53 protein-coding genes and 2 pseudogenes (2 of these 55 only partly in view) are annotated in these 57,671 nt (G+C 48.7%); 34 read left to right on the forward strand and 21 right to left on the reverse strand.

Annotated elements, in window-relative coordinates; genetic code table 11:
* The 4 genes in view from MUU46_RS04425 to MUU46_RS04440 are tightly spaced (at most 57 nt apart) and all read right to left on the reverse strand, a layout consistent with a single transcriptional unit that may run on beyond the window.
* Positions 1 to 392: the 5' portion of a DUF4339 domain-containing protein gene (locus MUU46_RS04425; protein ID WP_258964879.1), read on the reverse strand. 145 nt of this gene lie to the left of the window's left edge; only the first 392 of its 537 coding nucleotides appear in the window; it begins with the start codon at positions 390 to 392; its stop codon lies off the left edge, out of view.
* Positions 393 to 449: 57 nt separating this feature from the next.
* Positions 450 to 1,034 (reverse strand): DUF4234 domain-containing protein, encoded by a 585-nt coding sequence (locus MUU46_RS04430; protein WP_258964880.1) that lies wholly within the window; start codon positions 1,032 to 1,034, stop codon positions 450 to 452.
* A gap of 53 nt (positions 1,035 to 1,087) precedes the next feature.
* Positions 1,088 to 2,548: a hypothetical protein gene (locus MUU46_RS04435; protein WP_258964881.1), complete on the reverse strand. Its 1,461-nt coding sequence runs from the start codon at positions 2,546 to 2,548 to the stop codon at positions 1,088 to 1,090.
* A gap of 41 nt (positions 2,549 to 2,589) precedes the next feature.
* Positions 2,590 to 3,276, reverse strand: a complete 687-nt coding sequence (locus MUU46_RS04440; protein ID WP_258964882.1) for a helix-turn-helix transcriptional regulator — start codon at positions 3,274 to 3,276, stop codon at positions 2,590 to 2,592.
* Between the two features lie 665 nt (positions 3,277 to 3,941).
* On the opposite strand from MUU46_RS04440, the gene MUU46_RS04445 reads away from it, so the two are divergent.
* The 5 genes from MUU46_RS04445 to MUU46_RS04465 all read left to right on the forward strand — a co-directional run bounded on the left by MUU46_RS04445 (position 3,942) and on the right by MUU46_RS04465 (position 8,412).
* Positions 3,942 to 5,174, forward strand: coding sequence for a hypothetical protein (locus MUU46_RS04445; RefSeq protein WP_154158674.1), 1,233 nt, complete (start codon positions 3,942 to 3,944; stop codon positions 5,172 to 5,174).
* Positions 5,175 to 6,005: 831 nt separating this feature from the next.
* Positions 6,006 to 6,629, forward strand: coding sequence for an inovirus Gp2 family protein (locus MUU46_RS04450; RefSeq protein WP_258964883.1), 624 nt, complete (start codon positions 6,006 to 6,008; stop codon positions 6,627 to 6,629).
* 655 nt (positions 6,630 to 7,284) lie between these two features.
* A complete protein-coding gene (locus tag MUU46_RS04455) occupies positions 7,285 to 7,521 on the forward strand; it encodes a helix-turn-helix transcriptional regulator (RefSeq protein ID WP_258964884.1) in 237 nt (78 codons plus the stop codon).
* A 272-nt stretch (positions 7,522 to 7,793) separates the two neighbouring features.
* On the forward strand, positions 7,794 to 8,213 hold the full coding sequence (locus MUU46_RS04460) for a putative zinc ribbon protein (protein ID WP_258964885.1): 420 nt from the start codon (positions 7,794 to 7,796) through the stop codon (positions 8,211 to 8,213).
* Positions 8,179 to 8,412: a DUF7828 domain-containing protein gene (locus MUU46_RS04465; RefSeq protein ID WP_258964886.1), complete on the forward strand. Its 234-nt coding sequence runs from the start codon at positions 8,179 to 8,181 to the stop codon at positions 8,410 to 8,412. Before MUU46_RS04460 ends, MUU46_RS04465 begins: the two co-directional genes overlap by 35 nt.
* A 6-nt stretch (positions 8,413 to 8,418) precedes the next feature.
* Here the strand turns inward: MUU46_RS04465 and MUU46_RS04470 are convergent, their stop codons facing one another.
* On the reverse strand, positions 8,419 to 8,814 hold the full coding sequence (locus tag MUU46_RS04470; RefSeq protein WP_258964887.1) for a hypothetical protein: 396 nt from the start codon (positions 8,812 to 8,814) through the stop codon (positions 8,419 to 8,421).
* A gap of 225 nt (positions 8,815 to 9,039) precedes the next feature.
* On the opposite strand from MUU46_RS04470, the gene MUU46_RS04475 reads away from it, so the two are divergent.
* Positions 9,040 to 9,558: a hypothetical protein gene (locus MUU46_RS04475; protein ID WP_258964888.1), complete on the forward strand. Its 519-nt coding sequence runs from the start codon at positions 9,040 to 9,042 to the stop codon at positions 9,556 to 9,558.
* Positions 9,559 to 10,186: 628 nt separating this feature from the next.
* Here MUU46_RS04475 and pgaD read toward each other — a convergent pair.
* From pgaD to MUU46_RS04500, 5 genes are read right to left on the reverse strand one after another with little or no spacing between them, the layout of a single operon-like run.
* On the reverse strand, positions 10,187 to 10,615 hold the full coding sequence (gene pgaD, locus MUU46_RS04480; RefSeq protein ID WP_258964889.1) for a poly-beta-1,6-N-acetyl-D-glucosamine biosynthesis protein PgaD: 429 nt from the start codon (positions 10,613 to 10,615) through the stop codon (positions 10,187 to 10,189).
* Position 10,616: 1 nt separating this feature from the next.
* Positions 10,617 to 11,945 carry a poly-beta-1,6-N-acetyl-D-glucosamine synthase gene (gene pgaC, locus MUU46_RS04485; protein ID WP_258964890.1) on the reverse strand — a complete coding sequence of 443 codons (1,329 nt, stop codon included), beginning with the start codon at positions 11,943 to 11,945 and terminating at the stop codon, positions 10,617 to 10,619.
* Positions 11,942 to 13,957 carry a poly-beta-1,6-N-acetyl-D-glucosamine N-deacetylase PgaB gene (gene pgaB / locus MUU46_RS04490; RefSeq protein WP_258964891.1) on the reverse strand — a complete coding sequence of 672 codons (2,016 nt, stop codon included), beginning with the start codon at positions 13,955 to 13,957 and terminating at the stop codon, positions 11,942 to 11,944. The genes pgaC and pgaB overlap by 4 nt, the downstream gene beginning before the upstream one ends.
* Positions 13,957 to 16,416 carry a poly-beta-1,6 N-acetyl-D-glucosamine export porin PgaA gene (gene pgaA / locus MUU46_RS04495; RefSeq protein WP_258964892.1) on the reverse strand — a complete coding sequence of 820 codons (2,460 nt, stop codon included), beginning with the start codon at positions 16,414 to 16,416 and terminating at the stop codon, positions 13,957 to 13,959. The genes pgaB and pgaA overlap by 1 nt, the downstream gene beginning before the upstream one ends.
* A gap of 10 nt (positions 16,417 to 16,426) precedes the next feature.
* Entirely contained in the window at positions 16,427 to 16,927 is a 501-nt protein-coding gene (locus MUU46_RS04500; RefSeq protein WP_258964893.1) for a GGDEF domain-containing protein, read from the reverse strand.
* Between the two features lie 835 nt (positions 16,928 to 17,762).
* Between MUU46_RS04500 and MUU46_RS04505 the strand changes: the two genes are divergently transcribed.
* Positions 17,763 to 17,963, forward strand: a complete 201-nt coding sequence (locus MUU46_RS04505; RefSeq protein WP_258964894.1) for a hypothetical protein — start codon at positions 17,763 to 17,765, stop codon at positions 17,961 to 17,963.
* Positions 17,964 to 18,058: 95 nt separating this feature from the next.
* Here the strand turns inward: MUU46_RS04505 and MUU46_RS04510 are convergent, their stop codons facing one another.
* Complete coding sequence (locus tag MUU46_RS04510; RefSeq protein WP_258964895.1) at positions 18,059 to 18,841, reverse strand: helix-turn-helix domain-containing protein; 783 nt, start codon at positions 18,839 to 18,841, stop codon at positions 18,059 to 18,061.
* 355 nt (positions 18,842 to 19,196) lie between these two features.
* On the opposite strand from MUU46_RS04510, the gene MUU46_RS04515 reads away from it, so the two are divergent.
* Both MUU46_RS04515 and MUU46_RS04520 read left to right on the forward strand, forming a co-directional pair.
* The gene (locus MUU46_RS04515; protein ID WP_258964896.1) at positions 19,197 to 19,775 is read left to right on the forward strand and encodes an ATP-dependent Clp protease proteolytic subunit; all 579 of its coding nucleotides are present in this window, start codon (positions 19,197 to 19,199) and stop codon (positions 19,773 to 19,775) included.
* Positions 19,776 to 19,982: 207 nt separating this feature from the next.
* A complete protein-coding gene (locus MUU46_RS04520) occupies positions 19,983 to 20,573 on the forward strand; it encodes a LuxR C-terminal-related transcriptional regulator (RefSeq protein ID WP_258964897.1) in 591 nt (196 codons plus the stop codon).
* A gap of 69 nt (positions 20,574 to 20,642) precedes the next feature.
* On the opposite strand, the pseudogene MUU46_RS04525 reads toward MUU46_RS04520, so the two are convergent.
* From MUU46_RS04525 to MUU46_RS04540, 4 genes and pseudogenes are all read right to left on the reverse strand, one after another.
* Positions 20,643 to 20,939: pseudogene (locus MUU46_RS04525) on the reverse strand (IS3 family transposase); the annotation flags it as partial.
* Positions 20,940 to 20,955: 16 nt separating this feature from the next.
* Positions 20,956 to 21,169: pseudogene (locus MUU46_RS04530) on the reverse strand (IS110 family transposase); the annotation flags it as partial.
* A gap of 357 nt (positions 21,170 to 21,526) precedes the next feature.
* The gene (locus tag MUU46_RS04535) at positions 21,527 to 21,883 is read right to left on the reverse strand and encodes a hypothetical protein (protein ID WP_258964898.1); all 357 of its coding nucleotides are present in this window, start codon (positions 21,881 to 21,883) and stop codon (positions 21,527 to 21,529) included.
* Positions 21,884 to 22,420: 537 nt separating this feature from the next.
* The gene (locus MUU46_RS04540; protein WP_258964899.1) at positions 22,421 to 22,942 is read right to left on the reverse strand and encodes a hypothetical protein; all 522 of its coding nucleotides are present in this window, start codon (positions 22,940 to 22,942) and stop codon (positions 22,421 to 22,423) included.
* Between the two features lie 790 nt (positions 22,943 to 23,732).
* Here MUU46_RS04540 and MUU46_RS22960 point away from each other — a divergent pair.
* Positions 23,733 to 23,900, forward strand: coding sequence for a hypothetical protein (locus MUU46_RS22960; RefSeq protein ID WP_374684990.1), 168 nt, complete (start codon positions 23,733 to 23,735; stop codon positions 23,898 to 23,900).
* A gap of 226 nt (positions 23,901 to 24,126) precedes the next feature.
* Here the strand turns inward: MUU46_RS22960 and MUU46_RS04550 are convergent.
* The 3 genes from MUU46_RS04550 to MUU46_RS04560 form a co-directional block, all read right to left on the reverse strand.
* A protein-coding gene (locus MUU46_RS04550; protein ID WP_258964991.1) for an IS3 family transposase occupies positions 24,127 to 25,334 on the reverse strand; the annotation gives its coding sequence in 2 pieces (ribosomal slippage) (positions 24,127 to 25,013 and positions 25,013 to 25,334; 1,209 coding nt in all).
* Between the two features lie 75 nt (positions 25,335 to 25,409).
* On the reverse strand, positions 25,410 to 25,754 hold the full coding sequence (gene tnpB / locus MUU46_RS04555; RefSeq protein ID WP_258964992.1) for an IS66 family insertion sequence element accessory protein TnpB: 345 nt from the start codon (positions 25,752 to 25,754) through the stop codon (positions 25,410 to 25,412).
* Positions 25,751 to 26,179 (reverse strand): transposase, encoded by a 429-nt coding sequence (locus MUU46_RS04560; protein WP_309582935.1) that lies wholly within the window; start codon positions 26,177 to 26,179, stop codon positions 25,751 to 25,753. Before MUU46_RS04560 ends, tnpB begins: the two co-directional genes overlap by 4 nt.
* A gap of 103 nt (positions 26,180 to 26,282) precedes the next feature.
* On the opposite strand from MUU46_RS04560, the gene MUU46_RS04565 reads away from it, so the two are divergent.
* Complete coding sequence (locus tag MUU46_RS04565) at positions 26,283 to 28,718, forward strand: DUF3772 domain-containing protein (protein WP_258964900.1); 2,436 nt, start codon at positions 26,283 to 26,285, stop codon at positions 28,716 to 28,718.
* Between the two features lie 517 nt (positions 28,719 to 29,235).
* On the opposite strand, the gene MUU46_RS04570 is transcribed toward MUU46_RS04565, so the two are convergent.
* Together MUU46_RS04570 and MUU46_RS04575 are read right to left on the reverse strand one after the other, a co-directional pair.
* Positions 29,236 to 30,144, reverse strand: coding sequence for a tyrosine-type recombinase/integrase (locus tag MUU46_RS04570; RefSeq protein WP_258964993.1), 909 nt, complete (start codon positions 30,142 to 30,144; stop codon positions 29,236 to 29,238).
* Between the two features lie 196 nt (positions 30,145 to 30,340).
* Positions 30,341 to 30,979 carry a helix-turn-helix domain-containing protein gene (locus tag MUU46_RS04575; protein WP_258964901.1) on the reverse strand — a complete coding sequence of 213 codons (639 nt, stop codon included), beginning with the start codon at positions 30,977 to 30,979 and terminating at the stop codon, positions 30,341 to 30,343.
* A 480-nt stretch (positions 30,980 to 31,459) separates the two neighbouring features.
* Here MUU46_RS04575 and MUU46_RS04580 point away from each other — a divergent pair, with 480 nt between their 5' ends.
* From MUU46_RS04580 to MUU46_RS04615, 9 genes are all read left to right on the forward strand, one after another.
* Complete coding sequence (locus MUU46_RS04580) at positions 31,460 to 32,029, forward strand: fimbrial protein (protein ID WP_258964902.1); 570 nt, start codon at positions 31,460 to 31,462, stop codon at positions 32,027 to 32,029.
* A 42-nt stretch (positions 32,030 to 32,071) separates the two neighbouring features.
* On the forward strand, positions 32,072 to 32,800 hold the full coding sequence (locus MUU46_RS04585) for a fimbrial biogenesis chaperone (RefSeq protein WP_258964903.1): 729 nt from the start codon (positions 32,072 to 32,074) through the stop codon (positions 32,798 to 32,800).
* Between the two features lie 13 nt (positions 32,801 to 32,813).
* Positions 32,814 to 35,396, forward strand: coding sequence for a fimbria/pilus outer membrane usher protein (locus MUU46_RS04590; protein WP_258964904.1), 2,583 nt, complete (start codon positions 32,814 to 32,816; stop codon positions 35,394 to 35,396).
* A complete protein-coding gene (locus MUU46_RS04595; RefSeq protein WP_258964905.1) occupies positions 35,396 to 36,514 on the forward strand; it encodes a fimbrial protein in 1,119 nt (372 codons plus the stop codon). Before MUU46_RS04590 ends, MUU46_RS04595 begins: the two co-directional genes overlap by 1 nt.
* Positions 36,515 to 36,686: 172 nt before the next feature.
* Positions 36,687 to 36,887: a hypothetical protein gene (locus MUU46_RS04600; protein ID WP_258964906.1), complete on the forward strand. Its 201-nt coding sequence runs from the start codon at positions 36,687 to 36,689 to the stop codon at positions 36,885 to 36,887.
* 184 nt (positions 36,888 to 37,071) lie between these two features.
* The gene (locus tag MUU46_RS04605) at positions 37,072 to 37,611 is read left to right on the forward strand and encodes a LuxR C-terminal-related transcriptional regulator (RefSeq protein WP_258964907.1); all 540 of its coding nucleotides are present in this window, start codon (positions 37,072 to 37,074) and stop codon (positions 37,609 to 37,611) included.
* 12 nt (positions 37,612 to 37,623) lie between these two features.
* Positions 37,624 to 37,800, forward strand: a complete 177-nt coding sequence (locus tag MUU46_RS22965; protein ID WP_374684988.1) for a PerC family transcriptional regulator — start codon at positions 37,624 to 37,626, stop codon at positions 37,798 to 37,800.
* A 180-nt stretch (positions 37,801 to 37,980) separates the two neighbouring features.
* A complete protein-coding gene (locus MUU46_RS04610; RefSeq protein ID WP_258964908.1) occupies positions 37,981 to 38,697 on the forward strand; it encodes an EAL domain-containing protein in 717 nt (238 codons plus the stop codon).
* A gap of 58 nt (positions 38,698 to 38,755) precedes the next feature.
* Positions 38,756 to 39,067, forward strand: coding sequence for a hypothetical protein (locus MUU46_RS04615; protein WP_258964909.1), 312 nt, complete (start codon positions 38,756 to 38,758; stop codon positions 39,065 to 39,067).
* 463 nt (positions 39,068 to 39,530) lie between these two features.
* Here the strand turns inward: MUU46_RS04615 and MUU46_RS04620 are convergent, their stop codons facing one another.
* Complete coding sequence (locus MUU46_RS04620) at positions 39,531 to 39,788, reverse strand: DUF2913 family protein (protein ID WP_258964910.1); 258 nt, start codon at positions 39,786 to 39,788, stop codon at positions 39,531 to 39,533.
* 608 nt (positions 39,789 to 40,396) lie between these two features.
* On the opposite strand from MUU46_RS04620, the gene tssB reads away from it, so the two are divergent.
* The 14 genes from tssB to MUU46_RS04690 form a co-directional block, all read left to right on the forward strand.
* The gene (gene tssB / locus MUU46_RS04625; protein WP_258964911.1) at positions 40,397 to 40,894 is read left to right on the forward strand and encodes a type VI secretion system contractile sheath small subunit; all 498 of its coding nucleotides are present in this window, start codon (positions 40,397 to 40,399) and stop codon (positions 40,892 to 40,894) included.
* Between the two features lie 40 nt (positions 40,895 to 40,934).
* Positions 40,935 to 42,485, forward strand: a complete 1,551-nt coding sequence (gene tssC, locus MUU46_RS04630) for a type VI secretion system contractile sheath large subunit (protein WP_258964912.1) — start codon at positions 40,935 to 40,937, stop codon at positions 42,483 to 42,485.
* 17 nt (positions 42,486 to 42,502) lie between these two features.
* Positions 42,503 to 43,843, forward strand: a complete 1,341-nt coding sequence (gene tssK, locus MUU46_RS04635; protein ID WP_258964913.1) for a type VI secretion system baseplate subunit TssK — start codon at positions 42,503 to 42,505, stop codon at positions 43,841 to 43,843.
* A complete protein-coding gene (gene tssL / locus MUU46_RS04640) occupies positions 43,840 to 44,529 on the forward strand; it encodes a type VI secretion system protein TssL, short form (protein ID WP_258964914.1) in 690 nt (229 codons plus the stop codon). The genes tssK and tssL overlap by 4 nt, the downstream gene beginning before the upstream one ends.
* Positions 44,526 to 46,250 (forward strand): OmpA family protein, encoded by a 1,725-nt coding sequence (locus MUU46_RS04645; RefSeq protein WP_258964915.1) that lies wholly within the window; start codon positions 44,526 to 44,528, stop codon positions 46,248 to 46,250. Before tssL ends, MUU46_RS04645 begins: the two co-directional genes overlap by 4 nt.
* A gap of 3 nt (positions 46,251 to 46,253) precedes the next feature.
* Positions 46,254 to 46,745: a type VI secretion system effector Hcp gene (hcp, locus tag MUU46_RS04650; protein WP_258964916.1), complete on the forward strand. Its 492-nt coding sequence runs from the start codon at positions 46,254 to 46,256 to the stop codon at positions 46,743 to 46,745.
* Between the two features lie 181 nt (positions 46,746 to 46,926).
* A complete protein-coding gene (tssH, locus tag MUU46_RS04655) occupies positions 46,927 to 49,578 on the forward strand; it encodes a type VI secretion system ATPase TssH (RefSeq protein WP_258964917.1) in 2,652 nt (883 codons plus the stop codon).
* Positions 49,575 to 52,274, forward strand: coding sequence for a type VI secretion system Vgr family protein (locus MUU46_RS04660; RefSeq protein ID WP_258964918.1), 2,700 nt, complete (start codon positions 49,575 to 49,577; stop codon positions 52,272 to 52,274). The genes tssH and MUU46_RS04660 overlap by 4 nt, the downstream gene beginning before the upstream one ends.
* A 3-nt stretch (positions 52,275 to 52,277) precedes the next feature.
* Complete coding sequence (locus MUU46_RS04665; protein ID WP_258964919.1) at positions 52,278 to 52,694, forward strand: DUF4431 domain-containing protein; 417 nt, start codon at positions 52,278 to 52,280, stop codon at positions 52,692 to 52,694.
* An 18-nt stretch (positions 52,695 to 52,712) separates the two neighbouring features.
* Positions 52,713 to 54,554 (forward strand): TIGR02594 family protein, encoded by a 1,842-nt coding sequence (locus MUU46_RS04670; protein ID WP_258964920.1) that lies wholly within the window; start codon positions 52,713 to 52,715, stop codon positions 54,552 to 54,554.
* A 53-nt stretch (positions 54,555 to 54,607) separates the two neighbouring features.
* Positions 54,608 to 55,096 (forward strand): sugar ABC transporter permease, encoded by a 489-nt coding sequence (locus tag MUU46_RS04675; RefSeq protein WP_258964921.1) that lies wholly within the window; start codon positions 54,608 to 54,610, stop codon positions 55,094 to 55,096.
* Positions 55,097 to 55,147: 51 nt separating this feature from the next.
* Complete coding sequence (locus tag MUU46_RS04680; RefSeq protein WP_258964922.1) at positions 55,148 to 55,699, forward strand: M949_RS01915 family surface polysaccharide biosynthesis protein; 552 nt, start codon at positions 55,148 to 55,150, stop codon at positions 55,697 to 55,699.
* Between the two features lie 146 nt (positions 55,700 to 55,845).
* Positions 55,846 to 57,054 (forward strand): KPHS_23130 family T6SS system protein, encoded by a 1,209-nt coding sequence (locus tag MUU46_RS04685; RefSeq protein WP_258964923.1) that lies wholly within the window; start codon positions 55,846 to 55,848, stop codon positions 57,052 to 57,054.
* Positions 57,051 to 57,671: the 5' end (the start) of an ImcF-related family protein gene (locus MUU46_RS04690; RefSeq protein ID WP_258964924.1), read on the forward strand. The gene runs 2,847 nt beyond the window's last position; only the first 621 of its 3,468 coding nucleotides appear in the window; the start codon lies at positions 57,051 to 57,053; its stop codon lies off the right edge, out of view. Before MUU46_RS04685 ends, MUU46_RS04690 begins: the two co-directional genes overlap by 4 nt.

Here is a 57,671-nt window from a genome sequence, read left to right on the forward strand (position 1 = left end):
CTCAGACGGGCTTCATCCGCATATCCCAGTGCGATATTCAGTAGCACGGTGATATACCAGAATTCTCCGCTGCTCAGGGCGTCGAGCAGCTGGTCTTCATTCATCCCCACCAGTCCGGCAACGACACCTTCCAGGAAAAGACCAATCAGTGGGGCAAATGCCAGCACCCAGGCCAGCCCCTGAGGTATATGGCTTGCAGGTAAAAGCGGTGGCACACCACACTCAGCCAACATGCCCGACAGTGGCGTTGCAGATAACGGTTGCCATTCGGCCATACCAGCCTGCCAGACCAGCGTTGAGGCCGTCAGTTCCCCCCGCCTGATCCGCTGAGCTATTTCTTCAGCACTGACATTATCGTAGCGTATGCCATTTTTCTCATAAAACCAGTTCATGTATGCTTTCCAGTGTGAGATTAATGCGCCCCTGACAGAGGATGCCAGGGGCGACTGTTACTTCGGCAATTGTGGAGGTTGAGGTTGCGATGTCTGCGGTAACTGTGGCGGCTGTGTCGCTTGTGTATCACCGGAAACAGGCTGCGGTTTACCGTGGATAATCTGGTGCTTTGCCATCGCTTCCGGCATCGCGTTGATGCAGTAATTGATGTAGTAAATGTTAAATAAGAACGTCCAGGCTACATTCATTTTCAGGTCGAAGCGGAATTGCGTCAGCGCATACTGTTGCAAGGCGGTTCTGGCTTTGAAAGACCAGACGACGGTCAGCACGCCAAAGGCCACCATCAGCAGCATGCCAATTATCGTCATGACTTCAGCAGCCTGGCTCATGCTGTAGCCGTATTCATCCACCTGAACAGGGAACGAGAGTCGGATCATATATGACAGCCCCAGGCAAACGGCCATCCAGATAAGCAGTACGCGGGAAGAGAAACGTTGCCCCGTCTCCGCCATGATGGTGTCCTGATGCTTATACAGCCACATCAGCGGATAAATGCCGTAGGTTGCGATGCACAATAACGCCAGATGCCATGTGGATGTGTTCAGCTTGTTTTTCAGTGATGTAATTGACGGTTCAGTCATTTGCCTTTCCTTTATTTGCGTGAGTAGTCGAAAAAACGGCATAAATGCCGGTGTCAGTTGGTGAAGAAATCACCTGCTTTGTCGCTGTCAGCGTGGGTGGTATCGGTCAACCCACTGGCATCAAGCTTCAGCGCAGAGAAACACGGATGGGTGGATATCAGATTGCCGTCCTTGTAGACCCGAAGTCCCTGGAACTCCTGACGACCGGTATCCTTGCTTATCAGCACGTAGTCGTACTGCTTCTTGTTAAAACGGATGTAGCTGGCAGAGCCCATGCCGAGCTGCGTCCGGTAGTGGTACGCTTTCACACCAAATAACCCCTCGGTCAGCTCCAGTTCTGTCTGGTCGTTTTTATCCCGGTAGGCATAGTGGTAATCCTGCCCGTCAGCCGCCGTCACGCTGATGCTTTTACCGTTATCGAGGCGACAGTAAGCCGACACATTTTTTGGTGGAGAGACAGGAGCTGGAGATGGAACTGGTGTAGTTGCAGGTGTCGGGCGGTCATTACTGACGGCGTATCCGGCGGTGCCGTCCGGTTCAATCTCGACATCCACATCGGAAGTGATGTGTGTCTGCGGATCCGTGGTGGTGAAGCGAAGCTCGTGGAGGGTTTTGCCGTTCACGCTTTTGTCGGGAAGCGATGTCTTCTCCCAGGTGAAACCGGAAATATCGACACCGGGGTGATAGACAAGCCAGGTGTTCTGCGCTTCCTTGAGTGCAGCGGCGTCCATCTCAGGAGTCATAGCTGATGGTGTGGCTGCTGCGGGTTGAGCATCAGATGAGTCTGGTGCCGGAGTATCCCCTTTCTGGAAGGTATTCACCGGGCCGGTAGTATGGTCAGAGAATTCCAGCGACTTGATGGTCTCGTCCGGCACACTACCTTGCCCGGGCTGATGTTTTTTCGGTTGATCCGCCTTTTCAAAAGCCTTGTTTGCCTTGTCCACTAACGTTTTCTGCAGTTCGTCAGATTCAGTGCTATTTCCAGACTTCGCGTGGTGTCCAAACAGCGAACTCAGAAAACCTTTATGAGACTTATGCGCCGGAGAACCCTTCAGGCGCGGAATATAGGCGGAGCAGACTTCAGTGAAATTCCCTCTGCCAAAATGCGCACTTTCGTTCCCCAGTTCAACATCTGCGCCAAAGAATCCGCTAAACGCCTTAGCCGCTCTTGCACCAGGTTCAATTCCGGCATTGGGATCATTCTTTATGAGTTTGCCGAGCACAAAGCTTTCGTGATATTGCGTTGCGCCACTGCATACCAGTATCGCCGGATAACGATCGCCGTTGACTTTGATTTCGGTCTGACGGAAACCGAGTATTCCCATGCCATCAGGGCACCCCGGTTCGGTCGCAAGGAAGAAGACGCCCTGGGGGGCAACCGTTGCAGCGAAGTTGCCTTCACTGCTGGTAGATATACATTTCCCCCGCAGGGTGTTCCAGTGGGCGTCAGAGTCGTCACAGGCTGTGAGCGACATAACAATGGCAGCCGCAGCCACCAGATAGTGGAGTTTCATGGCAATGTGTTCTCCTTCAGCTATTGGATTAGACCCGCCGTTCAGGTGCGAAACGTGTTGATCACGTCGCTGATGAAGCGGAAGTGTGGGAGTGCGGCAATAAAGCCTTCTTCAGCGATCAGATCGTTGACTTCATTACGGCGGCGGAAGCGATGCTCCAGTAAAGTGACGGAGATAATGTCATCGAGTCTGAACACGCAAATGCTGCGTTGATAGCTGGTGACCAGATACCAGCAATGTTGTTGGTAAATCAGGCGGTAAGGCTCTAACGCATCATGACGAATACCGCCAACCAGCACGCTTATCGTGCAATGCCGGTGGATGGCTTCGGCCAGACGCTGGAAGCAATCAGAACGCATAGCGGCAGGATTGAGCGGTGTATGCCAAATCAGGCAGGGCGACGTGCCGCTACCATCCATCAGCAGGTTCATCAGTGCTTTATCCTGCATGGGGATCAAAGGAGAAAGCCCGATGTTGCGGATCAGCGATAAGGCTGCTGGTGAGTGGTCATGCAAGCGCCCATTAGCCAGCCGGTAGCAACCGTCTTCGTGCTGTATGTCGAGATGCGCCAGTCTCTGATGGAAATCCCGCTGAAGCGTGCGCTCGGAAACGCGAAACTCTTCTGCCAGCGTATTGAGGTACAGCGACTCACCGGCCATCAGGCGGCTGATAATCACGGATAATCGTACTGCCAGTTTGTCGTGGTGAGCGCTCTGGTGATTGGACACGGAATGATCTCCATGAGTAAATTCGTTCGGTAATTCATGTGGTTATTATGCAGGAGAGGTCTGACAGGGCGTGTCAAAGCAGGAAGTGGAGTGCAGAAAAAAATCAATTAAATTTAGCTCTATAACCTGATGAAATTTAGGGGTTATTGATTACTTAAGGAACAAGAATGACGTTATCACGACACAACCTGTCGCCAGGCAGAGGAATGCACTGGCCGTGATACGCGAAGAAAAGAAAAACGGGACCATGAAAGCCCCGTGGATGGTATCCCCTGCGGTGAAACAGCATGACGCTGCTGTTCAGACGGGTGATATAGGCGTGAAATAATCTGGAATGCAGGCATATACGTATTAGCAATTTGTTCATGGCTTGTCGAATAACTCAGGAGCGCTATATTCCAATGTATTCATTCAAGAATCGATGGTAGATCATAGGGTTGATTAGCAATTAGTGTACTTGTTGGGTATAAAATGTGATGTAGCCCTTTTTCAGTGTAATCATATGCCATTTGCTCATGGAGCGACTTATTAGGTGCTTTCCCAGATTCAGATACAATATTTATGCTATAGCATCCGTTGCAGGCGCTTTACCCTGAGGGATATTGACCAGAACCCTACAGGCAGGAGTAATATAGTCATGATATTTCTCAACTAGGATCAGGAAAATGGCAAAAAAAACGGGAAAGTGTAAGAGGAAAGATTGTAAAAATGCAATTGCGATGCATGGAGTGGCTAATGAAATGCGTTATTGCAATGAGCATTACGAACAGTACGATAAAAAAAAGAAAGATAATTTCACACGACGGGTAAGTAAGAGAGCAGATGCAATTATTTCGGGCGTACGCATCTCAACTTTAGAAGGGATAATTAGAAATGATAAAGCGAGGGAGGTTATAGCCCAAAAGAAGATAAATACTCTATGGGTATCAAAAAGCAGGGAAAGAAAAAGTGATGTAACGAGCGTAATAAAATCCAGAGAATGGCTGAATACGCAGGAATTACTTAAAAAGAAACTAATTACCTGTCAGGGAAATGATTTCATGGGATATGTTAGAAATGTAATCAAGTTATACACATTAAAATTATTACACAGCAGAGTATATCTTGATGAATATAATGCGTATCAGAAGCACTCAATCCCGGCTCGTGGGAAAGTCACCCCATTAATCACTCTGAATTTAGAGGTTGCTTTTACTTTTAACCCATCATGTAATGTCAGTAATAATAGTAACGATATTGTGATCGTGCCTCAGAAAATAAGAAGGGCCTTTACCTTAAATAAGGCGCTATCCAAAGGTAGAATGAATAATGTTATTGAGAATTCAACTTCAAAAGGTGGGATTTATCGTAAAATCAAGGCTGAAAATACACCAGAAGAAGTAACCTTCTTCATGAGCAAAATGAAACTGGATTTGGATTTGGATTTTAAATTAAATAAAATGTATGGGAAATCTTTATCGGAGTATGCTCCTTTTCTCAGTAGAGAGATAAGAAATATCTTGCCGTTATTTGAATTGGCTCTGGTTCAATATGGCAGGATTCATCGACCTCAAGTCTTGTTTGCATTTAGAGAACTAAAAAAAATATTGACCCATGAGTGGGTTTACATTGAGTTATTTGCTTTGTTAAGTTTTCACTACTTAATGAAAGGCAGTGGAGGAGTATTAGTTGAAAAAGCAATGTCATGGATTGAGTATAAACCCGAGAATGGAGTTTCATTGTTAACTCATATAATTAGTGAAATAGATAAAATTTCACTTGAGGTGTTTAATGTCAATGCAAGTGACGGGATGGGTTTTGTAAAAATGTATAATTCGTTTTTTAGTGGGGATGTAATTAAGATGAATTCAGAAGGTGTTATTGTTTCGTTGCTTAAAAAAGAATTGTATAAAAAATAACAAGTCATTTATGTATACAATAATTTTTTCTTCATGATATAAAATTACAAAAAACACATATGATGAAAGCCCATAAGGCTGGGGCGAAAGAGTGTGGCATACCGTAATGGATTGTCATTAAACAAAACTCTGTTGTAAACCCCAGCGACACAGATTCCCTACATCATAAATGGCTGTGTTATCTATTCTGACGATTGATACTATATTCTATACAGTAAAAAATTACATACATAGTCATGGTATGACACCAGTGTTCGTTTCGCTCTGACAGCCCAGCGACACCATAGCAAAGCCAGCCAGTCCGGCAACAAACCTGTGCGCTACGATTCAGGATCCAAACATCATCAGCACCATGGTGAGTCCCTGCGCTTATCAGTAGTTGATATGACTTTCGTTACGGGCCTCACAGGGTATTCTGATAAATCGATCTACCGGGTCATTGCGATTGGTGTATTCCCGATGCGGGTAAAATTCGGAAGGTAATCCATGCGGGTTAAAATCGAGGCTGTTATGTGAATCTCCGGCTGAGGTAAGTACCTTACATCTTGGGCTGAGGATGTTTTTTATTTTCTGCCTTACTAACTTCAGAGTGATTTATCATGTCATTTCTTCCTGAAGCTCTCGGCATATGCGATCGGTTAATTCTTTGATTTGTTCTACGTTGCGTCGGTAATAGTATTATTAAGTACATCTCTTCAATCACTATTCAATCACACTCTTGTACTCTCTATCAATCATCCATTAATCATGAACAGATATAACTCTGTTCATGCTGCCATTCCTGTACAACAAGATTTATCTATCATCCCATTATCATCAGGGTAAATAACTATGTCAGATACTAGCCCATACGGACCTGAGAATACTCATTACCTGAATAAACTCGTCACCGTCACGCATAATGCGTTGCAGGAACATCCCCGTACATTAGCCGTCAGGATCGACTTACACTTCTCCCCGGACTGGTTTATTGAGGATAGTGTTTCCTGTTATCCCAACGTAGGAAATAAGCTGATGTCAAAGTTTATCGCTTCATTGAAATCGCAGATCGCCGCATACTGTGAGCGCCAGCGTAAATTAACCAGGCGTGTGCATCCCAATAACACACGCTACATATGGGTGAAAGAAGTTAACACCCGAAGTTATCCCCACTTTCATCTGGTCCTCTTCTTCAACAAAGACCTGTTTCGCGGTTTAGGGGATTTCAATCAAACAGGTGATAATCTGCACTCGATGATCCGTAAAGCCTGGCTGAGCGCATTAGGGCTTCGTGGTGATACGCATTATTCATCACTGGCTCATTTCCCTGAACGATGCACCTATGTACTGGATCGTAATAGCTCTAAGCATCGTGAGCAGTATGAGGATTTTATTACGCGTACCCGTTATCTCGCGAAAGAGGAAACCAAAGTTTATAACCCGGCTAAACGTTCAATCGGCTCCAGCCAGCGTTAATGATGAATCGTCCATGCCGTTAAGGGATCCGCTCTGGATTGTATATGCATGCCGTGCCTGTTGGCCCTTAAAAGGGGCCGGTAATACGGGGCATTGACATCGTCACTCCGTCCGTTGTGAATAGACTGCACCTTTGCGTCTGGCGATGGCGACGAATGCCTGCTGAAGGCTGATATATTACTGCTCTTGTGCTGTGTGCGGATAATACGGTTGGCTCCCCCTTTACGTCATTCGATAACGCCTGGGTGGTGTGACGCTTTATGCGGACTGTTATTACACCCTGAGCGGCATCAGGAGCGTGTTGATCGTATCGGTTGATGTCACCTCAGTTACCGTGCTCTGGCAGCTGCTGTGTGCGGTATTTCACCCCAGCACGTATCTCCGCTGAATTGCTACGCGTCAAACCGTTCTTCATCGATGTTCATTCCCAGTTTAACCGATTTGCTGAAGACCAAAATCGATTCGTGTATCTGGTGCAAACACCGCGCTGAAGTGAGCGACGCTGAACGTAACTTCGGCTGCAGCCGGTGCTGATGACAACGTCCAGGTATTTTTTAACAGACGTCCCTAATCCTCTGAGGGAGTACTGGCGTGTAATGTGACTCAACCACGCCGGACTTCTCCCGCCATTAACACTCAGAGGGAGAGAACGACTATGACCATCAGCACAATGCCGTCTGTCATGCCATTACTCAGCGCCGAAGACCCGCTCGTCGACATGGCCTTCATCACGACATTCACCGGCATGACCGACAAATGGTTTTACAAGCTGATCAGCGAAGGACTGTTTCCGAAGCCTATCAAACTGGGTCGCAGCTCGCGCTGGTTCAGAAGCGAAGTGGAAAACTGGATGCGTGCACGTATCGCAGATTCGCGGGGAGGATGCATTTGATGAAAAAATGGAACAACGTAAAACCGGGAAACATTCCTCCACGCTGGATATGTGAACGCTGCCGACGCCAGTACTGTGGCGAGAAGCCGTGTCCCTTTTGCTGGCGGGTAATATCCCGGATGTAAATAACGTCAGCAGTATTCCATGCGCTGACAATACCCACCGCACCTGTAAATCTCTCTAACTGTACTCACCTGCCAGCCAGCACGCACATCCTGCCCATCTTCGGGACGGCTTTCCCCTGCGTGTTATCTGGCGGTAAGGAGAACATCATGCACGCCAAATCGTTTCTCGCGCGGGATGCTCATCAGCGTCTCATTGGTGCCAGAACGGCGCTGACACAACCTGAAGGCCGATTTACCTGCCATCTCTGCCATAGTTCGCTGACACTTCAGCCAGAGCCATCAAACGGGCGGGCCTGGTTTGCGCATCCTGTTGATGCATCTGTGGAATGCCCGTATGTGAGTGTCGCTGCTGAGGAAATAGCCCTTATCGATTCGCTGCGTTGCTATACGCCAGGCGTCTTACCCGTGGTGATGAAGCGTGACTGGTATTGCGCGGAGTGTGGCGATGATTACCACGGAGAGCGGTATTGTCTGCGTTGCCGGACAGGACGTTTTAGTTCGAAAGCGAATGAATCCAGCCATTTCGGAGGTTATGATGAAAGATATTATCGCCAAAGCGGCGCTTAATAAGTTTGGTATGCTGACTTATGCGCGTGAAGCCTCTCCCTGCCTGCCGCATTTCTGTTACAGCTGTCGTTATCCGGTCAGACTGGTTGAAGCCACGGAAGAACACCCGGATTATTTTATCCATGACCGGGACGCGCTGCCCGATAACATTGAGGATATCTGCACCGTCGCGATGCAGATCATGTATACCCATCGCTGAGTAGCGCTATCTTATGCGTGCGGAGGCTTCATCTGATTTACCCTGCTGCTTATCGATATTACGCTGCAGCCACGCCTGGCAGTGCTCCAGAACATGGACATGCGTGGATCTGCCTGCGTATTCCTGCCGGACCAGGACTTCCAGTCGGTCGATAATCTCATGCATGGCGGTTATCGGATCGACGATTTGTTGACTGCCTCCGCTCTCAGAAGCCAACACATCGCGCCTGTCGTACCAGATCTCACATGGATTTGGGGTACTCATTCTGGGCTCACCGCGTAACACCACGTAGGGAAGCGTCTTTTTCTGCTTTGCAGCGCGGAATACCTGATTATCCGCCACGGCAAGCCGGATGACCGAGTCAGGCATCAGGGTTTTGGCGGCGTGTCTGTCCAGTTGCATGTTAATCCTGATTTCCACCTTACTTCCGTTCGCCCAGAGCAGGCAATGCGTTGTGTGTCGATGCACTGCTTTTGGGTCGGGGTACCAGTGATGGCACTTCGTTCCAGATGGCTGGCATGATTACCTCCTTTTGCATCGAGGAAGCTTTATCGCTGGGCATCTGATAATACGCATCCCTCTGGCAGGGTGAACAGTTCTTCAATCTCCACTCACGATAATAACTTTATGAAACAATACACTCCTGACCAACAGCGTATCCACCGTGCATTACAGGCTGCGGTTGATCACTATCCACAGCTTGCAGTATTTCACCTGGAGTTATTCGCTGACCCGACGGCTGTTGGATCCTCTGAAGAAACACTGGCACGTTTTCTAGCAGAGCTGAAGACACAGTTCGATAGCTGTATCGCTATAGCCGCACCACCCACGCTGGTACGCATGCTGTGGGGCGAAGATGAGCCCGGGCGTATTACGGCGCTGATGATGCTCAATCAGAATACCTTGATCGGGAAGCTGCAAAACTCAGTCGATCTCACCCGACTTATCGCACATGCCTGGAGCCTGACGCAGAGCAGGACACCAGAGCCAGAGTGCACCAGTATCTGTTTTGGCAATCCCATTTTTACCTCACTCAACCGCCACCACCACACGTTTTCAGCGCAGTTTATTGCACTGTATCAGCAGGCGATGCAATTGCCTTCCCCTGTCCACAGCATTTGCAGCAGTGGAGACCACGTGTCGTAGCATATCGAAGTGCCATATAGCGTCATCAATGATAAAGGATATAACGTTCGCAATCGTGAAACAGACTCAATTGTGCGTTTACTTTATCGCGGTATTTATCGGTTCTGAACAGTGTCCGTTCTGTGTGAGCAGATTTGAATACCGGCAGGTAACAGGACAGAAAAGAAAGGGAAGGTAGCAACAAAACGAGGGTTGTCGGACCTCTTGATATAACGTTTCCGGGACGCTTGCGTGGACATTGATACAGTGACTGGAGACTATTGATACCAGTCGGGCCAATTTTCGCCAGTTCATGTTGACGAAATTCTGTTTCAGCAATTGTGTGATCCCCGGTCATCAGGAATACCACGTCCCGCACCCTTTTGAACCGCCCCGGTAATCCTGGAGACTACACTCTTTGAGAGAGGTAACCAGGATGACAAAACATAACCGATTTCCCCCTGAAGTTCGTCAGCGCTCTATTCGCATGGTTATGGAAAACCAGAATACTTACAATTCACAATGGGCCGCTATCTGCGCTGGATGACGCCATCCACATTCGCTGAGAAGTCTGCCGGTTGCCAGAGTATGCAGCCAACATGAAGGCGGTTATTCCAGATTACGGCTGGATCATTTCGGGTCAGGGTCACTATTTTTGCAACTGCTGAATTTCAATCCTGCTGATGCCGCCGGAGTCGCTGTGATGCACCGTCACCACCCGCGCCTTGGCTAATTCTGCCAGCAACGTTTCTGGAACTTCAAAACTTTCCGCCAACTGTGCCCGCTCAAGTCCCGGCCTACGCTGCCGACGCTCTACGCCATGAAAGCGTATCTGATTATACTTGGCCCAGAAAATCAGCATCGCGCCGTTGAGCAATGCCACCGCAATGTACAGCGTCAGCGTATTGACGGTGGAGAAAAACGGGTGCGGTCCGGCGTGGGCGTTGTTCGTAATCTCCGTTACCACGCCCTTAAAAATCAGCCATGAAAATCCCAGCCACGCGATAACCGACATCAGCACATCGAGAAGGCGCGGTAGAATGCGTTGTTCGGTGAAAATAAGTGCGTTCTGCTGCATGTCACATCCTTCCTATACCGCGATCGGGGCTGACCCAACGCGCACGGCCACGCTGGTTTTTGAGCATCACTTTCGGGAATGCGGCCAGCGTAGTGAACAGGCTCAGCATCCAGTACACCACCGGGAACCAGATAACCCAGAACAGCGATGCGGCGATGCTCTTTTCATAACGTCGTTCAATCAACAGGCTGACTACGAACTGCAGCAGGCACACGATGCCCAGCAGAAGGCCGGTAAACTGCGGCGGAAACAGATGCTGTACGACCAGGTTACCGGGCATCGGAAGCACCAGACCGAGCAGATACAGCACGATACTCATGGCATAGGCGAAAGCCCAGGTAGTGGAAAGACAAAACTCAATAAACAGCGGCCACATACGGCGATATTCCCAGGCCCACAGGCGGCGGATGTTGACGCGGAACACTTCCGCACCGCCCTGAGCCCAGCGCAGGCGCTGTTTCCACAGGCCACGCAGGGTTTCGGGCATCAGGATCCAGCACAGCGCGCGCGGTTCGAAGAATATGGACCAGTGGCGAAGCTGCAGCTTCCAGCTGATATCGATATCCTCGGTTATCATGTCTGCACTCCAGTATCCGACCTCGGAGAGCGCGCGGCGGCGGAAGGCGGCGACCACGCCGGAGACAGTGAACACCTGGCCGTAAATTCGTTGGGTGCGTTTAATCAGCCCAATGATGGAGGAAAACTCGCCCACCTGAATACGGCCAATCAGGGTAGATCGCGTGCGAATGCGCGGGCTGCCGGTCACCGCACCGACGCGAGGGAAGGCCAGTAACGGGCCGACCAGATACGCCGCGGTGTCGCGGTCGAGCAGCGCATCGCCATCAATGCACACCAGGAAATCACTTTTTGCCGCCGCTGCACCTGCGGTCAGCGCCACCGCTTTGCCCTGATTTTCCGCCAGATGAATCACCCGCAATTTCGGATACTCGCTCGCCAGCTGGTTCAGCACGTCCGCAGTATTATCGGCGGAACCGTCGTTAATGGCGATAACCTCAATGTTTTCATAACGCTGTGCCAGCGCCGCTTCGATGGTTTCCCGGGCATTCAGTCCTTCGTTGTAGCATGGGATCAGAATGGAAATTAACGGGTTGCCTTTCAGCACCGGCGGCGGTGTCTCTTCATTCCATGACCAGCGCCGTTCACGGTAATACCAGAAGTAGATGCCCCCGGTCATCCACATCGCCGACATGAACAGCGGCCAGAAGAACACAAAGTTCAGGATGGCGGCACCGGTAAACACCGCAGCGACGCCCAGAGGCAGGCTCAGAACCAGACAAAGGATTAAAAACGCGAGTAAACGATCCATCATTTCTGCGGGTACCAGGCGGATGAGAAGGCGGGTGCTAACGGTGCCATTTCAGGCTTATCATTAACAAAATCATCAGGGTAATAACCAAAGCTACTGGCACCGTTCATTTGCAACAGCGTCATCCAGTCGGCAAGTTGGCGGGCGCTCACGTTGGCCTCATCGCCCTGTTTGTGCCAGTCACGTGCCTGTAATTCGAAAACGGTTTTATCCAGCGCCTGCGGGTGGCGGGCGATGGTTGTGACCAGCTTTTGCAGCCACGCATTACTTTGCGCCAGCGGCACGTTTTCCATCAACGGCATCGCCATCGGCGCAGTCCAGTCGTAGGTGCGGAGGAAGTCATCGAGGTTTTGCGCGTACCACGCCTCGCTTTCCGGCTTGAGGACAGGCATGGCGTAAATGTTGCGCGCCGTTTTCACCTGTGGGCCACGGATGGCGCGCACGGCTTTGGTGAGGTCCATCGTGAAATCAATCAGATAGTGGCTTTTATAGCGCGTCCAGCGGTTGAATTCAGTGGGATCGCGGCGAATATTGTACAGAGTGCCACTGAATCCGGCCTGCTGATACGCCGCCATGGCTGGTGGGCTCACGTCTTCAAAATCAGACAGCAGCGCATCGTCGTGGAACAGGATCCCGTCGAACGTCGCATGGCTGGCCAGATCCTGGTAAATCTCGGCGATGCGTTTTCGTGCTTCCGGACTCCAGGGAGAAAGGCGTCGGTACTGCTTCGGGTCCACGCTGGTCTGGCCGGTTTTCGGATCCCAGTGGGTCACGCGGGGCAGCGAGGGGTCCAGCGCAAAAGAGAGCACCGGCATCCAGGCGTAAACGTTAACACCTGCGCGGGTTTGCAGCTGCCAGGAGATATAATTGAACAGGTCGGCGCGTACCGGCAGCCAGCGGTTCGGGAAGTACAACGCTTTGATGTTACCGTCGCCGTCCGGGTCGGCAAACGCCTGCAGGAAAACGGTGGTAATGCGCATGTCGTGCACGCGCTCGATAAGCTTATCGATGTTCTTGCGCTGCTGTTCAGGGTTCGGATCGTAGATGTAGTCGAGGTCGATATGCATCACCCGCATCAGGTGCCGCTCCTGCACCTGTGTCACCTGTTCGGCAAAATCGTGCAAGCTCGGGTTCCCGGACATCAACATACGTGGAATGCTCATCAGGTTATTCACGTCACCGAGCCCGTCGTCGAGAGTGAATGCTAACTGATAGCCGTGCTTTTGCGCGATGGAGAGCGTGGTTCCGCCCGCCGCGCCGTAAGGCCAGACCCACGCGCGGGGGGATTTATGGGTGACGTCTTTCAGTTTGCGGGTGATGTGGTCCACGTCACCGTCGATGCGCTGATAGAACTGCGAAGCCGTCTCGTATTGTCCGCTTTTTGGGTCATACAGACGGTTGGCCACCGCCGGTTGTGTGGTGCCTTCCGGGTTGGCCTGGCCGCCATAATGCGATGCCCAGGTGTGGGCGCCAATTTCGACCAGCGGCGATTCACTCAGGGTTTTCACCATATCCCAGGTGGCAAACCGTTCTCGCGGGGTCATCAGCCCACCGAAATTCACTTTTTGATTCAGCGGGGTGCTGACCCAACTGCCGACCGGAGCCCACAGCGCGGGCCAGTTATAGGCCTTTAACAGTGGCCAGACGCGGGAATAAAAACTGCTGTAACCATCGTCAAAACTTATCAGTACCGCTTTTGGTGGCAGTTCTTTTCCGCCGTTATGCGCATCGAGAATTTGCTGCACGCTGACCGGCTGATAATGGTTGTCGCGCAGCCACGCAATCTGGTCCTTCAGCGCGCTGGTACGCACCGTCAGGTAGCGTTCATCGGCGGCACCGTCTTCAATGTCGTGATAGCAAATCACCAGGAAATGATTTTTCGGCCACGGTTGATTAACCCGTTGCTGCGCACGCTGAGCGGGCGGCACAAACGGCGGCGGTGTCTCGCCAAAAGCAATTTCAGACATCAGCCAGCACAGAACAATCAGCGTGATATGGAGAAAGTATTTAGGCATCAGTGGCCTCCGAACCGATAATTCAAATCAAACGCGACGCCAAGATTTTTCTCCCGCGTGCCGTCATAAGGGCGCTTGTCCCAGGTGAGCATGACGTCCATGTCGAGCTGATTGTTCCATTGGATGCGCTGTCCGTAACCCAGCGTGGTGATGGCTCCGTTTTTTTCGCCTTTTTGCACGTAGGCCCCGAGGCCCGCGGTGAACAGCTGGCTCCAGACCGTGTTATAGCGGCGGTATAAAATCTGCTCCGCAGACAGGGCAGGCAGAATGGCGAGGTCACGCTTTGGGTTGTAGTAGGGGGTGTCCGTTTTACTGTTGCTGCTGGCGCTGATATCCGGGGTGAAATCCAGAGTGAAATGCGGCGTGGTCCACAGCCGTTCTTTACCGGTGAAGTTCAGCGCCATGCGTGTGTTGCCGTCGGAGAACCACTGCGGGGCGAGGGTGAGTTGGTACTCACGTCGCTCGCTTTGATACCAGCGCACCCACAGATCGCCGCCATTAGAGGTGATGCCGTTTCGCAACGCGCGCAGCGGCGTTTCGCTCGACATTCGTTGGGCAGAACCGCCGATGTGCCAGTTATCGTTGACGTCATGCCAGCCGGAAAAACGCACGCCAAGTTTATTGCCTCCGGCAAAATTGCGGTTCGACAGCTCGAGCTCGGCCCAGTTATCGCGGGAGGTGTATTCCACGCCGCCGAGCACATCGCGGTTCGAGCCTTTGCCTTCGTCGAACTCGCCGGTCGCGTAGTTAAACCCGGCAAAAGGCCGCCAGTGATCGGCAATGCGCGGGCCGTACAGCGCCGTTTTGAGGGTGAAATCGTGGGAGCCGCTGATCGGGCTGTCGGAAGAAATGCCCTTGTCGCCAGTGATGCGCAGCTCATAGCCATTTTGCAAATCGCGATCGCGTTCGAGCTGGAGGATATCTGGGGCGTCCGGGTTTCTGGCGACCAAATCGTCGGTCAGCAGATCCATCTGACGCCACTCCTGCAAATCCATTGCCACTTCGGCCTGCTGGCGCTCCAGCTCAGGATTCGATGGCTCCAGCGGCTCGGCCAGTTTCAGCTCACGTTCTGCCGCGCGCGGCAGACCACGTGCGGCCAGGACGCTGGCGTAGTTAATCAACAGCCCTTGATTGCCGGGCCCACTGCGCGCCAGATGGCGGGCGTATTGCTCCGCTTCGGGGAGACGGTTGGCCATTTGCAGATACTGTGACATCAACAATCGGCCATTCAGCCAGCTGTCGTTAGGCTGCGGAACCGGTGAACCGTAGTGGAAAGTGTTGTACGGGCTGTCAGCAATAATGCGCTCCGCCTCGCATTTAGCGGCGGGGAAATCTTCATTTTCAATGGAGGCGTAAAACATCTCCTGCTGATCGTCGGGCAGCAGAGTCGCCGGGCTTACCTTTTTATACACGTCGTTGAACAGACGATGGGCTTTGTCGGGACGCATTTGCGCCAGCCAGGCGGATGCCACCCAGCGTTTGGCGTAATCCGGCACCGGTTTGCCGTCGGCGGTTAGCGGCTGGTATTCGTCAGTGACCTCGGCAAAACGCTGACGCGTCAATAACGCACCAAGACGGTCAATGCGCGCCTGGCGGATATCGGCCTGGGCATCCGGATTGTTTTTCCACTGTGCCAGCAGGCTGTCGTAGCGTGCCAGCACCTGGTCGGCAACCACATAATGTTCCGCTTCGCCGTGGGTAGTGGTCCGGGCGTTACGTACCATCACTGCCGCCGCTTTCAGCTCCAGCTGGCGGCTGGCGGCGGCGGAAATGTTCATCGAACGTGACAGCCTGAGCGCCGGGAAGGCGATATGATTTTTGTCCCAGGCGGCAAGCAGGTCGGTTTTGAAGGCTTTGCCTTGCTGATGGTTTTGCCACGCCAGGGTCAGGGAGAGCAGTGAGTCGCGGCTTTTTCCCTGCGCGCGCCAGGCGTAGGCCAACAGTTGGTAGTGATAGGCGCTCGGTGCATCGCGCACCAGGCGCTGGGCTTCATAGAGGGCTTGTTTATCATGGCGCGCATCGGCCAGGGTCATGACCCAGCGTGCGCGGATATCGTCATCGTCCGGCGACATTTTCCGCGCTTTGTCCCACAGCACCAGCGAGACATCCCATTGCTGTTGATTGCGGTACGCCTGTGCCGCCGCGGCAACGCCCCAGGTTGGGATCGCCATTTTCGGGCTGTAGCGTCGCCAGAGGGAAATGACGTCCGCATCATGCCCCGCCCAGCCCGAAACCTGCAGCCAGTCAGCGACCTGCGATTCGGTCAGTGGGGCGTGTTGTGCGCGCTGCTGGAGCCAGTTCAGCAGCGGAGCGGTTTGTCCGTCGCGGGCCAGCAACACTTTTTTATCGTAGGCGCCATCGTCGGCCCGGGCCGGGAAGGTGCACGCCAGACAGAGGCTCACCGCGAGGGAAATCACGCTGTAGCGTCGTAGGGTTGAGATTCTGGCTATCGCTCTCATAGCAAAACGCTCAGGCCCACGAAACGCGATCGCGTCCGGCTGATTTCGCCTGGTACAGCGCCGCATCGGCTTTTTCCAGCAGCGTTTCGATAGAGGTATCGTCAACCTGAACAGCACCGAAGCTGGCGGTAATGCCAACCTGATTGCCATCGGGTGCGACAAAGCGCATCGCCCGGATATTCTCCTGGAAACGCGCGAGGATTTTTTGCGCCTTAACGTCTGAATCGGCGTTGAACATCACCGCGAACTCTTCACCGCCGAAACGGGCGACAAAGTCCCCTGCGCGGCAGTTGCTTTGCAGCGTGCGCGCTAGGCCAATCATCCTTTCTTCTGCATCGGACACGTATTCGGGCAGCTCCGGGAGCGCTTTGAACAGTTGAAAGGGTGTATCGCTTTTCTTACGCGTCATCTTCAGCTCCATTTTCGCGTGCAGCTCGCTCTGAGTTATTTCCAGCAAGTATTCGTTGGAGTAGCCACGTTCGTTGCTTATCAGACAGTGAGTGTCAAGCATCAACTTTATGGTGACAAATTTTGCGGAGTGTTTGCAGGTGGCGATATAGTGCTGGGAATCTGGATAGATTTGAGATTAACTCAGCACCGTAGATATCAGTATTATGACACAAGGTAGGACAATGGGCGTTTCCGTTGCGCTCGCCGTTTTTTAATATTTTATTACTTTTGCTCATGTGTGTTTTCTGCTGAAAAAAAATTAAAACTACCGGCATCTAAAGTTAAAGATGCCTGCGGAAATCAATGCTTTTCAAAAAAACGTCCTCTGAAAAATATCTAGGAGTGACGAGTTGTGAGTAGTATTTATAAAAGATACATTCTGACAATCATTCTATTTGTTCAAGAAACATAGCTAAATTATATAATTAATTGAAAGGGTGAGGAGGGTAGTGTTGTTTTTTTTTAAATTTACACCGTGTGGGATGTATTAATTCTGTTTGCTTGATATATGAGTAAACCCGCTAAACACGGCACGCCTGAAGCTTTGGACGCTATCTTTTATTTGGGAAAATCACAGCCCAGCTTTCGGATTTTTCTACATAAATGTGATTTTTTTGTTAACTGTCATTTGTGTCATAGCCTACTTTTTTGCTGTTACGTTGGTTTAAGAGCTCCCTGACGGAGTTTAGGTGAGTGCTGTTTTCGTATTTTTTTGATGGGTGATACTGAGTTATCATGTGAGCTACCTCTGGCTGGAGTTTATCACTTAGCAGCGTAGCAACTATTTTTGGATAAGATCAAAATTCGCTTTTTTACAATACCTTTAACACTATAAACACTATGATGGATGTATGGAATAGAGAGACATTCTGAAGTGCGATAATTGAGGAGTAATAATGAAGTATTTTGTGGTAATTTTATTTGGGGTCATGACATTTTCAGTTTATGCAAATGATTCATCACCAGCAAATGATGGGGTTATTATTCAAAATAGCCCCTGCAAGGGAACCCCAGAATCACAAAAGGTTGTTATTCACTCAAAGGATAACCAAAGTGTTGAGTTAGAGTGCCATCACATGCTTCCGCAAGTGAAATAACCTTGTGAGGGTATAGGATAAATACAAAGGATCGTAACTTTGTGTAAATAATGCCACGCCCCATATACTACTGTAGTATATGGGGCGTGGCATTATTATATTTTAAGATAGGTGGGACCTGTTCTATTGTAAAAATAGTCATTTACAGGATCAGACAGAAATGATGTAGGTGTTGATAGGTATATAATTTTAAATGATTTAATAAAATGAGATTGATCATAAAAACCGGCATTAAGTATGGCCCCGTACATATCACCATTTTGTATGGTTTCCTTAATGGCTGTTTCTAATCTGCAAATAAGTTGATACTTTTTTATGGTAATACCATGGGCTTCCAAAAATCTCTTTTGTATATACCGTTGTGAGTACTTAAATTCTAAAGCGACATCACAGACCTTGGTCGTGTGATTTGTGTAAACATACTCTATCAGATTGTTATTTAATTCATATTTTTCTACTGGTAGCATTTTGAGTAATAAGTTAAATCCTCGTAAAACTTCACATCCTAGCTCAAAGTAACGCGGGAGATACTTCAGCAAATTGTTACTCCATAGGGCATGAAGATCTACTGGTTTATCAACAGTGGCATTCGTTTGCCCTCTGGAAAGCATGTAGAGCTTGCTATGGCGAATCCTTAGTACTAATAATTTTTCATCGTTTGGGGAGATAATGAAAGCTCCTTCTCTAGGCGTCAAAAGTTGCATGTTTGAGAATGTAGTATTGTTGCCATTCTGAACATGAAATGGTTTTGTTGAAAGCCATAGCTCTGCACCAGTCCCTGGTTTAAGGTTGAGTAGCGAGCTGAAACAGTCAGTTTCCCAGCCAGAGCTAATTGCCCATAGTAACTCTTTGGGAATAATGGTTTTTGTTAAAATCATCAATAACTCCAATTGTGTAAAGTAACATTAAGCTAACTATTATTAAAAAAATAACAACAGTTATTATTGGTTGCTTACAGAATACTTCGCAATGAAGTTTATAAAAAAACAAAACATATTTGGAAGCATACCCCAGGCTATTCATTGTAAATAAAATTGCTTAAATTCGCTTTTTTACAATCATGTTGTGCCGTGCATTGTTAATATGGCTAGATGTACTCATCTTTGGCTATAAAGGTTGGTAAACCATCGTGCTAGGGAATACTATATTAAGGCGATCATTGATTTTAAATGATCCCAGCGTCTAAACTTAGAGTATTTAGTGCAACATATCGGAAGAGGTGAGTGAGGTTCCATGGATACAATCATTTTTGATGATGAGTTGAGTGAGATTACAGTTAAACGTTTGATATCACTGTTCTCAGAGGCTTACGACTCCGGGTTCAAAGAACTTAGGCTGATGATGACTAGCACAGGAGAGAGTATTTCGGATGCACTCAAAATTTATAATTATATAAAGTCAGTACCGATTGTGATTTGTGTTCATAACTTAGGTACTGTCTCACATCTTTCTAATCTCCTCTTTTTGAGTGGTAAAGTGCGTAGCGCTGCACCACATACACTCTTCTGCTTTGGTCCATTAGAGTTAAATATCAGAAAATATCAGAAATATAGTCTTAATTATTTGCAATTTTTATGGCAAAAAATGGACCAAGATTTTCAGTGGATAATTAATACTTATCAATCCTCATCTATCGGTTCTCAAGAAGTAGATTGGGTAGTGTCACATATACAGCGCTGCATAGTAGATGCTGAGAAGGCAATGAAACTTAGTTATATTGATAGGATATATGATTGTAATATTGAAAGTGATACCATTTTGGCAAGGTATGTTAATTTTTTTCCGAAAGTGACTCCCTTGATGCATTTTTAACTCTTTGGGGGCATTTCCTTTTTGAATCGAATAAGGTTGTGTATTATACCAATTGAACGATTGTTTGATGGTTTGTTTTTCAACAACGCTTGATCATACTGACGGATTCTACATTCAAAAATACGTAAGTGGAATAAGCATTGTTGATATTAAATTATACTGATGGTGATTGTTAAATGATATTTGAAAATTTCAGAAGGCTAAATTATGGGCAGTGCATCAACATTCATTTCGGATAATGCATATTTTTGCATTGGAGTTTCAGGGTTTGGTATTCAACGCTCTCTGTATATTGGGTATGCTGCTGATAGCAATGTGTTCAAGAAAATCCCGCAAGAAGGTATCTTTATTATATTGGTGGAAGATTTGTTATTACGTGGCTTTCTATTATCTCAGATAGCATTATGCGCTAAAGTTATTGTTGTTCTGGATTCAGATTTGTTAATCGATTCTTATTTGAAGTTGCATAATTTTATATATGTTTCTCATTGCACGAATCTTTCTGAAATTGAAAAATTAATATCCAGCTTTAGGCAGTTGAAAATAACGAACCTTTCTTCTCGTGAAATGAGATTTTTAAGCATGTCACACTTAAGTAATAAACAACTAGCAATAAAACTCTCCGTTTCAGAAAAGACATGTAGTGCATACAGAGTCATTCTTCAAAAAAAGCTATCCCTTAAATTTCGAAACAATATAGCAATGGGGCGTATTAGACGGAAAGCTAGTATTCACTATAATGCATTATATCCATCAGGCAAATGGAGTCCAATTTTTAATGAAACTACAAAAAATTAAAATATGCACTGTCCATTGATGAAGGGTAAACTATCCACAGTTATTACTATCTGAATAAACCCGGATTTTCTAGACAGTTCCGTGCCTCATGAACCAGACACTTTCATACTCTGCAGGTTCTTGATCTTCACATGCGCTGTGACGACGTCTGGCATTATAAAACATCTCTATATAATCGAAGCGATCCACTTTCGCTTCTGCTCTGTTTTTATAGACCCGTTTCTTGATACGCTCTCGCTTCAGCAACTGGAAAAAACTTTCTGCCATCGCGTTATCATGGAAATTTCCGCAGCGACTCATACTACTTTTTAAATAGTGAGATTCCATAAAATGCTGGCACCTTTCGCTGGTATATTGAGAACTCTGGACGCCCTTCTAAGAGTCAAGTCATTATTTTGGTACTGTTTATCTGTCGATTTTGATTTCGCAGCAGCGTATAGACTTCACGCGAGATATAGCGCTTGAGGCAACGCAGTGCTTTGACCTTCTGCTAGCCGCTTTGCCACATATTCCTGTGTTCTCGCGTCTTTCCGTAATCGACCGATCGCGATAATATGCAGGGCACTATTGGCTGCGCGATCACCACCGCGATTAAGGTAAGCGTCGTCTCAGTACCGTCTGGCTCAGAAACCACAATTCTGTAACTTAAGCACCCACTTATTTGACAGGTGGACACCTGATGCGCGCCAAAGAAAGACTGCTCCTAGGATCAATCAGCCCAGTTGGTTGTCGATCAAATTTACCGACCAGCGTCGGACCAAAATCGCTATAGCGTTCGTGAATAATATTCAGTGCGTGTGCGGCAAGTCCCGAAGGAGAGGCGTATCGGGCGGAAGCCGGGTCACATCGCTGCGGAAAACGAACATTGCCTTACATTCGAATGTAACTGTGGCGGGAATGGATCCAGACACTGGGGGCCTTTCCGGATCCATAACAACGGGAGAAGCCCCTGACTATCGGGCGCTTTCACACCCTGGCTGTCCCTTATCGATAATCGCGGTCCCTTCAACTTGGTAGCCAAAACGGCCAAAGATGAAGGCGTGATTAAGTTGTGAAATAACGACATCCGATAGTGCAACAGCACATCTGTTTTTTGCAATGGCCCGATCCATCGCGGTTTTAACATTGGGTAATCCTATCGGGAAAAGTATAACCGAAACGGTATCTTCTCCGGTGACGCGTGGTCCCTGAACAAACTTCGTCCCGTTCAGGTTGTAGTTGTGCGTGCTGGCAAGCGTCATGTCAGTCACCCGGGTGGTACAACCGGAGAGCATGATAGCCCCCAGTGCGATGAGGAGTAATTTTTTCATAATGAGTATCCGTACGATCAAACAGAAAATATTACCACAGATAAAACAGAAATAGCGGTGAGGTTTGTTTCCAGTTTTATTCTGGATGACGTGCCATAACCCTCCGCAGGGTTTTAATTGTTCGCATAGCAGACGCATATTCCGATATCGAAGGTCATATCACTGGCCATATTGTGACGGATCGCTAACTCAGTCCGCAAAACACAGAAATATTAATATATCAGATTTACCATCTTCCCTGAAAGAATCGGGCGGCAAACCGCGTCACTGTATTTCTCTGTCACCGGGAGCACATATTGAGGAGACGCCTGAAATCATAAGGGCGATAAGACGTTGGCCAGCATTTGTGGCGGGGGTTGCGAGATGGAAGAAAGACCGGATACTTCAGTTTAGCCTGGCACTGTTTTCAGGGAGGAGATCACGGCATTGGCGGCCCTTTCTGGGTTTGAACCATCGACCGAGCGATTATGAGTCGAGAGCGCGTAATGATGTTGGAATTAGGCCCACAATCCGTCAGTGGGCTAATTCATAAATTACTCATTCTCCCGAAGGGGAATGAGGGGCGGAAATGGCTAACTGCATTATTCTCGCGCATCGCTTCCCTTCTGGCTGTGCCTGTACCGCACCAAGGGCGTTCTGCTTTAAAGTAACATCAGTTTTGTTGCCCGTAGGGATAAGTGGAAGACTGCAAACGTTGGGCTCGTTCAGGAAGATGTTTTTGTCGCTTAGAATATGTAGTACTCCTGACGGATTTTCTGGGATAGCCCGTGCAACAGCATCCATAAGCGTTTCAGCTCCTTTCGTCCGCACTCCCTTCTCGAGAGAAATTGCAACTTTTAGCCAATCAGGATCGCCAGTTTTAATCTGATTGATGGCCTCACGCCAGTCTTGCCCGTGATTGCCATGATGTAATGTCTTAACTACAGAAAACGGGTCTTGTTCTTTCAGCATTTGCTGAAGCTGGTCAGCTGAAATTTTTTCTGCGAACGACTGACAAGAATAAAGCACTAGCAGGGCTACACATAGCTTCCCGGTGATATGATAAAAAGTAAAGCTCATTCAAATCTCCTTTTGTAACCGGCAAAAGAATAGGGATATTAGAGCCAATATGTTGTGGTATTTTGTGAATAAATATTTTCACATTGGTCATACTCTCTGAGTTAGTGTGAGCACACCCGTTTTAGCTCCACACACTTTTTGAGAATTCTATCTTCTTGATCCCTTCCCAATATAGAGTTTCTTTACGGCAGAAGTGCAAATTGCTCCGGAACGGGAGTGTAACAACGGCAAAGTCGTCGCCAGGGGGGGGGTCTACGCCCTTTCCCCACCGTTCGGTAAAACGCTGATTCTGCCTAATCCTTGCCTCGTTCAGATTTTTTGTCCAATTTTTATTTTTGGCTGATTTTTTACTAACATCGACATATCGGTGTCTGGCGCTAAAGGATGCGGCCAGCTGTAACCGCTGCGGTCAAGCAGCCAGATATTGCTCAGATAAACTGAACGTACCGGGATGCACACAGGGTTATCCACCGTTCCTGTGGATAATCAATATGTAGTGCCTCATACCTTTTTTAGCGACCAGATACTGAACATGACCCAGTCATCAGTTACAGCCGCGACCAATAAATTCCCACGACAGAGTCACACACATTGGGTTTTTGTGACTGACCGTTTGATTTATCACTGTTTTCTCCGGTAAATCTCTGCACCAGACATGGAATAAGGCCAGAAACCGGATGTTCACGCCGGATGTTCACGCTCTACATGAAATGGGGAGCCCGGAGAGTATATGAACCCGATGCCGTCACTTCACGCGTGACGGCGATTTTTGTAAAGTGAGATACAGGCCATGAGAAGAAAAGAGTTTGAAGTGGTTGTGTTAGCGGAAGATTTGCCGGATGAAGTGTTAACTAAAGGCATGGCGGGGAACCTGCGGATCCTCCCGGCCATTGTAACGAGCACTTTCCTGCTTCTGTTGTTTCAGCAGCGCTTCGGCCTCTTCAACCTGGCGACGTAGTTTTTCAGAGCGGGGGCATAACAGTATCCGGCGTAGCTTTTCTACCTGTGCGCACATATTCTATCTTTCTGGCGAAGCGCATCTTCCAGCGCGGCGATAAGAGTGAGATAGTCCTGATCCATGACCCCATTTATAATGCGTCCATGCGCTTTTTAACACATTGTCAGAGAGTTAAGGCGAGCAGTTTTTGTGATCTTGACCCGCTATTTCCAGACAGCTTTTGTCTCTAAGTTAGCGTTATCCGTTGGCTCCGGTATTCCCTCGGTGAGAGGTATCCCAGGGCGCTGTGCGGATGGTTTTCATTGTAATGCTCGAACGCCGCCGCTAGGTTTATCAGCGCCGTTCTCACATTCGGTTTGGACATGAAGGTGATGTAGTCACTTTTCATCGTTTTTACGAACCGTTCAGCCATGCCATTACTCTGCGGACTGCTCACTGCTGTTGTGCATGGCTCCAGATTCAGTTCCCTCGCGAACCAGCGGGTTTCATGCGCTACATAAGCTGAACCGTTGTCCGTCAGCCACTGGATTGATTTTTCCGGTAACTGATTACCGAACCGTTTTTCCACTGCACCCAGCATCACATCCTGTACCGTGCTGCTGTCGTAACCCCCTGTACTGGCGGCCCACTCTATGGCTTCTCTGTCGCAGCAGTCCAGCGCGAACGTCACCCGCAGCTTCTCGCCGTCATCACAGCCGAACTCGAAGCCATCTGAACACCAGCGCAGATCGCTTTCCGCCACCGCGACTTTGCCGTTATGCTCACGCTGCCGACGTTGTGGTTTGCCGTGCAGCAGCAACAGCCTGTTCTCGCTCATCACACGATAAACCCGTTTGGCATTCACGGGGGGAAGCCCTTCATTGCGCGACTGCTTCCGCAGTATCGCCCACACCCGTCGATAACCATAACCCGGCATATCACTGATGATCGCGAGGATTCGCGGTAGCAGCTCTGCATCTGCTTCCTCATTCCGTCTGTTACAGCGCCCGTCCTGCCAGTCGACAGGACGATTGACCCGAAGGGATAACTGCGCACGCGACACGCCTAAAGCCCGGCTGACCTGTGCTATTCCTTGCCCTTTGATAACAAGGGCGCGTGCGCTATCCATTTTCGCGACTGACCGTACTCCACCGCTTCTTTCAGGATCTCGTTCTCCATCGTCTTCTTACCCAGAAGACGCTGAAGCTCCCTGATTTGTTTCAGCGCAGCGGAGAGTTCAGAAGCCGGAACGACCTCTTCTCCGGCAGCCACTGCGGTGAGACTGCCTTCCTGGTACTGCTTTTTCCACTTGAACAGCAGACTGGGCTGAATGCCATGCAGACGGGCGACATGGGATACCGACATTCCCGGCGCCATCGACTGCTGAATAATGGCGATCTTTTCCTGAGGCGTTTTACGCCGACGGGCTTCTTGCCCTAACAGTATTCCGGTCATCTCAAAATTAGCGTTAGTGTTAGACATATATCCAAGCCTATCTCTTAAGTTAAGAGACTTCTACTGTCTGGCTTTTCATGGGGCCCACTCAAGGCTAGCAGTTTTTGGCTGACGCCAGTCCAGCTTATCGAGGAGCATGGCGAGTTGTGAGCGGGTGATCGCGATTTTACCGTCGCGTACAGCAGGCCAGATGAACTGGCCTTCTTCGAGCTGTTTGGTAAACAGGCACAGGCCATCCGCATCTGCCCAGAGTATCCTCACGGTATCGCCTTTGCGGCCACGGAAGATAAACAGGTGGCCGGAGAACGGATTTTTATCCCGTGCATGCTGTACCAGCTCGCCCTGGCCATTGAAGGACTTACGCATATCCGTGACGCCAGCAATCAGCCAGATACGGGTGCCTGATGGAAGATTAATTATTCCGGCGCTCTCCCTGTCAGTTCACGCAGCAGCACAGCAAGCAACTCCTGCGACGGGTTTTTCAGGGTTATTTTACTGTGGCGGAACTCCACGCAGCAGGAAGAAGCATTCAACGGATACAGCCCGGAAGCGACATCAGATACAGTGGCCTCCGGTACAATCTCTACAGCTAACAGTGATGGGGCTGAAGGTTGGGCAATGGCCGCAGGCAGGCGACGTGACACCCGCCCCTCGTGCTGCCACATGCGCAGCCACTTAAAAATGAGGTTGTGAACAACACCACTTTCTCTCGCTATTTTTGCGACATTGGCTCTAGGCTGGTAAGCCAGTTCAACGATGCGAAGTTTGACGTCGTTGGAGTAGACAGTGCGTGATTCAGTTCGCCAGTCAGCAGACTTTGCTTTCCTTCTCTCCCCCTTCTGCATTATACGATTTTAAACAGATTTCCCGGAGCGGGCTTTCATAAACTACAGGTATCCTTAGCCAGTTACACCCCTTAGTTAAGTAAAATATCAGGTACATCTTTCTATGCATAAAATAATAAAAGTGCCGCTGTTACTGGCATTGTTGTCATGTTTGATGATGACTCCTGTTCTGTCTCTGGCGAATGACAGCCCCGCGCAAACCGACGTTGAACAACCTGTTAAGGTTAATGCCAACACCGCGCTATCTGCGCTGCAAAAACGCCTGGATACCCTGAAGCAACAAGTGTCTGCTGCGACAGCAGATAAACAATTCACCACCCTGAACGATGAAGCTCAGAAGCTTGTCAGCGATGCAGGTAAACTTGCCGTGACACTTGCACCGCAACTGACACAGGTTCACGCTCAGCTTGATGTGCTCGGCCCGCCGCCTGCGCCAGGTACCCTAACGGAAACCCCACAGGTCGTTAGCCAGCGTAAAAAGCTTAATAGCAGTAAAATCCTGCTCACCACTCAGATTGAGCACACCAAAGCCATCGGCGTGGGGGCGCAAAACTTGTCCGCGCAAATCTTTGGCTTACGCCGCAACGCGCTGAAAACGCAAATTGCGCTCAATACAGGCAGTATTCTAAGAGTTAAGTTCTGGACCCCGTTAATCAAACTGAGTGAGAAAGATGCCGCGCGCTTTGGTGCTTTCGGGTCACAGGTTAGCGATGCCTGGGGTCAGGCCTGGAGCGATGGATGGTGTATTGGCTCAGGTTTCTGTCTGCTACTGGCTCTGATTATTGGCCTGTTCGGACGCAAAGCGCTGGATAAACCCGTCGAGTGGGTCCTCCTCTACTGGTTGCCGCAGGGGCGTTTCCGCCGCAGTTTTCTTGCCTGTTTCACCACACTCAGCATGATGTTCACGCTGGGTATTAGCATGCAGATGCTATGTTATATCTTCACGCGGTTACCGGATACCTCACAGCTGGTGCTGAACTTTGCCAATCAGCTCGTTGGTCTCACCTATTTCTCGGCGATCATAGCCGGGCTTGGGATTGCATTACTCTCTAACAACCATCCCACCTGGCGTTTGCCGGGGATTGCTGATTCTCTGGCAAAAACACTCGGGTCCTTTCCTGTCCTGCTGGCCACCTTTATCTTTATCTTCGGCACTCTCGAGCTGCTCAACGACCTTGTCAGCGCCAGTATTGCCACCACCCTGTTTGGCAACGGGCTGTCGGCCTTACTGGTTGCGCTAAACTGCCTGATAGCGCCGGTGCGTATTAACCGTATACGCAGCAAAATGCGGGCCAATGGCGAGCAAACGGAAGCTCGCTCCACGATTGCAGGCCTGATTCATCTGGTGATAAGCCTGACGGCGGTGGTCATTCTGGGTGCTCTGCTGATTGGTTATATCCCGCTGGCTCGCTTTGTCACCTTCGAGCTGCTGTGGATTGGTCTGGTCCTCAGCTGCTTGTATCTTCAGATTTACTTCGTGGTCGATCTCTGTGAGTCCGTATTCTCACCCTCCACCCAAAGCGGCAAAATACTCAAAAGTACGCTGAGCCTTAGCGATCGCCACCTGTCCCTCGCGGCAACGCTGTTCTCGGCCGTCGGTAAAACCTCGCTCTTACTGATGACAACCATTGCGCTGCTTAACGGGACTTTCGGCACCACTCCCCCCGTAGAGTTTTTGAAAAAAATAGTGGGTATCTGGGGTGAAGAAGGTATTGATGGGATAAGTATTATCCCGGCTCATGCCGTGAATGCCTTTCTGTGTCTGGTAATTGGCTGCTACGTATTGCGCTCAACCCGACGCTGGCTTGATAACGATTTGCTGCCAAAAACCCTGATGGACATCGGACTGCGTGCATCACTTGTCACGCTGTTCACTAACGTCGGCTATGTGCTGATCATCATGCTGACGCTTTCGACGCTCGGCATCGAATGGAACAAGCTCGCATGGATTGTCAGCGCTCTGTCGGTGGGTATCGGTTTTGGTCTGCAGGAGATTGTAAAGAACTTTATTTCCGGCTTAATCTTGCTGACTGAACGCCCGGTCAAAGTGGGTGATTTGGTGAGTATTAGCGGCGTGGAAGGAGATATTCGTCGGATCAACGTTCGCGCAACGGAAATCCAGTTGAGTGACAAATCGACGGTGATCGTCCCGAACTCGCAGCTCATCTCTCAGAACGTGCGCAACGCCACCATGGCGAATGCACAGGGTGTGGCGACCATCGCTCTGACCTTCCCGCTGGATATCGATCCTGAACAGGTACGTAACCTGTTACTGATGGCTTATACCCTGCATGAATCCATTCTGGACGCACCGGCTCCGTCGGTCAGCTTTAAGGAGCTCGGACCGAACGGCATAGTGTTGAGCGTGACGGGTTATGTGAACAGCCCACGCATGGTCAGTTCAACACGCAGTGACCTGTTATATGAAATCCTCAAAATGCTTCGTGAGGCGGGTGTGAGCCTGAGCCAGACGCAAACGATGATCCTCGAGCACCCGAACAATGCGAGTAAGCGTACAGCGAGGGCCGTCTGGTCATAATCTGACTAATTCGACAAAGTGGTGTCCACCAATAGTGATCTGCGCCCCAGAAGTTAGACACTGGAGCGAAGTCCGAGGGCTAATGGCAAAATTTTCATTGAAATTCAAACAGGAAGTCGCAGAAAAATATCTTGAAGGTGAATTGAGTCTGGAAGTTGTAGCTAAAATGTACAACCTTTGCCCGAAATCGGTACGAAAGTGAGCATACGTTTACAGGGAGCATGGGATTGAAATTCTTAGCGGTAAGAAGGGGCGTCATTCTGCTGATTTCAAACTTATGGTGTTGAAGGAGGTTGCAGATGGTGGATTTTCCGCTCGAGAAACAGCGGTTAAACATGGTTTACCAGCTTCAATACAATATGTCGATGGATTGAAAAATATAGGAAATATGGTGATGATGCTTTCACCAGAAAGGACAAAAAGATCAGCACCTTGACCGATAAAAATATCGTACCGCCAACTCTCGGCATACGCTTACTTTACAGAGGGGAGATCAAAACCTGTCATATGCCGACCACTACCTCGCTTCTCCACGCCGATCATATTGCTGGGTGGTTTTGATACTGGCGTGACCCATTGCATCCTTTATCGTAATAAGATCTTCTCCGTTTTCCAGCATCACTGTGGCAAATGTTCTCCTGAGATCGAGCGGAGCACATTTGTCGATTCTGGCCTGACGCTGACGGATTTGGAGTACGTGATACACGGCTTGTTCCGTCAGGCGCTCCTGCGTCGGGGAGTCGAATCGACGGATCCGAATGAATAATGGTCCCGGAACTTCGCCACGGACCTGGTCAATCCAAGTCCGCAGTCGCTGCCAGGTTCCGTCCGGCACGTAAGCCAGCCGCCTTTTATTGCCTTTCCCCTGCACACTTAGCGCCTGTTCCCGAGAGAGAACGTCACTCAGACTCAGATTGACAGCTTCCGAACGGCTCAGACCGCAACCGAGGAGGACGGCAAGCATAGCTGAATCACGCGGCCCCATGCGACTGCGATCGGCATCGCAAACTGCAAAGAGCTGTCGGACTTCCGCCGGATGAAGTGCACGACCGCGCTGCAGACGGCGGCCACGTAGATTTCTGACCGCCCGGATATTCTGAAAGCTCTCGACATCCATCAGCTTCAGCATCCAGGCTTCTTTCGCCACCCCTTTAAGAGCCGAGAGGTAATTATTGATGGTGGCGGTGGCCCGGCCGGCATCCTGCAGCAATTCACAGATGAGCATTACATGATGGCGGCGCAAACTGCCCCAGTTGCATGCCTCGGCGCTGGCGGCGCCGAGTATCCCGGCAACAATACCGAGGAGCGAGGCCATGGCCTGACGGCTGCGAGGTGAGTTCAGCGAGAGCAGATAGGCCTTGGCCGGATCCAGCAGGGCTTCATTGCCGGGGAATGCAGGCAGGAAATCCTGTTTCAGGGAAACCATGCCGTGTTCGCACCACAGTTCAGCGACCGCCGTACCTGCCTCGGATTTCTTCGGGATAGACATGATCTGGCTGTCAGAAATACGTGATTTTTTCACAGAAAGCTCCAGGGCTAAGATTGCGAGAATATTCGACTTTAGACAAGTCAGTTTTTTGAGTGATTACCTTGGTACCTATATATTTATCTTGATTGTAATGTTAGAATTTTAAGGGAAGCTTTTTGTTAATGGAAAAAAGTTTCCCTTTGGACATTTTTATATATCCTCCCTTTTTTAGCTCTGATAGAACCTCAAAAACGTAACTCTTGGATAAACCCGTTCTTTTAATTATAAAAGCAGCTATTCCTTCATTGAATTCAGGGATATGTTCTTTGCGGTAAAGGTATCTATAAAGCATGGAGACGATGGCGTCATAAGCCGTCTCTGTAATTGAGTCTGCTTTATTTGCAATCAGGAAACTACAGAGATGTGTGATCAGAACAATAAGGTCTTCAGTTTCTTTGTGCGTAACATGAAAAACTTTATAGAAATTTTTAAGACTGATTTTTAAAAGTGACACAGAGCTTTCAGCAATGTAGATTAATTTTAATGCCGGAGTCATCATTTCTATTAAACCTATAGGCATAAATTCGACTGTTAACCCAATGAAACTTTCTAGTGGGCTGGTGTATATAGACATGTGTCCTTCTATGATAATGTATAGGTATTTATTACTTGGAGCAAAGTCAGCTCCCCTATCTAGACATACAGGCTCACTTAATTCACGCAATCTCTGATTATGTTTAATAATATCTAGTGTAAGAAATCGTTTGTGTACATTTTCAAATAAATTTGTCATATAGCCTCATGTAAGTTAAACAACTTATAGATGCTATCAATGCACCTGCAACATAAAAATCCGGTACCGGAGTTTTATGTGATCATGGTAAGGGTTTTGCATGGAAAAGTAATACTAGAGGAAAGAGACAGTGCGGTAATGGCTGACTGAGGGTTTAAACAGAGAGTGCACAGAATCAAATTCATCTAATTTATGAGGTGCTCATAACCCGTTCTTTCAATTTAAAAATGTGTCAAACGGGTTCATGGAGTGACTGACGAAATCCGACAGGGAAGATTGATTACAAGTAGAAAGTAACATGATTACTATCAGTAATAACATGTGCTGAAGGTAATGCTAGTTGAGATATTGAGGTAAAAATAAAATGTCCGGTAGCGGATTATTTTATGTATTCAAAGTTGCTAACATAATATCTAACGCTGCTATTAAATTATTTTTTAGCAGAATTTCTATACCTTTGTCTATCTATCAAGGCGACGCATGAAAAACTCATTTGCACTACTTACTACTGCTTCGGCAATTCTTTTGGGTGCCTCTGTTTCCGCAGATGCGGCATCAACAGGGACCATAACATTTAATGGTGAACTAACAGACTCAACTTGTGAAGTAACTGTCGATGGGCAGGGGGCTGATGCTACCGTTACGCTTCCAACTGTGAGCATCAATGAATTAACCTCATCTGGGCAAGTTACGGGCAGAACGGCTTTTAACTTGCAGTTGTCTGATTGCGTGGTTGGCACTTCTGGAGGGCAGTCAAAAGTGTCAGCATTTTTCCAAACGGGTGCAACAGTAGACCAAAATAGTGGGCGATTGCTTAATACTGCAACCACTGGCGCTACCCTTGTTGATTTACAGTTACTGGATGGTTCTAATAGTGATTCCGTAATCAACGTGGGATCAACAGATCAAGTCAGTGATATGACATATGTTGATATCGATCAGACAGCAGGTACTGCAACGCTACCATATGCGGTTGAGTATTATGCTAATGGTCAGACTACACCGGGTGTGGTTGCCAGCAGCGTAGTATATAACTTGCAGTACAAGTAATCACTGATGTGCCGGTTTTTAACCGGCACTACGGGAGTTATAATGATCTCGAATATGAAAGGTATGACCTGCCTGCGTGTTGCGCTATTGTCTGTCATGTCCATTATGTCACAATCCGCTTACTCAAATATTGTTGTTGGAATGACCCGTGTTATTTATCCTCAGAATGAAAAAGAGGTAACAGTAAAGCTGTCAAATAACGGCGCGGGCCCGATTCTGGCGCAGAGTTGGATCGACAAAGGTGATGTTAACGAGCCTCCTGAAAAAATTCAGGTTCCATTCGTTATTGTCCCTCCAATTAATCGAATTGACCCAGGAAAGAGTCAGACGCTGAGAATCACATACACTGGCTCTCCTGCACTCTCATCAACACAAGAAACGGCGTATTGGTTAAACGTACTTGAAATTCCGCCAGTAGGAAAAAATCGTGGGCCGAATAAACTACAAATCGCGTTCAGAACACGTATCAAGGTCTTTTACCGCCCAAAATCACTCGGAAAATCGGATAAGGCAATTGCAGCTGCGGAATCACTAAAGTGGTATTCGGAACAAAAAAAATTATCCGCCAAAAATGACTCGCCATTTTATGTTTCACTGGTTTCCGTGACCGATGGCGCAGGAAAGTCTCTGGAGGGAAAAATGATTCCTCCGTACAATACGGTGTCGTTTCCAGCTAACGAAGGCATAAACATAAATCACGGCGCAAAAATTTCATACGAATATGTAAATGATTGGGGTGCAGTTAAAACTATTAATAAAACAATCCAATAATGGTATTAACTATATGAAAGATAATATTACTATACCTCTTTTTAAACCACTTATTTCGTGCATCGTCCTTGCGATCATGACACATTCTGCGCAAGCTACTGATAGTACTGAATCAGCAGACCAAGCTTCGTCAACAACCGATGGAACGCAGTTTGATCCTATTTTTTTGAAAACATCAGGACAGGGCGATGTTGATTTGTCAAGGTTTCAGAATGGGGCTGCAACCTTACCGGGAACATATCCGGTAGATATTTATGTTAACGGTCAACCCGTAACCAAGGGGACCGTTAAATTTGTCGAAGTCGCAAAAAATGATGCAGAGCCTTGCCTTGATTATAAAATCATAGAGAAATTAAATCTTAAAAAAAACACTCTCTCATCGCAATTTCAAAATTCTTTGAAAGAGAAGAAGCAGTGTTATTTTATTTCTAGAGAACTCCCTGATTCAAATATTGATTATGACTCAGGTGAGCAACGTTTGAATATTACAGTTCCGCAATCAATGGTAAATAATGAGGCCAGAGGCTATGTTGATCCATCATTGTGGGATGAAGGTATACCAGCATTATTCTTAGGATATAATGCCAGTACTTATACAACTCGTTCTCATGGTAAAAGTTATAATTCGGCATATGCTGGAATCAATGCCGGCCTTAATATTGGGCCATGGTATTTTAGACACGATGGGAATTATAACTGGCAGGACGAACAAGGCGGCAAATACGAATCAATCAACAATTATGTGCAGCGTGACATTCCTCAAATTAAAGGGCAGTTACGGTTAGGTGAGTCAAATACAAGAGGGGAAGTATTTGATTCGCTACCGTATAAGGGCATGGAAATTGTCAGTGATGATCGAATGTTACCGCAATCCCAGCGTGGTTTTGCGCCGGATATTAGAGGGATAGCGAGAACTAACGCCAAAGTTTCTGTTAAACAAAATGGTCGTATCATTTACGAAACAACGGTGACACCAGGTGCATTTGATATTAATGATCTCTATCCAACTGGTTATGGTGGCGATCTTGATGTTACTGTTACAGAAGCTGATGGAAGCACACAGAATTTTTTGGTGCCGTATACTTCAGTTGCTCAATTAATCCGTCCAGGAAATCATAAGTTTGATTTTGTGGTTGGACAACTTAACGACAAGAATCTCTCATTTGATCCTTTTATGTATCAACTGTCCTGGCAGCAAGGGTTAACAAACTACCTTACTGGTTATGCGGGCTTACAAAGTGGCGGAGAAGATACACCCGATTATTACGCATTACTTGTTGGTGCAGCGGTGAATACAGGGATTGGCGCCTTTTCATTTGATGTGACTCAGGCTCGCGTCCATCTGGATGATGCTGATGGAAATGCCAGTAGCGGCCAAAGTTATCAGGTTAGTTTCAGCAAGTATCTTGCGGAGACACGAAGTAATTTGACTATCGCGGCATATCGCTATTCAACTGCCGGGTATTATGATTTCTCTACGGCCATGCAAGCTTTAGATATCGAAAAGAATCATGGCGATATGGATAATTTATGGCGACCGAGAAATAAAGTTAATTTAACATTAAATCAGTCTTTGTCTGATGGTTACGGGCAGGTTTATGTTACCGGTTTCTCACAGGATTACTGGAATAATGGTGATACAGATTTGCAATACCAGATAGGTTACAGTAATTCTTGGAAACGCATCAGTTATAATCTCAATGCGGGACGCGTACGTAACCAGTACGGTGATATGGAAACAAATTGGCAAATAAATATAAATGTCCCTCTTGGCGATTATGTTGACAGTAATGTACCGATGCTGACAGCTGGTGTTAACCATGATTCGAATGGCAGAACAGGTGAACAGGTAGGTATTTCTGGTACCGCGGGTACAGATAGTCAGTATGGCTATGGTGTCACTGCTTCCAATTATAATCACGGTGGTGACAGTAGTATCGCTATGAACGGAAATGTTCGCACTCAATATACAAATCTGACAGCCACATATGGCGCTGGGGACGATTACCAAAATGCATCACTCGGCATGAGTGGTACGGTTCTGGCATGGCGTCATGGTGTTACATTTACACCATACACTGGGGATAATTTTGCCATTGTAGAAGCTGATGGTGCGACAGGCGCAAAAGTCAGCGGATATTCCAATGTCAGAATTGACCCATGGGGACATGCCGCAGTACCTTACCTGAATCCGTATGAAGTGAACGATATCACAATTGATCCACATGGCATTCCCGATACTGTTGAAATGGAAAATACCAGTGAAAAAGTGGCTCCCTATGACGGTGCAGTTACAAGAATTGTATTTTCAACGAAGTCAGGTACACCGATCCTTGTGACTGCTCATTCTGAGGGGGGAGTACCAGTGCCGTTTGGGGCAGAAGTCTCTGACAGCAGTGGGCATTCTGTGGGAAGTGTTGGACAGGCGGGAGTGATATACGCCCGAGTATCTGAGCAACATGGTTTCCTGAAAGTTCACTGGGGGACCGGTCCTGATTCCAGTTGTAACATCCACTATATTCTAGCCCCAATGATCAAAGATCGGATGACAGCTGATATTCAGCGATTTAACTCAATTTGCAGGAGTGGAAGCTAATGGCAAGGGTTATATTATTTATCTGTTGTGCATTACTTTTTTGTACAAAATCCGCGCTTGCAACATGCACGCTCAATGCTCCTGCGGATACGGCTACCATGCCGTTATTAATGCCTAATATCACGGCAGGCAATGATCTCGCAGATGGATCGATTTTATATCATCAACAATATAATCTTGACTATACCGGTGGAAGCAGTTGGATTACTGTTACATGTTCAACAACAAATTTGATCATGGCTAACTATGGTTTCAGTCAGACACCATTGCCTGCTTCATCGTGGGGGACTGGTCAACTAGCAGGGAAAGTTTATGAGACCGGAGTTCCCGGTATCGGAGTGTACTTCCAGCAAAATACGAACTCAACATTATATGTAGCTGACAGTAAACCGGCGACGAAAGAAGAAAATAATGGCTCAGTTTGTGAGGGATCAACGACGTGTAGAGTGATTGGGAACCTTAAACGTTGGGATGTCTACTTTGTGAAAACTGGCACGATATCTCCCGGAACGGTAACAGGAGGGAACCTACCCTGCTTGACACTTAACTACACGAATGAAGGCAATTCCGCCTCAAATCTTGTTGAAAATGTATGCCTAAGTGGCTCTATTAATGTGATCGCTGGTACCTGTCAGACACCTAATGTTGATGTGGATATGGGTAAGTACGATATTTCTCAGTTTAGCGGAAAGGGGTCTTTTCAGAAATGGACTGATGCGTCGATAAAATTGGTAAATTGTCCGGTGTTCTATGGTTCTAACTCGAGCGGAACATGGTCTTCGGATGCAACATCAAGTAGTTCCGGGGGGACACCAAAAAATAACACTCTGGAGTTATCACTTACACCCAACACTTCGGTCATTGACTCGGCAAATGGTATTTTTGATATAACAAATGGGACCGGTAGTGCACAAGGTGTTGGTATTCAACTCGCGTATGGAACGGCAGCAGGAAATATCGATTTCGTGGATTTTTCGCAAACTAAAAGCTATCAAATTGATCTGAATACAACTGGTGTTTCCACTATTCCTTTAGTAGCCAGATATATACAAACTGGGAACGGTGTTCAACCTGGACTTGCGAATAGCGCCGTAACTTTTCTTATTAATTATTATTGAGTCTATTACTGGCCGGGAAGTCCCCCTCTCCTCTCCCGGCTTTTTTATTTTTAAGTTATTTATGAGTGTTAGCTTAGTTATCGCTATTGAATTAAAAATTCCGCACCAGGCTCAGATTTTTTTAACTTTTCATTGATAGAAAATTTTATTACAAAGACATTCAGAGGTGGAAATGGAAGAAGCACTTAACGTAATCAAATACATTGAAATTATTGAGATTTTAGCCAAAGTTAGGCAGATCTCTTTTTATACAGAAGTTGTTGAGTTACGGCGCCTCCTTGAAGTTAACTCTATAGACTGTAAAACCATTAAAACGCAGGAACAATTTTTTAATGAGACCGTCAGAAAACTTTTGCGCTATGGTGTCATTTGATTTTCTGCTGGGAAAGATGCACATCGTGCAGGTATGACTGGCTAGTGACATGGCAATTTTAGTTTAATCCGGTAGTGGATTTGTTTTTTTTGTGTTTTAGGCTAAATTAATCATATTATTAATTCAATAGCTCATTTATTGATGATAAATAATAAGCCTTTACTGAATGGCGTAAAATGTTCACATGAATTGTATCAAAACATTTATATCAGATAATATTTTTTTGTGTGCTGGTGCCACAATGTATGGTGCTGATTATGTTTATTATGCTAATAATTATAAAAATCACCTACGATATAGTCCGTTGAATCGCGAACACACAGCGATTGTGGCGATTGAAGATGTGATTTTAAGAGAGTGCATACTGGCTAAGCTCACTGGTTTTGTCAATTTGATAATTTTACTTGACAATGATTTAAATAACAATGCCTGTCTTAAAATTGGAGCTGTAATTTATGTGTCATCAAAAGCCACCCCTAGTAAGATTAATTACATTATAACAAATAAACATTGTTACCGTGATCTGCATTTGTCAGCTAGAGAAAGGATGGTATTAGAGCTTTCTTATCTTAAAAATACTGATCTATCTGAACGATTAAATATTTCTATAAAAACATGTAGCGCACATAGAATAAATTTACAAAATAAATTACATGTCCGATACACGAATGCCATTGCTATGGAGAGAATCAGGCGTAAGGCTGAGTGTCATAATCATTATTAATAGGAGCCCAGAATGAATGAAGTTGAATTATTAATTCTTGAGCGCAAGGGGATGTGGCGGAGAGCCGCCCGAGGATGGCTAGAACTACAATTTTCACCGGCTCTGAGTGATTCTCAGAGAGAATTTCTTCGTAGGCGCTGTAAATGGTGCCTTCAAAAATCGAGAAAAGTAAATGATCTTGTGATTTGAGCACGTCACTTACAGTGTCATCAGGCTTAACTCATAATGTTGTTTTTCGTAAAACCGTAAACAATGAGTTCTTTAAAATCGTATTAATTATTTTATACCACATTGGAAGTCGCTATTTATTAAGAGCTAGATAGTAACGCCGACCAATTTCTAACTATTAATTTTTGCGAGAAACATATAATGTTTAACATCAATCAAATAGATTTTCTCTATCAACCTGTTTATAACAGAAATCTTCACTTGTATGGTTTCGAGATTCTATCAAGGCTACGCGAAGCTGGAGGTGGGGCTGCGTTTATACAGGCTATTGAAAATTCAGATGTAATTGTCGATCTCGCTCTAAAGCAACTTTATACTGCCTGCAACCATTTGAATGCTGGGATGGATTGCCATTTCAGTTTGAATGTTAATGAATATATATTAGGTAGCTTGCGCTTTATCTCTGAAGCTATTAAAGTTCATCAAAAAAATAGATGCAGAATCAGCTTTGAATTATCCGAGAATATTAATTTTTTGGGTCGAGATGACCTTTCCATAGCGTTAAAAAAATTGCATGCAGCCGGCTTTATATTAGGTCTTGATGATTTTTTTTCAGGTGAAAGTTCCATAAATCCTATTATGACAGCTGATATATCCTATGTTAAGGCTGATATGTCAATAATCCAGTCCTTTAAAGAAACAGATGTTTCCCGTCATCTGTTAAAGACAATGGTCTATTTTTGTAATTTGTCATCAAAAAAATGCGTTGCTGAAGGCGTGGAGAATCTAGAAACATACTATGAACTACAAGGCATGGGTTTTGATTTTTTCCAGGGGTACCTATTTTCTGAACCTGTTCCTTATTCTCGGGCGTTAATGCTTTACAAGGAAAAAAAATTCAACGTCGGCAGTAAATGACGTGTGTGCGAAAATCTATTATTTAAACCGCTATTTTAATTTTGCAATAGGGGTTCACTTGAAATTTGACATCCATGGTCACGCAATTTTTTGCAACACCGATATTGACAATATTTCGGTATATCATGCAGATTCGGAACTGTTAGATATTTTTAGCGATGAAGACAGCTATGAGTGGGATACGATCATTGTTGAAAATCAGGGGCGTGAATACCTTGAAACTGGAGAGGTGACGTCGTTGTTCAATTTTGAGCGAGAAGATTGCACACGCCCATTTTATGTTGTTCCAGAGAATATAGTATTCAGAAGTCACACCCGTATTTATAACGTTTATCACAAGCTATTACTTATCTGTACTGGGGGGGAATAATGCCGATGCATTGTCATCAACGTTAATGATTTCGTCATCACATATCCTTAGTTCGTCATCGAATTGCCACATCCCCACATAAAGTATATTTATCTGTAATGCTCATAATTCCTCCATTTTCAATGAGTAAAAAACAACCATCACTTGACATCTGTTTTACCGATGTTGCGTAACACCCTCTATCCCTCGAGGTCCTGATCTGGTAACTATAATTAGGCATAGGATTGTCAGATTTCTTAATAATCTGTCCAGTTAGATGGTCAAATACCGTCACCGTCAGGTGATATTGCAGAATTTACGGTTGGATCATATTGCACACTAAACCCATGGCGTGCCGCAGCACTGGTGTTAATACCCAGTGAAAGTGATAGCTCTGTAAGCATTAATTTTAAAAAAAAGTACGGCATTATTTTTCATATCGTAATACTCTTAATTCGATAGATTTCCGCATTATCGGTAAGTGTCACTGGTCATCGGACAGCATCCTGTACACCCAGTGGCACTCCCGGGCCGTATGCCGGTACAAATCGGGCTGGTCTGCCAGACCATCGGTGGTCACTTTCCAGAGAAAATAGAGTTTAAATGGTAGTTTCGCCCGTATACCCTGCGTTCGCCCCTGTTTCAATAACCAGTCGATATCCCCGGTGGTGTCGCGCGGAAACCGGCGGGCTTCTGCCAGCCAGCGGGTCAGAAAGAGGTTTTCTTGGGCGTCGGACTGCACCGTGCTATGCAGCGCATTGAGCGCGCACCAGGCTATATGTGCCGTCGTCGCGGGGAGGGGGAATCAGTCATCAGGTTTTCGCAGTACAGTGATAATGACGCGATTATAGCAGCATCCTCCCCCGTCAGTGCCACCCCGATGGCCGTGAATGCAGATGTCAGTTTTAACGTTCATTCATTATCAGGCTGAATGTATCAATGCAAAACAATCACTGGACATATTATTTAAGTAAGGCGTGATATTATTTACGATGACTTAATTAATCGGTTTCGGGATGTCCTCTTGCAACGTATTTGCATATTTAGGTGAGTCATTTTTCAGACTATTCAAAGCAGATTTTACTTGCCTGACTGTTGCATTATATCGGAACCGGCAAAATCCAAATTTAAACTACTTTAAACCCTGATTGCCTGACAGGTCAGATTCCGGTTCAGATGCGGGTTGCCGTGAATAATGAATTAACATGCCTCTCCTTCAAATTGCGCAATCGGTTTTGTCCTGTTTACATGTAAATTATCTGGCGCATAATAAACGGCCTGCCGTTATATCTGTTACATACCCTTTATCTGGCAGGAAGCCCAATTACACATTAAATGGAGAATGAGCGGATGAGCCAGAGCTTTCAGAATGAAATCCCGAAGGCGCGTGTTAATATTTCGTTAGATTTACATACGGGGGGCGCGCAGAAGAAAATCGAGCTCCCGCTGAAGTTGCTGACCACAGGCGACTTCAGCAACGGAAAAGCCACCGGTACCCTGTCGGAAAGAAGTAAACTGAATGTTAATAAAAACAACTTCGATTCCGTTATGGGCGAGCTGAATCCTGAAGTGAATCTTACCGTAAAAAATACGCTCGCGGATGACGGCTCTGAAGAAAATGTCCGTCTGAGCTTTAGCAAGATGAAAGACTTCGAACCTGAAGCCGTTGCCCGCCAAATTCCCCAGCTGAAAGCTATGCTCGCCATGCGTAATTTACTGCGCGATCTCAAATCCAATCTTCTCGACAATACCACCTTCAAGAAAGAATTCGAAAAAATTCTGAAAGATCCTGCGCTGAGCGATGAGCTGCGTAACGAACTGAACGCGCTGGCCCCGTCCCAGAATTAATTGTCAGGTAGCGGAAATATTAACGGAATAACTGGAAAGAATGCTTATGTCAGTCAATAAAAAAACGCAGAACCCGACGGCGGGCGCCACGCTTGAAAAAACACTGCCGGACGGCGGTGTATATGCCTCACTGTTCGAAAAAATAAATCTGCAGCCGGTTGCCGAAATGGGCAATCTGAATGGTTTTGATGATAATACCGTGATGGCGGAAACGTCGACAAACGCCCGAGTGACCGCCGCGGTACAGGTCTTTATGCAGTGCCTGCAGAAATCCGGACAGAAAGTCGAAAAATTAGATAAGACCTTGCTGGACAGTCATATCGCAGAGCTGGATTTCCAGATCTCACGCCAGCTGGATGAGATCATGCATCATGAGGAGTTTCAGCGCGTCGAGAGCGTCTGGCGTGGCCTGAAATCCCTGGTGGATAAGACCGATTTTCGCCAGAACGTGAAGCTGGAAATGCTTGATTTATCTAAAGAAGAGCTGCGACAGGACTTCGAGGACGCGCCGGAAATTATCCAGAGCGGGTTATACAAACAAACCTACATTGCCGAATACGACACACCTGGTGGAGAGCCTATCGCTGCCGTTATTTCAGCGTATGAGTTTGATGCATCAGCCCAGGACGTGGCGCTGATGCGTAATATATCAAAAGTTTCCGCCGCTGCCCATATGCCGTTTATCGGCTCAGCCGGTCCGGCGTTCTTTTTAAAAGAAAATATGGAGCAGGTCGCGGCCATCAAAGATATCGGCAACTACTTCGACCGTGCCGAGTACATCAAATGGAAATCGTTCCGCGACACCGACGACTCCCGTTATCTGGGGCTGGTGATGCCCCGTGTGCTGGGTCGTCTGCCATATGGTCCGGACACCGTGCCGGTACGCAGCTTCAACTACGTTGAAGAAGTGAAGGGGCCGGATCACGACAAATACCTGTGGACCAATGCGTCGTTCGCGTTTGCGGCCAACATGGTGAAGAGCTTCATCAACAACGGCTGGTGCGTACAAATCCGTGGTCCGCAGGCGGGTGGTGCAGTGCAGGATCTGCCGATTCACCTGTATGACCTGGGTACCGGTAATCAGGTGAAGATCCCGTCAGAAGTGATGATCCCGGAAACCCGCGAATTTGAATTCGCTAACCTCGGCTTCATCCCGCTGTCGTACTACAAGAACCGCGATTTCGCAGCGTTCTTCAGTGCGAATTCTGCTCAGAAGCCAGCCATTTACGATACCGCCGATGCGACTGCTAACAGCCGCATCAATGCGCGTCTGCCGTACATCTTCCTGCTGTCGCGTATCGCGCACTACCTGAAGCTTATTCAGCGTGAAAACATCGGCACCACCAAGGACCGCCGTCTGCTGGAACTGGAGCTGAACACCTGGGTGCGTGGACTGGTGACCGAAATGACTGACCCGGGCGACGAACTGCAGGCGTCTCACCCGCTGCGTGACGCCAAAGTGATTGTCGAAGACATCGAAGACAACCCGGGCTTCTTCCGCGTTCGACTGTTCGCCATCCCGCACTTCCAGGTGGAAGGGATGGACGTCAACCTGTCACTGGTTTCCCAGATGCCGAAGGCGAAAGCGTAACGTAAGGCAGGAAGTCAATGAAAACGGAACAACCGTTATGGGGCAGGGGACAGATGGTCTCTCCTCAGCACTTCCAGCAACAGGCCGCATATGCGGCCTGGTCTGCGGAATGCATCGCCCGACTGGGCCTCTCCCATCCCTGGGGGATAATTGATGCCACTTTCGAACCGGATGCACTGAGGCTGGGCCGTCTGCAGGCCCGTCATCTGCACATCCGTTTCCCCGACGGCACACTTATCGACACGGATAATGCCGATGATTTGCCGCCGGTGCTGGCGCTTGAGGGCGAATCACACGAAGTGGTGGTGGTTCTGGCGCTTCCGCTGCTGCGGGCAAATGGCGGCAACTGCCTGAAACCCGATGAGGTGGCAGAGCGCCCTGTTCGCTATCGCCAGCGCTGGCGGGATGTCCGCAACACCTTTGGCGACGATACCCGCCAGATTGCAGTGATGCAGCCAGAGCTGACGCTGCGTTTCGCCCATCAGAACAACAGTGATTACCTGACCTGTCCGGTCGCCCGTCTGCAGCAGGATTCACAGGGGAGCTGGGTACCCGATGAAACCTTTCTTCCGCCACTGCTGACTCTGCAGGGCAGCCGCTGGCTGGTGACCCAGTTGGAACAGCTGATGACGCAACTGCGTGCCCGTCTGAGTCGCCTGATGGACATGCGTCGTGAAAGTAACGAGCGGATGGCCGATTTTGCCGTGGCCGATGTGTCTCTGTTCTGGCTGCTCAATGCCCTGAACAGCGCAGAACCTGTGCTCGGACAGTTTCAGCGTCACCCGCAAAGTCCACCGGAGCGTCTGTACCCGGAACTGATACGCCTTGCGGGCAGCCTGCTGACCTTCTCGCTGGAGCACCAGGTGAGTGCCATTCCTGTCTGGCAGTATGAGCAACTGAATAACGTCTTCCCGCCGCTCTTTGACTTACTGGGCGACCTGCTGGAGGCCAGCCTGCCGTCGCGGGTGGTGGCGATTGAGCTTGAGCATGATGCCCGGCTTCACTTCTGGCAGGCCCGTCTGCATGACCCACGCCTGCGCGAAGGGGCGGATTACTACCTCTCCGTGCGCTCACCGATGCCGGTGGCACAGCTGCTGGAACAGTTCCCGCGTCAGTGCAAGGTCGGCAGTCCCGATCATGTCAGGAGTATCGTCAATTCATCACGGGTGGGTGTGCCGCTGACGCCGCTGCGTCATGTGCCGGCCGCCATTCCGCTGCGTCTGGAAAACCAGTATTTCAGCCTCGATGTCTCTCATCCTTTGGCCACCGAAATGCTCCAGGGGGGGACCTGTATGTTTTACGTTCCGGGCATGCTCGGCGAGCCTGAACTTGAACTCTTTGCGGTACTGAGAACATGAGTGAGAGCAAACGCGGCGCGGCCGCGTCCATTGATATTGATGCCCTGCTGCAGGACACCTGGCTGCAGGTGATCAGCCTGCGTCACGGTCCTGAGTTTCAGGATGGAGAAGGGCGCACGTTGTGGGAGCGCTGCATTGCTGATGTTGAGCGTGTGCAGCGTGAGTTGAAAGCGAGCGAACTCGATGAAGCCAGCTGCCAGCATATTCTCACTGCACAGTGTGCGCTGCTTGATGAAGCCGTCAAAGGTCGCGGTGTGGAGGATGATGCCTGCGTGCAGTGGTATGACATTCCTCTGCAGGGACACTTCCTCGGCACCATGGATGCCGGTGATACGCTGTGCTCCCGGATGCGCGATGTGCTGCGTGAACCGGCGCCTGACCATGCTGTCGTGACCTGCTTCCAGCGAGTCATGATGCTGGGGTTCCTCGGCAGTTTCCGCTCGTTGAACGATCCGGAGCGCCAGAAACTCGTCAGCGTGCTCAGTGAACATGTCACGCCGTTCAGCTATCCGCAGAATCACCCGGTACTGGCAGAAAGCCGTGCCGGACGGGGAATGGGCAGCTGGCTGGCGTCATGGCCCGTGCGAATTGGCCTGAGCGTGGTGGTGGTTGCAGCACTCTGGTGGGGACTGAGCCACTGGCTGGATCAGACACTGCAGACCCTGCTACCGGGAGCCGTGAAATGAGTCCTGCACAACAGTGCGGGCTTGCGCTGTGGGCCGCCCTGCTGAGTGCAGTGGTCTGCCTGGGCTTCCTGCCGGTATCCCGACTGGTTTCTGTGCTTGTTTTGCTTACCGTTCTGGGGCTAATCCTGGCGTTCTGGACTGTCGCCAGTCGTCGTGCGGAGCATGACGTTACCCTGCGTCTGGATGACCTCCCGGAAGCCACTTACCGCCAGCCCGTGGTGCTGGTTTGCGGCGATCTGCCGTTGACCTGGCCTCTGCATTCACCGGTGCTTACGGTCACACAGGGCTGTTGGATCCGCGTGGAGGATCATCAGGATCTGGAGCAGGCAGCCCGCCAGATACTGTGGTTGCGACCCGACTGGGGTCGCCAGCTGTCGGTGATGGTCAGTGTCTGTCCGCAGAAACACGCCGACAGCGAAGCGCTTACCAGCCGCTTGCTGTCCCTGCGCTGGCAGCTCAGCCAGCTGCGTAAAGAAACCGGGCATTCCGTGCCGCTGGTTCTGAATGGCCAGGTTGGCAGCGCGATGACAAATGACATGCTCTGGCAGGTGGCTATTCCGGGAGAAGGAGTGAAGGTCTGGCGTGAGTCTTCAGCGCCGAGCTCAATCGCTGCATGGGTCACCACCGGTGGGTCGCCTGCGATGCAGCAACAGGTGCTGATGAACAGTCTGATGAGCTGGTTCCATCAGCACGTCAAAACTGTCTTTATGGATGAGAACCCTGATGTGCCAGCCATTGCACCGACCGCGGTGCTGTGGGGAATGGGACCGATCCTTGCCGGAAGCCTGGCCACATCAGCCTGGACTGCGTGGCTATCCCGTCACACAGCGATGCAGCAGGTGAGGGGCTGGCAGCCGGTGGGAACTGACAGCTCGGTGATATCACCGCTTCCGGATTTCGTCCTGCCGTTGCTGCCTGAAGGACGGGGATTAACCTCGCGTGGCCGGACCTGGCACTGTGCATTCGGACTCTTCACGCTGGCGGCCATGGCGGCGCTGCTCAGCTGCGGCTGGAACAATCGCCAGTTGCTGCATCGTGTGAGCTTCGATATTGCCCGTTATGACCGTATCCCGATGCGTGATTACGGCCCGAAAGCCGATGCCGTCGCAGTCCTGCGCGACGATGCCGTGCAGCTGGATCATTATGCGCGCAATGGCGTACCGGCTCGGATGAGCCTCGGGCTGTATCAGGGCGAGCGGCTGCGTATGCCAGTACTTGATGCGATCCGCAGGTACGTCCCGCCGCCTCCGCCCCCTTCTCCGGCACCACCGGTTATCAAAAACATTATTCAGGGCCCCAAAACCGTCCGTCTCGACAGCCTGTCGCTGTTCGATTCCGGCAAGGCTGTGCTCAAAACCGGCTCCACCAAAATGCTGGTCAATTCCCTGGTTGGTATCAAGGCGAAGCCGGGCTGGCTGATTGTGGTGGCAGGGCATACCGACAATACCGGCAATCCGCAACTTAACCAGACGCTCTCTCAGCAACGTGCCGAGGCGGTACGGGACTGGATGCGGGACACCGGCGATGTGCCGGAAAGCTGTTTTGCGGTGCAGGGCTACGGCGCAAGCCGTCCGCTCGCCACCAATGATACCCCGGAAGGCCGTGCGGCCAACCGGCGTGTAGAGATAAGCCTTGTGCCGCAGGCTGATGCCTGTCAGGTGCCGGGCAAACCAGCGTCACCGGATGAAAGTGACGCATCAACTCAAGAAATGGAGAAGTAAACCATGGCAATTCCTGTTTATCTGTGGCTGAAAGACGACGGCGGTGCGGACATTAAAGGGTCTGTGGACGTTCAGGATCGTGAAGGCAGCATCGAAGTTGTCGCTCAGGAGCATAACCTGTACATCCCGACCGATAACAACACCGGCAAGCTGACCGGGACCCGTATCCACACCCCGTTCCTGTTCACCAAGGAAATCGACTCTTCCAGCCCGTACCTGTACAAGGCGGTAACCACCGGTCAGACCCTCAAGTCTGCGGAATTCAAGTGGTACAAAATCAACGACGCAGGCCAGGAGGTGGAGTACTTCAACACCAAACTGGAAAACGTCAAGCTGGTGAAAGTCGCGCCGAAAATGCACGACATTAAAGACCCTTCTTTCGAGAAGCATAACCACCTCGAAACCATCGAGCTGCGTTACGAAAAAATCACCTGGACCTACAAAGACGGCAACATCATTCATTCCGACTCCTGGAACGAACGCGCCACCGCGTAAGACTGCAGGCGGACAGTCCCCTCTGTCCGCTTTTTTTGTTTTTGCTGAACGTCTGCCGATGCGGGCGCTGAGCAAAGAAACCCACAAACTGCCCGCCTGACCGTATGCGCTTTGGTCTCCTGAACTACAGGAAACAGCGAGGGGCGGTAGCGTGTCCAGGAACCGACAAAGAGAGAACTTCATGGAAAATCCAGCCATCCTGCTGCGACGTCTGAACCCTTACTGTGCCCGCGCGATGGAAGGGGCTGCCTCGCTGTGCCAGACCCGGGCGCATGCGGAAATTTTGCCGGAGCACTGGCTGCTGAAGCTGCTGGAACAGGGTGAAGGTGACCTGACGGTGCTGGCTAGGCGCTACGAATGGGATATGGACGGCCTGTGGCAGGATTTGCTCGGCTGGCTGGACAATCTTCCGCGCTCGGTGCGTGGGCGACCGGCTCTGTCCGACAACATTCAGACCCTGATGCAGGAAGCGTGGATGCTGGCTTCGCTTTCCGGCGAAGATCAGATCCGCAGCATCCACCTGCTGATGGCCATGGTCGATAAACCGAAACTGGTACGCTGCGATGGTCTGTGGCCGCTGCTGACGCTCGGCCAGAGCCAGCTGGAACGTCTGCGTCCGCTGCTCGACGCGCAGTCCGACGAGCGCCCGGAACTGCAGCAGGAAGCCGAACTGGCTCAACAGGGGGGCGATGTCGAAATGGTCGGCCGTCCGGTGGTGGCTGAAATCCACGAAGGCGAACTCAATCCGGCGCTGCAAAACGCGCTGGATAAATTCACCCTCGACGTCACCGCCAAAGCGAAAGGGGGTCACATCGACCCGGTGTTCGGCCGCGATACCGAAATCCGTCAGATGGTGGATATCCTCTCAAGGCGTCGTAAAAATAACCCGATTCTGGTCGGCGAACCGGGCGTGGGTAAAACCGCCCTGGTGGAAGGTCTGGCTCTGCGTATTGCCGAGGGCAATGTGCCTGAGTCGCTGAAAACCGTCAGCCTGCGCACCCTTGACCTCGGGCTGCTGCAGGCGGGCGCGGGCGTGAAAGGCGAATTTGAACAGCGCCTGAAAAACGTCATCGACGCGGTCCAGCAGTCGCCGAACCCGGTGCTGCTGTTTATCGACGAAGCGCACACCATTATTGGCGCGGGTAATCAGGCGGGCGGGGCGGATGCGGCCAACCTGCTGAAACCGGCGCTGGCGCGCGGTGAACTGCGGACCATTGCCGCCACCACCTGGAGCGAGTACAAACAGTATTTTGAACGTGATGCGGCCCTGGAGCGCCGTTTCCAGATGGTGAAGGTCGATGAGCCGGACGATGAGACCGCCTGCCTGATGCTGCGCGGCCTCAAATCCCGCTACGCCGAACACCACAACGTGCATATCACCGATGACGCGGTCCGTGCCGCCGTCACGCTGTCCCGTCGTTATCTGACCGGGCGTCAGTTGCCTGATAAGGCCGTTGACCTGCTCGATACCGCCGCCGCGCGCGTACGGATGAGCCTCGATACGGTGCCTGAACAAATTGTGCGCCTGAAAGCGCAACTGACCGCGCTGAAACTGGAAGAACAGGCGTTGCTGGAAGATATCGCGGTCGGGGGTAACACACACCATGACCGGCTGAGCGTCATTGAACAGCAGCGACAGGCAAAAACCAGTGTTCTGACACAGCTTGAATCCCGTTTTATTGACGAAAAATCACTGGCACAGCAGCTGATGGCCAGCCGCCAGGACATCAGCCAGCAGACGGAGATTGCGGCCCTGCAGCAACAGCTGGAAAAGGAACAGCAGGGCGATGCCCTGGTTCAGGTCGATGTCGACACCCGCACCGTCGCCAATGTGATTGCCGACTGGACCGGCGTGCCGCTCTCCTCATTGATGAAGGATGAACAAACCGAACTGCTGAACCTGGAAGCGGAAATCAGCAAACGCGTGGTCGGCCAGGACGTGGCGCTGAGCGCCATTGCTCAGCGTCTGCGTGCGGCCAAAACCGGACTCACCTCCGAGAACGGCCCGCAGGGCGTTTTCCTGCTGGTCGGCCCGAGCGGCACCGGGAAAACCGAAACGGCACTCACGCTCGCGGATGTGCTGTACGGCGGTGAAAAGTCGCTTATCACCATCAATCTGTCGGAGTACCAGGAGCCGCATACCGTCTCCCAGCTGAAAGGTTCACCGCCGGGTTATGTCGGTTACGGTCAGGGCGGCATTCTGACTGAAGCCGTGCGCAAGCGCCCGTACAGCGTGGTGCTGCTTGATGAGGTGGAAAAAGCCCACCGCGACGTGATGAACCTGTTCTACCAGGTCTTCGACCGCGGTTTCATGCGTGACGGGGAAGGGCGCGAAATCGACTTCCGCAACACCGTGATTCTGATGACCTCCAACCTCGGCAGCGACCCCCTCATGCAGCTACTGGATGAACAGCCGGACGCCACTGAAGGCGACCTGCACGAACTGCTGCGCCCGATATTACGTGACCACTTCCAGCCGGCGCTGTTAGCCCGTTTCCAGACCGTGATTTACCACCCGCTGGCAGAAACCGCGATGCGCACCATCGTGCAGATGAAACTGGATCAGGTCGGCAAGCGCTTACATCGCCATTACGGCCTGGCCACGCACATCGACGAAAGCCTGTTCGATGCGCTGACCGCCGCCTGCCTGCTGCCGGACACTGGCGCGCGCAATGTCGACAGTCTGCTCAATCAACAAATTCTGCCGGTGCTGAGTCAGCAGTTGCTGACCCACATGGCGGCGAAACAGAAACCACAGTCGCTATGCCTTAGCTGGAGTGAGGACGAGGGTATCGGGCTGGAGTTTGACCGTACACAAGGAGTGCCCGCATGAGCAGTAACCCCCCGATAAGATTCAGCCATAACCATCACCTGCTGGCAGTCAAAGGGTGTGAAGCAGAACTCGATGTCCTGGCGTTTGAAGGCGATGAAGCCCTGAGCACGCCGTTCAGCTACCGGATTGAATTTACCAGCCCTGACCATGCCATCAGCAAAGAAATGATGCTGATGAAAGCGGCCTCCCTGACGCTGCAGGCCCCGGTGGACCAGGGCTACGGCATCAAAATGCAGCAGGCCGTGCGTACCCTTCAGGGGGTGGTGAGCGGCTTTGAACGCCTCAGCACCTCAAAGGATGAAACCCACTACGCCCTGACGCTGCAGCCGCGTCTGGCGCTGCTTGACCGTTCGCACCAGAACGCCATTTATCAGGATATGTCGGTTCCGCAGATTGTGGAAAAAATCCTGCGCGAGCGCCACAACATGCGCGGTCAGGATTTTCTGTTCTCACTTGCAAAAGAGTACCCGCGCCGTGAGCAGGTGATGCAGTACGGCGAGGATGACCTGCACTTTATTACCCGCCTGTTGGGTGAGGTCGGTATCTGGTTCCGCTTTACCACCGATACCCGCCTGAACATCGACGTCGTGGAGTTTTATGACGGTCAGCAGGGGTATGAAAAAGGTCTGACCCTGCCATCAGTTCCGCCATCAGGACAACATTCGGAAGGTGTGGACTCGGTCTGGGGCATGGAGAGCCATCATAACGTGGTGCAGAAACAGGTCAGCACCCGGGATTACAACTACCGGCAGGCCACGGATGACATGAACACCCAGGTCGATGCGACCCGCGGGGATACCACCACCTACGGCGATGCCTATCACTATGCGGATAACTATCTGACAGCGGGCAGTACCTATGACCGCAATCCGGCCCCGGAGTCCGGAGCCTTTTATGCCCGCATTCGTCATGAGCGTTATCTGAATGGCCAGACGCAGACTCATGCCATCACCAGCTGCCCGACACTCTCTCCGGGTCAGGTACTGAAAGTCACCGGCGGGTACGAAGTGGCCGACGTGTTCGCGAAAGGCGTGGTCGTCACGGCGATGCACTGCCATGCGCGCCGTGATGAAGACTTTGGCGTTAACTTCGACGGCATCCCGGACAGCACCGATTTTGGTTTCCGTCCTGAGCCTGGCTCACGCCCGGTGATGGCTGGCACATTGCCGGCCCGCGTCACCAGTACCACCGAGAACGATACCTACGGCCACATCGATAAAGACGGTCGCTATCGCGTCAACATGCTGTTTGACCGTGATAACTGGGAGACCGGGTTCGAGAGCCTGTGGGTGCGTCAGTCCCGCCCGTATGCCGGCGATACCTACGGTCTGCACCTGCCGCTGCTGGCGGGCACCGAAGTGGCGATTGGTTTTGAGGACGGTAACCCGGACCGGCCGTACATCTCCGGGGTGCTGCACGACTCGGCGCACGGTGACCATGTCACTATTCGCAATTACAAACGTAACGTCCTGCGGACGCCTGCGAACAACAAAATCCGCCTCGATGACAGCCGTGACCAGGAGCATATCAAGGTCTCCACCGAGTACGGCGGCAAGAGTCAGCTGAATCTCGGACATTTAGTGGATGCGGAGAAGCAGAAGCGCGGTGAGGGTTTTGAGCTCAGAACCGACAGCTGGGGAGCCATCCGGGCACAGAAAGGGATGTTCATCAGCGCTGATGGCCAGACGAAAGCACAGGGCCAGGTGCTGGAGATGCAGCCAGCGGTCAGCAATCTGGGGGATGCCCGGGAGCAGATGACGTCTATCTCCGATGATGCGCAGAAGGCGACCGCGAACCCGGCCGATCTCCAGGCGCAAATTAAACTGCTGGAACAGCAGCTGACAGACCTCAAAAAATCAGTGCTGCTACTCAGCGCACCGGATGGAATGGCGCTGACCAGCGGACAGCATCTGCAGGTTTCTGCCGGGCAGAACCTGATAGCCACAGCTGGTAAAAATGCAGACGTCAGCGTGGTGAAAAATCTGTTCATCGGGGTGGGTAATGCCCTGAGCGTGTTTGTTCGTAAGCTGGGGATCAAGCTCATCGCGAACCAGGGGCCGGTGCAGGTACAGGCGCAGAACGACCTGATGGAATTGCTGGCACGTAAAGAAATCAGCATTGTCAGCACGGAGGATGAAATCAAAATCATCGCGAAGAAGAAGCTGACTCTGAATGGTGGTGGGAGCTATATCAGGATTGATGCAAGTGCGATTGAATCTGCTACTGCAGGTGAATATCGTACGAAAGCAGGACATTATGGGCGTAAGGCAAGCGCATCAGAAAAGGTCACGCTGCCTGTCTTTCCTGTAATGGAACCTGGCGAACAAAGCTTACGTTTTGCTTTCCCTGGTGCCGATAGTGTCAGCCAAAGTATGGACTGGATGACAAATCAGCCATACAACATTACTGACAGCAATGGGAAAATCCTGTCTACCGGCACGGTAGACAATTCAGGTCGCTTCCCGAAAATAGTGCTTCCTGAAAGCGATACATTAAACTTAATCATTGGGCGAGAAACCTGGGTCAAAGAAGAGCTTCCAACATCAGTCGAAGAGGCTGAGGTAGATAGTGCGGAAGATATAGAATTACTGGAGCCTGATACTGATTCGGATGATACCGAGACAGCTGAAGGTCACAGTTCTGCGCTAACTGAATCAATGATTGCAAAACTATTAAATTTAACTACGACAGGGTGATCTATGTTAAAGGAAATTTGGAAGTCTATTCTTTTCTTTATAATCGTGCTTTCTAGCTTTAGTGCATCTGCTACTTGCCTAAAGGAAGGGGATAAAGTAAGTCTGACAGGAGTCGTTAGCGAGAAATTATACTACGGCCCTCCTGGCTGGGGAGAGGATAAAGCGAATGATGAGAAGCTACATGAGTGGATATTGCATTTAAAACAGCCACTCACGTGTGTAACAGACGCAGATACTGACAACCAAAACTGGAATCAGGACGTTCAGTTGATAATGCGTGATAGTAATGACTATAAGGCAAATAAAAGTCTTCTTGGAAAAAGTGTCAGTATTGATGGCGTAATATTTCTTGCAGAGACCGGATATCACATGACGCCTGTTTTATTAGATGATGCCAAGTTTGAAGTTGTAGGCAAATAGCAGAGAGGATTAATTAAAATGCGCTTTATAAATGCTATTTATCATGCATCGACGAAAACGGTAGAATATGAGTCATCGAATGGCACAAGATTGTTAAAAACTGGGGGCTCACTGAATTGGCGATTCAATAACCCAGGGAATCTCATTTCTGTAAAAAATCAGCAAGGAAAAATCGGTATTGGAGTTGTCTACAATCCAGACAAACATTCATTCGCAATATTTTCTAGCATAGAAGCTGGTGATAATGCCAAACGATCTCTGCTCAAAAGTAAATATAAGGATTATACTATTCCAGAAATGATGAAAAAATATGCGCCGGGGAATGATGGCAATAACCCTGAAGCTTATGCCAATTTTATCATGTCTGAAAGTGGGGTCGCTCAGGGAGAGAGAGTAGGAGATCTTGACGATACAAAATTCAGTAAGGTAATCAAGGCAATTAGCAAAAAGGAAGGTGGCTTGAAGCCGGGCACCGAAAAATGGGTGTATGTGACAAATGTGACTGTTTCTGATGGCTCTCGACCGGTTGCTGATGTGCCATTTAAAGTGACACTAGGAAGCACTAGCTACGAGTGGAAAACAGATGCTTACGGTAAGCTCAAGACAATCATCCATACGAAACAAGGAATGGCTATTGTCGTCAAATATACTAATTCCGCTGGAAAAGAGGATGTTATTTATTCGGCTGTTGCTGGAGATGAAACGAAAAATGTACTTCTTACAAGAAGTTTTTCGCAATTCTCTGCAAAAACACTTGCCGAGACTCCAAAAACTCCACGTGCGAAGAGCACTCAAAAACCGATTGAGTATACAGTCATGTCAGGTGACACTCTCTCGAAAATTGCCGAACGTTATAAGACAAGCGCTGATGAAATAGCCAAAAAAAATAATATAAAAGATGTGAGTAAGATCTTTCCAGGTCAGCATTTGACGATATATGGTGTCAATGCTAATAGCCCTTCGATCTATACCGTTGCTCCAGGGGACACTTTGGCGAAGATCGCAGAAAAAAATGGTGTGAATGTTGAATATATTGCGCGGAAGAATAATATATCAGATCCTAATAAAATATACCCGGGACAATCAATTTCTATAGACAAAAGTGGCAATGCTACGTCTGGTCAGACTGAAAAGCCAGTTGCAAATCCGATAGCCTCAAAACCAGTTAATAAAAAATCTGAAAAAAATAGTGTAATCAATGCGAATAAAAAAGCACTGGATTCAGTTGGAGGAAAAAATTCTGGCAATCCGATTGCGTTACTCCCTCATGATCAGAGAGAGGCCCCATGGATGGCGGTTGCATTCGAGGAGGGAGATACTCGATGGAAATGGGGGCGTGTAAAGGAAGGTGATGGTGGAATAAACTACCATAAGAAGACTGGCATTAATATGTCATCCATGGTTGGCAATTCTAATCCGTGGTGTTCTTCTTTTATAAATTACTGTCTCAAAGAGGCTGGGTATTCGATATCTGGTAGCGCTAGTTCTCAATCTTTCTCAAAAAACAAGAATTTTATAAAAATATCTCAACCTATATATGGAGCCATAGTTGTTTTGCGGAAAAGAGGGTCTTGGACTGGGCATGTAACCTTTATATATTGTAAATTTAAAGATGATGAATATGGTGTGCTAGGTGGAAACCAGTCAAATAGTGTGACAGTGAATCCCTTAAAGAAAGTATACTTTCAACAGTTAAACTATGAACTTATAGGGTATTATGTTCCAGTATCATATTATTCCAATGCAGTAAAGATAATTAAAAATGGTGGTGGCTTGCCCCCAGAGTTTAGGAATGTCGCAGAATTAAGAGAGCAGCTAGGTTCTGAACAGTTAACACTTGAAGATACTAAAACACGCTAAGCAGACGATTTATTTTATTGCCCGCATTAAATAATTTAATATTGGAGGTTTTTATGAAGTTGTTTGTTAGTGTTTTCTTTTTGTTATTCTGTTCTAGCTCTTTTGCTAATGGATGTTATTCCAAATCGGATGTTGGTTTATTGAAAAGTGTTTTTAGTTCAAATAACAAGGATGGATTAATTGCTCTTGCTTCTGATGGAATAAAAAAAGATATGATTAACGATGAGGTTTTTAAGAATAAAAATAGCACATTAAAGAATCTCTCTGAGATTACTTTTGCTTGGGGGGCGAAAAGAAATGATGGTAGTGCCACGCACTTAAGCTCAAAATTCCCTAGCGGGAAAACATGTGTTTGGAGGGTGACATTCACTCTTCCTAAGAATATTCGTGAGCAGTGTGATGACGATGGGGCTTATGGCTATTTCATTAGCTTTATCAAGATTGGTAACTCTCTTAAGTTAAATGATTTTACGTCGTTGTATGATGTAATGGATGATGGTTCTTTAGCTTGTTCGAGTGCCAATGCTGTTATGATGAAATAATAACAATGAGCATTGAAATGAGCATCTATCTATAAATGAAGGATGATGTTGATGAAGTGTTATTTGGTTTCATATCAACTTTTTATATTGATCTGCATATTACTTATTTTCTCTATGAGTCCTACCTTTGCTAAAGATATAATCTCTAATACAAAGTGGGAAGACAATTCTGGCGAACATTTACTGGTGATTGAAAAGGGAAGTAATGACAATGGAGAGCATTTGTCAGTAAAACAGGTGACGAAGGGAAAGGATGATTGGGTTCTAAATGATTATGTTAATGACTGTGAAGTGGACATTAATCTGAATGTGATAAAAGAATCAATTGAAGTAAACAGTAGTTTTAACGATGGCGAAGGTACAGTTTTATTTGCTTATAAAATAGGATGTATTGGTGGGATAGATCCAGTAACTGTGAAATATTTTGCGTATAAAAACGGAGTGAAATACTCACTCAGAGGAGAAGAGCATATCATTGTTGAAAATGGTAGTTATGGTGGAGAAAATCCTCCAATTCCAGATTGTAATCTAAAAAATGATAAGCGCCTGTTAAATTACATGCTGAAAAAGTGGAAGTCCATTTCAACCACAAAAATAAATTAGCGCTCTGATTCCTTTTTTCTTTAACAAAAAAAAGGTGGTCGTGTATTTGAGTGTGAGTCTACATAATGAGAAGAATATAACATAGTGAATTCCTGCCTCATTTTCATGTCAAGCTAATTTAGTCATATTGTAATATGAGAAAATTAATGTCATATACACTTAAACATCTACCAGAATGCTACCCCAGACCTAAATCTCTGAAATTTTCTCGTTGGCTTATTGCTCTGGTTGCCATGCTTTCGGTCAGTGTTATATTAATGCGTATATTTGGGCGTTATGTTGAAAACCTGTATTTTTGGAAGATTGCTTTAGGTGTGCCTATTGTTTTGTGGAGTGTTCCGTTCGCTTCTTGTTTGCTTCTGTGGGCATTGCAGGATAGCAAAGCAAATGCTTTCGACAAACAGCGAGAACAGTGGATCCTTCGAGAAACCCGTAAGGCACGGCGTGCACTGCAGGTGCTGAATGCAACATTTATTACCGGCCACCCATCAGTTGCTCAGAAAGATACAGCTATTGCGATGCAAAATAACGATAGCATTATTGTTTCGCAGGTCGACCGGGATGGAAATGAAAGCTCCAGGATGAGCCAAATTTTTTCTAGCCCGCAGGACTCGCTAAAATTCGTGATAACGAATATTTTTTCGAAGTTGATTGCTGGCATTCCTTTCGCACATATCCCTGACAAAGTACCACTGGTAGTATTTTTTGATGTAACAACATCGCTGCCTCTGGAGAGTATTCGCCATTACTGGGATGAGACCTGGCAAAAAAACAATATTACTCTTCCTGTTGAATATGGTGAGGGGAGTGGGCTCAGTGTAATCGACCGCTGGTTGAATGAACGTATTAAAGATCAAGCGATGTTATTGATTGTGGGTCTCCAGTTAAAGCCTGTCGAATCTGACAACACAGCTGAAGCCGGTGTAGCACTGCTTCTTGGCAACCGCCTGACGCAAGACGCGCTTGAACCTCTCGCGCTGCTGCACCGGCCAGATGCTGCGCCACCAGGTGAATTAAGTGAGGGGATGAACATGGCCGCCTATAACGTCCCGCTCAAAGAAAATACCGTGAAAAATTTATGGCTTGCCGGGCTGACGGGTGAGCAGCGCGCAGAAGTGATTGTGTGCCAGAACGCATATCCTGCGCAGTCTGTAGAGGACGACGCTATCGTTTCACTCGATACATCCATGGGACATGCCGGAGCTGCAGCCCCCTGGCTGGCTATCGCTGCCGCCACTGAAATCGCCCGACAAACACAGCCACCACAGATGATTATCTGCGGTGATACCACACAGAATGTGCTGTGGAGCACGCTCATTACCCCGATTGCTTCCCGACAGGAGATGGATCCGTGAAGCTACCTTTAGCACCGAAGACTACGGAAGGCCGCTATCTTGCTGTCGCATTGATTTTCTTTTTGCTGTTAGCCGTTATGACGTTCATGGTCTGGAAGCATCCGGATATTGCCGGGATTGAAGACGGCAGTCAGCAGCAAATTTACTGGCTTATCGCCGGCGGATGTATTTCAGGCTGTGCCCTTATCGTATCCTTAGTGCTCCTGGCGGCGGTACGCAGTGCCGGTAAGCAGGAGTTTAATGCGCTTGTCGATAACACCAACGGTGATGATGAGAAAAAGAAACGGGAAAATGGTAATGCGCCCGTTAACCCTGCGGTGGCCATGTGTGACAAGATTCGTGTGCATCTCCGCTCCCGTATTGGACTTTACTGGCGTCGTAAAACCCGCCTGCTGCTAATCACCGGCGATGAAGCCGCAATTGAAAAACTGGTCCCCGGCCTGCAACAACAGCAGTGGCTTGAAGGCAACCGTACCGTTCTGATTTACGGCGGCAGTCTGACTGCTGAGCCCGATAAGGAAAAATACACCGCGTTGCGCAAACTGCGTCGCGGACGTCCACTGGACGGGATTGTCCGTGTCATGCCTCAATCGTTTAACCTGACCCCACAAATCAGT

The sequence above is a fragment of the Scandinavium tedordense genome, assembly GCF_024764965.1.
In the GTDB taxonomy this organism is placed as follows: domain Bacteria; phylum Pseudomonadota; class Gammaproteobacteria; order Enterobacterales; family Enterobacteriaceae; genus Scandinavium; species Scandinavium tedordense.

Bases quoted from the DNA above. Each gene is read 5' to 3' on its own strand.
- tssB (WP_258964911.1), top strand. From the start codon at position 40,397: ATGAGCCAGAGCTTTCAGAATGAAATCCCGAAGGCGCGTGTTAATATT.
- MUU46_RS04430 (WP_258964880.1), bottom strand. From the start codon at position 1,034: ATGACTGAACCGTCAATTACATCACTGAAAAACAAGCTGAACACATCC.
- MUU46_RS04595 (WP_258964905.1), top strand. From the start codon at position 35,396: ATGGCAAGGGTTATATTATTTATCTGTTGTGCATTACTTTTTTGTACA.
- MUU46_RS04680 (WP_258964922.1), top strand. From the start codon at position 55,148: ATGAAGTGTTATTTGGTTTCATATCAACTTTTTATATTGATCTGCATA.
- hcp (WP_258964916.1), top strand. From the start codon at position 46,254: ATGGCAATTCCTGTTTATCTGTGGCTGAAAGACGACGGCGGTGCGGAC.
- MUU46_RS04610 (WP_258964908.1), top strand. From the start codon at position 37,981: ATGTTTAACATCAATCAAATAGATTTTCTCTATCAACCTGTTTATAAC.
- MUU46_RS04670 (WP_258964920.1), top strand. From the start codon at position 52,713: ATGCGCTTTATAAATGCTATTTATCATGCATCGACGAAAACGGTAGAA.
- MUU46_RS04470 (WP_258964887.1), bottom strand. From the start codon at position 8,814: ATGCAACTGGACAGACACGCCGCCAAAACCCTGATGCCTGACTCGGTC.
- MUU46_RS04455 (WP_258964884.1), top strand. From the start codon at position 7,285: ATGACCATCAGCACAATGCCGTCTGTCATGCCATTACTCAGCGCCGAA.
- MUU46_RS04540 (WP_258964899.1), bottom strand. From the start codon at position 22,942: ATGAGCTTTACTTTTTATCATATCACCGGGAAGCTATGTGTAGCCCTG.
- tssC (WP_258964912.1), top strand. From the start codon at position 40,935: ATGCTTATGTCAGTCAATAAAAAAACGCAGAACCCGACGGCGGGCGCC.
- MUU46_RS04600 (WP_258964906.1), top strand. From the start codon at position 36,687: ATGGAAGAAGCACTTAACGTAATCAAATACATTGAAATTATTGAGATT.
- MUU46_RS04445 (WP_154158674.1), top strand. From the start codon at position 3,942: ATGGCAAAAAAAACGGGAAAGTGTAAGAGGAAAGATTGTAAAAATGCA.
- MUU46_RS04605 (WP_258964907.1), top strand. From the start codon at position 37,072: ATGAATTGTATCAAAACATTTATATCAGATAATATTTTTTTGTGTGCT.
- MUU46_RS04675 (WP_258964921.1), top strand. From the start codon at position 54,608: ATGAAGTTGTTTGTTAGTGTTTTCTTTTTGTTATTCTGTTCTAGCTCT.
- MUU46_RS04515 (WP_258964896.1), top strand. From the start codon at position 19,197: ATGGATACAATCATTTTTGATGATGAGTTGAGTGAGATTACAGTTAAA.
- MUU46_RS04665 (WP_258964919.1), top strand. From the start codon at position 52,278: ATGTTAAAGGAAATTTGGAAGTCTATTCTTTTCTTTATAATCGTGCTT.
- MUU46_RS04500 (WP_258964893.1), bottom strand. From the start codon at position 16,927: ATGCTTGACACTCACTGTCTGATAAGCAACGAACGTGGCTACTCCAAC.
- MUU46_RS04510 (WP_258964895.1), bottom strand. From the start codon at position 18,841: ATGATTTTAACAAAAACCATTATTCCCAAAGAGTTACTATGGGCAATT.
- MUU46_RS04685 (WP_258964923.1), top strand. From the start codon at position 55,846: ATGTCATATACACTTAAACATCTACCAGAATGCTACCCCAGACCTAAA.
- MUU46_RS04450 (WP_258964883.1), top strand. From the start codon at position 6,006: ATGTCAGATACTAGCCCATACGGACCTGAGAATACTCATTACCTGAAT.
- pgaA (WP_258964892.1), bottom strand. From the start codon at position 16,416: ATGAGAGCGATAGCCAGAATCTCAACCCTACGACGCTACAGCGTGATT.
- MUU46_RS04435 (WP_258964881.1), bottom strand. From the start codon at position 2,548: ATGAAACTCCACTATCTGGTGGCTGCGGCTGCCATTGTTATGTCGCTC.
- MUU46_RS04535 (WP_258964898.1), bottom strand. From the start codon at position 21,883: ATGAAAAAATTACTCCTCATCGCACTGGGGGCTATCATGCTCTCCGGT.
- pgaD (WP_258964889.1), bottom strand. From the start codon at position 10,615: ATGCAGCAGAACGCACTTATTTTCACCGAACAACGCATTCTACCGCGC.
- pgaB (WP_258964891.1), bottom strand. From the start codon at position 13,957: ATGCCTAAATACTTTCTCCATATCACGCTGATTGTTCTGTGCTGGCTG.
- MUU46_RS04660 (WP_258964918.1), top strand. From the start codon at position 49,575: ATGAGCAGTAACCCCCCGATAAGATTCAGCCATAACCATCACCTGCTG.
- tssH (WP_258964917.1), top strand. From the start codon at position 46,927: ATGGAAAATCCAGCCATCCTGCTGCGACGTCTGAACCCTTACTGTGCC.
- MUU46_RS04570 (WP_258964993.1), bottom strand. From the start codon at position 30,144: ATGGTTTCCCTGAAACAGGATTTCCTGCCTGCATTCCCCGGCAATGAA.
- MUU46_RS04475 (WP_258964888.1), top strand. From the start codon at position 9,040: ATGAAACAATACACTCCTGACCAACAGCGTATCCACCGTGCATTACAG.
- MUU46_RS22960 (WP_374684990.1), top strand. From the start codon at position 23,733: ATGAGAAGAAAAGAGTTTGAAGTGGTTGTGTTAGCGGAAGATTTGCCG.
- MUU46_RS04585 (WP_258964903.1), top strand. From the start codon at position 32,072: ATGATCTCGAATATGAAAGGTATGACCTGCCTGCGTGTTGCGCTATTG.
- MUU46_RS04565 (WP_258964900.1), top strand. From the start codon at position 26,283: ATGCATAAAATAATAAAAGTGCCGCTGTTACTGGCATTGTTGTCATGT.
- MUU46_RS04520 (WP_258964897.1), top strand. From the start codon at position 19,983: ATGGGCAGTGCATCAACATTCATTTCGGATAATGCATATTTTTGCATT.
- tssK (WP_258964913.1), top strand. From the start codon at position 42,503: ATGAAAACGGAACAACCGTTATGGGGCAGGGGACAGATGGTCTCTCCT.
- MUU46_RS04575 (WP_258964901.1), bottom strand. From the start codon at position 30,979: ATGACAAATTTATTTGAAAATGTACACAAACGATTTCTTACACTAGAT.
- MUU46_RS04645 (WP_258964915.1), top strand. From the start codon at position 44,526: ATGAGTCCTGCACAACAGTGCGGGCTTGCGCTGTGGGCCGCCCTGCTG.
- MUU46_RS04590 (WP_258964904.1), top strand. From the start codon at position 32,814: ATGAAAGATAATATTACTATACCTCTTTTTAAACCACTTATTTCGTGC.
- MUU46_RS04465 (WP_258964886.1), top strand. From the start codon at position 8,179: ATGATGAAAGATATTATCGCCAAAGCGGCGCTTAATAAGTTTGGTATG.
- MUU46_RS04505 (WP_258964894.1), top strand. From the start codon at position 17,763: ATGAAGTATTTTGTGGTAATTTTATTTGGGGTCATGACATTTTCAGTT.
- tssL (WP_258964914.1), top strand. From the start codon at position 43,840: ATGAGTGAGAGCAAACGCGGCGCGGCCGCGTCCATTGATATTGATGCC.
- MUU46_RS04580 (WP_258964902.1), top strand. From the start codon at position 31,460: ATGAAAAACTCATTTGCACTACTTACTACTGCTTCGGCAATTCTTTTG.
- MUU46_RS04460 (WP_258964885.1), top strand. From the start codon at position 7,794: ATGCACGCCAAATCGTTTCTCGCGCGGGATGCTCATCAGCGTCTCATT.
- MUU46_RS22965 (WP_374684988.1), top strand. From the start codon at position 37,624: ATGAATGAAGTTGAATTATTAATTCTTGAGCGCAAGGGGATGTGGCGG.
- MUU46_RS04560 (WP_309582935.1), bottom strand. From the start codon at position 26,179: ATGCAGAAGGGGGAGAGAAGGAAAGCAAAGTCTGCTGACTGGCGAACT.
- pgaC (WP_258964890.1), bottom strand. From the start codon at position 11,945: ATGATGGATCGTTTACTCGCGTTTTTAATCCTTTGTCTGGTTCTGAGC.